This window comes from Streptomyces sp. NPDC051940 (assembly GCF_040680895.1).
Lineage (GTDB): Bacteria > Actinomycetota > Actinomycetes > Streptomycetales > Streptomycetaceae > Streptomyces.
The window spans coordinates 1-52,634 of the sequence record NZ_JBFAXR010000056.1; the positions used below are offsets into that span (position 1 = coordinate 1).

Consider the following 52,634-nt stretch of genomic DNA (forward strand, 5'->3'; position numbering starts at 1 on the left):
CGGCACGGCGGCCGCCGCTTCTTGGAATAGTGCTCCTGGAGTCCCTTTTGCGATCACCTCGCCTCGGGGCCCCGCCGCAGCGGGCAGCCTGGCGGTCGTCGACGGGTTCAGCCTGCGAGGGTGATGCTGAGGGGGCCCGACACGCTGGTGACGCCCTGCGGGGTGGCGCACTGCAGGAGGTCGGGGGCGGTGTAGGCCACCACTTCCTGCAGGGCCTTCCCGGCGAAGCGGCCCAAGGTGATGGTGCCGGTGCTGGTGACGACGAGCTGTCCGCCGGTGGTGAGCACCGTGTAGGTGCCTTCGTAGTGGCTGGTTGTGTTGTCGTTCCAGGTGAGGTCGAAGGCATCGGGGCCGGCCGGCGGGGTGTACAGGCAGCTCGCGGTGGTGTGGAAAGGGCCGAAGACATGCCGGCCGGAGGTGACCGGGCCGCCCACGCAGCCGGTGAGGTCGGAGGTGTTGGTGACCACGGTCTCCTGGGTGGTGAGCGTGATACCCGGGCTGTAGGTCTGCAGGCCGCTACCGGCGCACGTCATCACCATCGGATCGGCATGGGCAACGGGCGCCACCAGCACGGCCGAAGCAAACACCAGCCCGACCGCCGCGCAGACACCGAGACTGGAACGCAGGCAGCGGCGCATACGACGGTTCACAAGGGGAACCCCTTTCACGAACAGCGGGTGGCGCCTACGAGCCGAACAGGCGCCTGCCGGCTCCCGGCACGCGAACAGCCGACGGCATCGACCACGACTTTGAAGGGCGCGCGGCAAATCCGACCGCCCACAGTCCCCATACCCGATGACCCGCCCGGATAGCCCTGCCGGGGTGACACGTCAGCCGCCTGGCGGCACGCGGTCGCCGGTCCGGGCAGCCGCGCCGAGGACGCAGCGGGGGTGGCGGACCCTTCTGCCAACGTTCTTCGAGGCCCCCCCGGCCCGCAGGCGAGCACGCCGCAACCGGTGCAGTACCGCCCGAGGGCGTCGATGCGGTTAGCGGCCGAGCGGTCGGGCGCGCGGTAGCCGAGCAACCGCCAAGCGGTGCGCTTCGTCCAGGCGCTTGGTGCTTGTGAAGTCCACAAGCGGTCCGTCGACCACGAGGTCCGCGCCCGCAAAGAGGCCGACGCCGGCCAACGTCCGCCGGGGCACTGCTTCGGCTCGGTACGGGCACGCAGCGCCGCCAAAGGCCCGTCGGCGGCCTGGTGCAGCCGGCCGACGACGCTGGCCAGCAGGTCGCGGTGCGCGAGCCTCACCCGTAAAGCAGCCGCCGCACTCGCCCCCGACACCACACACCGCCTCGCCGCCACACTGCGCCAGCACGGCCTCCCGCCCCACGGTGTGTACGCAGCCGCAGTCCTCACCCGCAGCATCGACCACACCCACACACCACCGGCACGCCCCGGCAAGGCACGCCCCGCCCCCAGATCACGCCTCGCAGCGGCCCAGCCCTCCGGCACCGTACTCGGCCAACGCACGGCCAACGCGCCGCTGACAGCGGCGGGGGTGGCGCCACGACAGTTGGCACCTGAGCACGCCGGCCGGCGCCGCCCCCGCCGAGCTGTGCCAGCATGTCGAGGGTGGAAACAACCGACGTCACGCGTGCGATCGCGGCTGCCACGTCACTCGCCGCATCGCTCGGCCTGCCGGCCGACGACGCGGTCGTCGTCCACAACTCGAACAAGCTGGCGCTGCGGTTGACGCCATGCGACGTCCTTGCCCGGGTCGCCTTCCTGGGACAAGAGGTCGCACCGTTTGAAATCGAGCTCGCTGCGCGGCTCACCGAGGCCGGAGCTCCGATGGGCCGGCTGGCCCCCCGGGTGGAGCCACGGGTGTACCCGCGCGACGCCTTCGCAGTGACGCTGTGGACCTTCTACCAGCCCGCGGCACCTCGCATCCCACCAGTGGACTACGCCGAGGCTCTAGCCCGGCTGCACGCCGGCATGCGCCACCTCGACGTGCCAAGCCCGAGTTTCACGGACCGGATCACCGAGGCGCAAGACATCATCGCCGACCCGGACCGCTCACCGGACCTGACCGATGCGGACCGGGTGTTCCTCAGCGGCAGGCTGGCCAGCGCGCGACGGGCGATCGAAGTCCGCGGCACCGTGGAACAGCTGCTGCACGGCGAGCCGCATCCAGGCAATCTACTCAGCACAACGAACGGCCCGCTGTTCATCGACCTGGAGACATGCTGCCGCGGACCCGTCGAGTTCGACCTCGCCCATGTTCCCCAGACGGTCTGCGAACACTACCCGAACGTCGACCAAGGCCTGCTGGACGACTGCCGGCAACTCGTCCTCGCCATGCTCGCAGCATGGCGCTGGGAGCGTGGCGACCAGTTTCCGCATGGGAGGCGATTCGGGGAGGAATTCCTCCGCCTGCTGCGCGAGGGCCCACCCTGGCCGGCCCTCGACGCGGCGACCAGGCGACTGGACGCTCTGTAGCAGGCGCCGCAGGCCACGTGACAGCGGCCGGCGACCCAACGGCCCAATACACGGCGCTGCACGAGCTCCTGCTCCAAAGGATCCCGAGGTCGGTCAGGGCGAGCGATGCGTCCGGGGTGTACACGATTTAGTTCCCGTGCTCTGCAGCATCGTCGAAAATAAACTGCCGGCCTTCTCCCGGATCGCTCCCTGCCAAGGGAAAACCGGCCAGCCAGACCTGCGGACCGATGACGGCGTCCAGCGCCACGCATGCAAGCCGGCCGGCGTCGTAGAACGCCTTCACCCAGCCCGAGAAGTCCTCCCGACCGTACGAACCACCAACCCGTAACTCCGACTCGCAAACCAACAGCGCCTCAGCCACTCCCGCTGGGGTCATCCCGAAGTGCAACGCCCCCACACGGATGTCGGTCCGTAGCACCCATCACTCCGGCTCCTGGCTTTGTTCACGTTCAGCAGCAGCGTTTGTCGATGAGTTCCAGCAGCGGTTGGTCAGCATCCGGGTCGCGGATGTTCCCGAGCAGTAGCGGCAGTGCCGTGTCGATGAGGCGATCATCGCAAGGGAGCTCTGCTGCAGTTCAGGTGGAGTCTCAGCCGCTCGCACCCTGGACGAAGATGCGGTGATCCGGTTCGTGGTGACAGATGCCGAGTGGGCTCGGACTCGGAAGGGCCTGCGCTTCGGGCAGGTCTTCGAGGGCACTGTGGTGAAGGTTCCCTGGCCCGGTGCGATCGGGATCTTCGTAGACATCGGCCTGAGTGTCGGAGGCTTTGTCGACGTTCTGCTGCTGCCGAACGAGGGCGAAAACTGGCCAGCGGAGGGCACGGTTGCCGATTTCGAGATCTGGTGGGCAGACAGCCGCCAGCAAATCCGGCTGAAGCCGTCCAACTCTCTATATCTGCGGACCGACTTCGCAGACTTCGTCGAACGCTTCCGTCCCAGCTGGCCTGCCGACGTCGGCCAGCCCGTTCGTGACTCGGGGCCTGTCACTGCCGAAGAGTTGCGGGCCCTGCTTCGCTCCGACGGGTCGTCGGCCAGCTCCCCTGAGCCCGGAGAAGTGGCCGACGCTCCCAGCGGAACCTAGCCGGCCGCGGCTTCGGCGCGGGCCCGGATGCTGGCGAGGCGGTAGGAGTCGCTGCCGGTCTCGATGACGGTCCCGTTGAAGATGAGGCGGCCGACGATGGCCGCCTCCGTCCTTGAAGTAGTGCTCCTGAACTCCCTCCCGCAATCACCTCGTCCGGGGCCTCGCCGGAGCGGTCGGCCCGGGCGTCGAACAGGCGGCGGGAGTAGACGGCGGGCAGGGGCGAGTGATGTGGCGGCGGCGACGCGCTTGGCCGCGGCTTTGATCGCGGCAAGTTCGTCAAGGGTCATGGCTGCCGCTCGTTGGGTGGTTCCATGAAAATCCGAGGCGGCCTCGATCTCGCGGACCACGCGGGACTTAACGCACCGCTGCCGGTGGCGCCGAGTCAGTACGGGTCCGGGCGCCTTCGTACGCCTGCGGCCGTCCGGCGGCCAGGCAGCGGACGGCCGCACCAGCCTCCGTCAAGGCCCGGCCGCGCAGCGCCGTCGTAAGGGTCGGGAACCCGGCCAGGTGTGCTTCGCAGCCGCGACGCATGCGGCGGACGATCGCGTCGCCCACCAGGCCGCCGCCGACGGTGCCCCGCAGTCCTCGCGGTGCTCGCAGCAGTGGACCCCCACGAAGCCTGTCCACGGCTCGGCGCCTGGAGCGCCCCGGCCCCGCCACGTTTCGCCCGGGCCGCGGTGTTCGGGATCAGATGTCGGACAGGAGCCAGCCGATGTGCAGTTCTTCCACACCCGGGCGGAAGGTCTGCATGAGCTCGGCGCGCTCGGGGTCGTCTTCCGGGAGATGATCGGCCAGGAGGGCCTGCGCGGCGAGTGTCTGGGGCCGGGCACCGAGCGCGGCGCGCAGGTGGAGTGAGCGGCGCAGCATGGCGATCCGTTCAGCGGGCTCCTTGTGCGGCGCGAGGTGTCGGATGACGTAGTACTCGAAGTAGCCGTCGCCGGACTTCGTCGCGAACTCGAGTGCCTTGTCGTATCGCGGCAAGGCGCCCGCCGGGTCGTCGTCGATGTTGTCCAGCAGGACGGCCCAGTGGTACTCGGCCCAACCGCGTATCTTCCCGTCGCCGGTCTCCATCGCCGCGCGGTAGCCGGCCTCGCCAACAGCGCAGTCGTCGGCGACCGCGTTGAAGCTGCTGAGCAGGCCGACAGCAAAGCTACCAATGCCGGGCAAGTCGGCCTCCGCCGCCCCGGTGATCCACTCGGCAGGCGGGTACCACCGAGGGTGGTGACCATCCCCGCGAACATGCTGGCCAGCCCGGTCGCGCAGACCAGTTCCAGGCAGCAGCCGAGTACCACTTCCCGGTCCCGTTCCTCCTCCCCGGTGAATCCGGCCGGATGCCAGGTGAGCCGGCCGGTCACCCGCCGCACCGACGGTGGCGGCAGGCGGCAGGCGGCAGGCGTGAAGCCCTACGGCCGAGGAACGTCGCACCCGGCCCAGTCACGGACGCTGGAGCAGCGGCCACGCAAACCGCAGGCCGTGACCTCGCGGTGGATGTCGAGGACAGACGTGCCGGCACCAGCCCAGATGGCGGGCGACACGGCGCACACACCCACCCCCTGGAGCCTGTCCAAGAGCCCGGCACCTCCCGAGCCACAAGCCCGAGCGTTGCCCGGTCCACCGGCCTCAGTACCATCCACGGGTGTCTTGGATACGACGTCGTACGCGCAAAGAGGAACCGCCGGCGAACAGGCTGCCCGACCTGGAGTTCCTCGCCCTGGTCAGGGCCGGGCTCGAAGAGTTCGCGCCCGGCGTGACGCAGGGCGCCCAGCTCAAGGGGAACTCGTTGATCAGCCCACATGGATGGGCCGTGGCCGTAGCCCCGCCGCACCACGGGGGCGGCCACCACTACGACCTCGTCGCGCTACCAGACGTCGGTCTCCAGCCGGACGTGCCGTGCTTCCTGGACTGCGTCGTGTCGATGTCCGCCGATCCACAGGACGCAGCGAACACGTGGGTGCAGACGGCAGGCGCCTGCCTGCTGGAACTCCTCGACCATCGTGAGCACTTCGCGAACCATGCGGGCCCCGACGACGAGCGCGGCGTGCCCGGCTGGCACATGATCACGTCAGGCGCGGTCGGTCTCGGACGTGACGGCGGCGAGAACCGGCGGCTGCAGGGCGCGCTGCTGGAAGCGAACGTGCTGCACCGCATCGCGAACTCGTTCACTGCGGACCTGGAATCGCCCTTCTTCAACGGCGTCAAGGTCTTCTACGGCGGCAGCCCCGGCGCAATGCAGGCCGAGATCCGCGTCAACGGTGAGCGCCACGAGGCCGCATCGGCAGCGATGACGGCACTCGCACTGCCGGAAGCAACGACTTTCACCGCAGTACGGTTCTACGCGCTGCTGCTTCCGCTACCGGCGGGCAGCGGCCAGCCGAGCTACCCGACGGCCCGGCTCGATCTCGCTCCCGCCTCCGCGCAAACCGACGCTCACAGCCACGGCACCGCCTGCGACTGCGACTGCGACTGCGGGGGTCACCTCGATGCGGAGCACCCCGGTTTCGACCTGGCCCTGCCCCACCTGGTCGCCGAGCTCTCGGACGAGGAGCGCAAGCGCCGGGTGAAGTCCGATACGGGCGCGATCATCATCGCGGAGGGCGTCGGCAACTTCCTCAAGGTCCGCCTCCGGATCCGGCTGGACGACGGACGCACGGTGGTCTACCTCGCCTGGGTCTACCTCCAGGCAGCCGTGATCGACGACTTCGTGCAGCGGGTCCACAACGACAACCTGGCCGGCCACCGCTTCGAGGGCCTGCTGTGCAACGCCATCGACCCCTGGGGCGAAGACGTCCTGCGCGCCCCCGTCGTCCTCGGCAGCCAACAGATCAACGAGGACGGCTCGGTCCGCCGCAGCGAGGTTCTGGAGTCCAGCGACCCCCTGCTCAGCAAGGTACTGAGCGAGACCTGGCCCGCCACCTTCGTCCTTGGCGACCGCTTTCCCCGCTCGCCGTCAAACTGAAGGGCCGGCACAGGAAGCGGACCCAAGGGCGCGGAGCCCGACCCAGTGGAGCAGGCACCGGGCGCTCCGCTTACACGGCAAAAACCCTCCATACACCCAGCCGACTGAAATGCAGAGAAGGAACACGACCCCCTGCGGGCAGGAGACGTTCTCAGACGCCCACGTCCACACGCTTCGCGTGCTGGCGGCATCCCGGCCGGCAGATTCCTACGACAACCTGTCCCCGGCTGCTTCCCGGGTGATCCACAAGAGCCGGACCGGGAGGAACACCCCAAGTGGACAGCCTTCACCCGGCACTTCGCGGCCACCCCTTTCCACCGCGAACCTGGTCTGCACGGGGCGCATGACAAGAGCGGAGTGGAGTGCCAGGTGAGCTTCCCGCCGCAAACTACCTCACCCCCGTGCCCCAAGGTGGAGTCACTGAACGACCGCAACGACTCGATCACCAACTTCAAGCAAATCGAGCACAACCGGCGGATCAACAGGCGATCCGCACCATCGGACAGAACTCCGCCAGCGAAGCCTCCGCTGCTGTTGCCGCTACCGGATGACACCGTCGAGACCGAGATCGTCTTCACCCCGCGAGTCGACCACCACAGAATGATCGCCGCGCGGGTCTGCCGCTACTCGGTGCCGGCCAGCTTCAACGGCCGCACCGTGCAGGTCATACTCCGCCCCAGCGATCTGACCGCCTCCCACGGCCCAAACGAAATCGCCCACCACCCCCGACTGACCACCCAGGGTACCCAGCACATCATCCTTCACCACTTCCTGAAGATGCTGCCGGCCAAGCCAGGAACGATGGCCGGCTCCGAGACTCTGGAACAGACTCGCAACGAGGACACGTTCACATCAGCGCACGAGGCGTTCTGGGCGGCGACCAAGGCCGCCACCGGAGACATCGACGGCACCACCACCCTGGTCCATATCCTGCTGCTGCACCACAGCCGTCGCGGTGTGCTTCACGGACGTGTCCGCCGCGATCCTGCCCGACCCACAGCCCCCAGACCGAGCCCCCGGCGTCCACTTCCAGCTCCACGTCGTCCCCAAGGCCCGCGCAGAGACGATCGTGGTCGGCGACCCGCAGCACGAGGCGCGGCTCGGGGTACAGCGCAGCAACATACGTACTCGGCAGGGGCGCCATCCAACTGCCCTGATGTCATCCAACCGAGTCGACCTTGCCAAGACCGCCCTCCGGTGGATCGAACAGGAGGAGCTCCACGGCTACGACCCCGAACTGTTCACCGACATCCTCAGCAAGCTCGCCTCACTGGCCAGCACCGCCAACCGAGAAGGACACAACCTCCACTGCTGGATGTGCTGACCCGATTGACAAACCCACAGCGGCACCCCTCGCACGCCGCCGATTCCGCCGCCAGCTCTCCCCCCGCGTCCCTCCCTGCCCGGAATCCCGTCGCCGCCCCCCGCCACCTCGTAGGGTCTTACGCATGCCACCTGCACACATATCCGGCAAGCCCCCACCCCCAGCACGGCGGTCCAGGAGATTGCGCACCGTCCAGTCCGGGCAACCGACATCCACGTGACCAGGCCGACCCCGGCCGCACCCATGCCCTCACCGACGCCCGCCGCGGCCACATCCCCAACCACCCGCACACCGGGCGGCCTCGGCGCACCCGCTCTCGACCCCCGCCACCACCGAATGACCCGCACCTCGGACGGCTGCCCTCGATCAGCACGGGCGGGTCCTGGTGCCGGAGGTGGTGGCAGTGTGCTCGCTGAGGTGATCCGCAGCTGTGGAACACGGGGCGCGGTGCGCCACCAACCCGATCCGGCGTGCGCTGCTGCACCGGCAGGTCCGGTGAGGTGCCTGTGGTCTGATCGAGGTTCTGGGGGCTGGGTGCGGTTGGCCGTGCTGACGGGGTTGGTCTCCGCCTGGGGTGGCATGGCCGCAGGCCCCACCCGGTATCCGGTGGGGCCTGCGGCAGGTGATGTAGTGGGTCAGATGAGGTGGCTGACGCCGTCCCAGCCGCTGGCGCCGATGACGATGCCGTTGTGGACTGCGGATCCGGTGCTGGCGTAGTAGTAGAGCTCGCCGGTGGTGCCGGCGGCGACGACGACGTCGGCCTTGCCGTCGCTGTTCATGTCGGCGACGGTGATGTCGGTCATGTTGCCGAAGCCGCTGCCGAGCTTGATGCCGTTGGCTACGCCGGTGCTGGTGCCGGCGTAGAGGTAGAGGTCGCCGGTGGTGGTGATGGCGATCAGGTCGGCTCGCCGGTCGCCGGTGAAGTCGCCCGCGGCTACCTCGGCGATGTTGCCCCAGCCGTTGCCGATCTGGGTGCCGTTGGAGACACCGCTGCCGGTGCCGGTGTAGAGGTACAGGTTGTCGTCGGTCTTGTTGACCGCGATCACGTCGGCCTTGCCGTCTGCGGTGAAGTCGCCTGCGGCCAGCTTGGTGACGTTGCCCCAGCCGTTGCCGATCTGGGACGGCGACTGGAAGCTGCCGGCGCCGGTGCCCTTGTACAGCAGCAGCTCGCCGGTTGTCTTAGTGGCGACCAGATCGCCGTCGCCGTCGTTGTCGAAGTCGGCGCCGGCCACCTTGTCCATGACGCCCCAGCCGGGTCCGACCTGGGTGGTGGACTTGAATCCGGCGGTGCCGTCGCCGGCGTAGAAGGACAGGTAGCCGCTGGAGGCGTTGACAGCGAGCAGGTCGTCGTCGGAGTCGCGGTTGTAGTCGTGGTCGCCCTTGCCGGTCACTACCGGCGGGGCGTCTGTGCCGATCTTGTCGTAGCGCAGGGCGGTGTAGTTTGCGGCAGGCAGGCCTGCGATGTTGCCGCCGTCGACGTCCGCCTGGCCGTACGACATGTCCATCGTCGAGTTGGCCTCCTGGTAGAAGTTGAAGGTGCCCTCCGACTTGTTGATCCACTTGGCGAACAGGACGACATGGCCGTCGGTGATGTTGTTGAGCGCGTCGCCGGGCAGCAGATCCCGCTTGTTCGACAGGGTCGACGTCACGCTGGGCAGGGAATTGGTGGTCAGGGCGCCCATGCCGTCGGCGGACAGGTGCCAGGCCATGGAGACGAAGCCGGAGCAGTCCCTGCAGTAGGTGTGGTCACCCTCGGGGTCCGTGGCGGTGCTGGTCTGGCTGTACTGGATGTCGCGGTCGTACCAGTTCTTGGCCCGGCTCATGACCTCGGTGCGGTCGATGGTGCCGCCCTGGGTGGAGGCGAAGGCGTTCTGCACGGCGAGGCTGGTCAGAGCGAGAGAGGCCAGCACCGGGGCGATGATGAGGCGGGTGGCGGTCTTTCGGTTCATGTGAATCTCCTGAATACGGGCAGGGCGAGGCCCTGTCGGGTGAGCGAGTGAGGGGCGGTATGGGTGGTTGAGTGGGTGTGCGGGGGTCTGGCGGCTGTCCTGCAGGTCCAGCCGCCTGGCGCTCGAGAGTGGGAGCGGGCCCGCTGGAAAGTGGTGCTAGGGGGTTGAGCTGACTGATCTCACGGCGAATCTCCTGCGCTCGGGCATGGGGTGCTGGAATGTGGGTGGTTGAGGTGGTGGGGTTGTCGGGGCGGCTGCCCTGCAGGAGCAGCGGCACGAGGGCGCAGCGGGGGCCGGATTGGCTGTGGGGTTAGTCCCAGAGCGGGTTGCTGGGCGATACGGCTGTGGTGTGTGGGGCGGATGAGTCGGCTGTGGTGGGGGAGGCGGTGAGGAAGGTAGCTGCGAGGGCGAGGCTGGCGATGGCGGCGGCCTGGGCGAGCGGGACAGCACCGTGTGGTCCTTTCGCGGGCAGGGTTGTGCCCGGCGTGGAGGTGGTGGGTGCGGGGAGGGCGGCGGCTGCCCTGCAGGCGCAGCGGCCGGGGTGTTCGCCCCATGCGCAGTGCTGGGGTGGCGGCGGGGCTAGTCCCAGATGGGGTTGTCCGCGGGAGCGCTGTCCCAGATCGGGTTGCCGGCCTGCACCGCGGAGACGGCGGTGTCGGAGGGCGCCACCGGGGCGGCGGAGGTGGCCATGGCGAACAGGGAGACTGCGGAGAAGGTGGTGATCGCGGCAGCCTTGGCGAGGAGAACGAGCATGGCAGGTGGCCCTTTCGGAGAGTGCCTTGGCAGGGGTGTTCCGGTTCTCAGATCCCGCGGTGATCTGATGTCCGGTTTCGCCGGCCGGGCTTGTCGCCCTTCCGGCAACGACTACTTTCCTCGCTGGTCAGGCGGGGTGGAAGTGGTTCCGGCTGGCCCCAAACGGCCTTGGACCAATGGGGCCAGTAAGGGGACTTCGGCGCGCTGAAGCGTCCAGTTGCGCAGCGGGTGGTGGTGGGCCAGCAGGCGCCTGCAGAACGCGGCTGCCCGGGCTTCGGCAAGGGCGAGGGACTCGGCACGCGCCCAGATGCCGAGCACGGGATTCGGCAGGGCGCAGGCGTGGATGGTGAGGTGCTCGATCTGTTCCTCGGGCAGGGCGAACATGCGTAGGGCGTCTGTCGGCGTATCGGGGAACAACGCGCCTGCAGGGCCCTTGAATTGTGCGTGGATGAGATACATGACCTTGAGGGTGACAATCCGGGCGTTGCCTCTGCCAGAGGGGCAAGCTGGTCGCTTGGGGCCTTGGACTGAACCGGCCACCTACCGGCACACTCTCGCGGCCGTGCCCTCCGCTATGCGATCATGCGGCGAGTTTCATGCGAGGGGGGTCTCCATGTTGACATCGCTTGGCCTGGATACGGACACGGAATCTGTGTATCGGGCGCTGCTGGCGCATCCCGACGACGGTGTCGCCGGACTAGGTAACCGGCTGGGCCTGCCGCCGGACGCGGTGCGCCGCGGTCTCGATCAGCTCAGCGAACTGGCCCTGGTCCGGCCTTCCTACGATGATCCGGGCAGGTTGCGTACGGTCAGTCCCGATGTCGGCATGGAGCTGTTGCTGACCCGCCAGCAGGCCGAGCTGGCCGCCCAGCAGCAGCGCATCGAGGCCTCCCGCGCCGCCGCCGCGCAGCTCATCGCCGACTACGCCGATCTGAGGCCGGCCACTGCCCAGCCCGGGGTCGAACAACTCGTCGGCCTTGACGAGATCCGCGACCGCCTCGCCCGGCTCACTCGTACTGCCCGCGAAGAGATCATGACCTTCGCCGGCGGTCACCACTCGGAGCACGCCATCGCCGCAGCCATGCCGCTCGACGAGGACCTGAGTCGGCGCGGTCTGCGTACGCGCACCGTCTATCTGGACAGCGCCCGCAACAGCCCGCACACCCTCGCATACCTGCAATGGCTGGCCGAACTCGGCACCGAGGTCCGTACTGTGGCCACCTTGCCCACCCGGATGGTCATGTACGACCGCACCGCTGCCGTGATCCCGGTCAAGAGCGACGACACCGCCGCCGGCGCGGTCATCCTGACTGGTGATGGCACCCTGGCTATGCTCTGCGCCCTGTTCGAATCCACCTGGGACAGCGCCCAGCCGCTCAGCACCACAGCCCACCGCGACACCCGCGGGCTGACCAGCAGCGAAGCCACGGCCTTGAAACTGCTCGCCGACGGCCACACCGAGGAAGCTGTCGCCAAGCGCCTGGGCGTCTCACATCGCACCGCCCGCCGTATCGCCACCACGTTGATGGAGGTCCTCGGCGCGCGTAGCCGCTTCGAAGCCGGCGCCCGCGCCGCGCAGCGCGGCTGGCTGTAACACCCCGAGGGGGCGGGCCCGCAGGCGCATTCGGCCGCCGCGGTTCACGCGCTCCGGCCGACGTGCTCGACGTGGCGGGTGCGGGACGCCCGCCTTCAGGATTCCAGGCAACGCACGCACCGATTGTCGGGGCCTTGCCGATGCGATGCGGGCATCGCAACCGCTGGGCATGATTCATGCTGGTCAGGAGAGTTCAATCATGTGGTGCGTGTTGGCTCGCCCCGGTTCGTCATGACGGGTCGTCAGCCTTCCCGTGAGGTGTCTGCAAGGTGACCGCAGGCAAGTTCTGACACGCCGCAGCGCGGGCTATGCGGTAGCCACCGGTGTGAGCGAGGATCGGCGCCTGAGAGTTCGGTGCGTGATGGCGTCACTCGTCTATGTGCCGATGCCCGAGCTGGCCCGGCAGCAAGCGACCAGGCTGCGGGGTCGGCAATAGCGCGGTAGGGCGTCGAGTGTGGTCCGAAGGATCAGGGGTCACAGGATGATGCGCTCAAGCCACGTCAGGCCGATATCCCATTGCCCGTTGTCGGGCCCGGTTGAGGAGGTCGTCGGGGATGGCGTCGGCAGGCCGTACCGGCGCGCCATGACAAGCCACCGCAGCCCTGACCTACGACCAGCTGATCCCCTCCGCACGCAACCTGCTGAACATTCCGGCCGTGCACGAGCACTACGCGTACCGGTTCGCGACCGTCATCTGCGACGAGTGCCAGGACACCAGCGCCGAGGAGTGGGAGCTCCTCCAGGCGATCGCGCCGTCCGCGCGACGCATCCTGCTCGGCGATGTGAACAAGAGCATCTACGGCGGGTTCAAGCCCGACGTAGCTCCCGCGGCTCGACTCGCAGCCGCCCTGACCCTCCCGGGAGCCGTTCAGGTCGACCTTTCACCGGCCAGCTACCGCGAGCCCACCGGAGTGCTGCCCGCGGCCGCCGAGGCAGCCCGCACACTCCGCTTCCGGGATCCCGCCATCGCCGAAGCCGCCCGAACCAGCCGCCTGTGCCTCACCTGCGTACCCGACGGGGCCTGTCACCGCCAAGTCGTCGACCTCACCCGCCAGGCCCGTTGCAGGTGTCACACGGTCAGCATCTTCACGCACACCAACGCCGCGACAACCGCCGTGTCCGACGCTGCCCTCGACGAAGCCGGCCTCACCCACGAACAGATCGGCTTCGGCGAAGCACACGGCGAAGCCCTGGCCGCCCAACTCGCTCTCATCCAGTACGCCCTCGGAGACGACGACGCACCCGTGTGCCGGCAACTGGCCGTCTTCATTACGGCTACCATCCGCAGAGGTCCTGGAGTCCCAGAACTGGCACAGCAGATGCTACGTGCCAGCAACCCAATCTGGGAGCGCAGCCAGGGCGACCTCGCGAGCGATCTGCGCTCCGCGGGCTAGGGGCCAGCAGCGGACTTGGATCGGCTGTCCGACCTCGTCACCAGTGCCTATCCTCGCATCGGCACGATTCGAGGAGAGGGCGCCTGGCTCCAGGCTGCCTCGCGCACCCGCAGCACACTGCGCCTCCTCGCCGGTGACCACAGCATCGCTTCCGTGGGCACGGCACTCCTCCGGCTCCGCGATGAAGCACTCGTAGGCGACCTCAGCCCCCGCCAACGCCCCGTCCAGATCAAAGAGCCCGATAGATCCACCTATGAAACTGCAACACTGCAGCTCACGAGCTTCCTCATGTGCAACTAGACAGGTGACTGACGGCTCTGATCGCGGTCGGCGTCAACGCCGACGGGCACCCCGAGATCCTCCGCATCGACGTCGCCAACGCCGAGGACGGCGCCGGCTGGCTCGCCTTCCTGCGCTCGCTCAATGCCCGTGGCCCCAGCTCGTCATCTCCGACGCCCACGCCGGCCCCGTCGATGCGATCGGCGCGGTTGTGCCTGGCGCTTCATGGCAGCGATGCCGGACCCACTACGTCAGAAACCTGCTGAGTCAGGTCCCCAAGTCGACTCAGCCGTGGGTGGCGACGCTGCTGCGGACCGTCTTCGAACAGCCCGACAGAGACGCCGTGAAGGCACAGATGCGGCACGTCCTGGAGGCATTGGAGGCCACGTTCCCCAAGGCTGCTGCCACTTGGACACCGCGCAGGACGACCTGCTGGCCTTCGCCAACTCCCCGCGGGAGATCTGACGGCAGATCTGGTCGAACATCCGCAGAAGCGGCTCAACAGGGAGATCCGCCGCCGCACCGACGGGGTCGGCATCCTCCCGGACCGCACCGCCGTCCTCCGCCTTATCGGCGCAGTGCTGGTCGAGCAGAACGACGAGTGGACCGAGGCGCCCGCCGCTACATGGGCCGCGAGCTGCTGGCCAAGGCCGGCCTCCACCCGATCGAGTCAGAAACCAACGAGACCGTCCTGCCCACCGAACTCACCGCATAGCCTCAAAACGAGATCACCGAGTGGCCATCGTTACACCACTCCAGCAGACGTGACTCACCGTTTCCGGATTCACGCGGTGGCGAGAACTGCCTGGACGAAGGCAGCCGGCGGCAGATAGGCGTGTGCCTCGACATAGTGGGCAATGAGTTCAGGGGCAGCGAAGGCAACGTCTGAGCCCCTCACCCAAATCTCTGCACTCCCGTACGGGTGACTGGCGTAGCTGCCGGATGTCGGCGAAGGACACAACGGGCAGAAGTGGAAGCCGCGCGTCTGCCGGGTTCGGTGCGTGTGCCTCATCCGGTTCAGCACGGCAGCCAGCTCACTGGGCACGACGCCCTGCTCGTACGGCCGGCCGCGGTCAAGCCGGCCCACGTTGACCACAGGGGCGCCCTGCCACAGACGCGTTGCATCAGCCGCCCAGTCCCTGTCATACGCGTACGGCGTCAAGTCCGCGTAGTACGTCATTCGACGTGTTTACCAGGCGGACGCGACCGCAGAAAACGGGGTGCGCTGCCGGTTACTGAGCTACTTCGGGCCGCCCTGTTCGGGTCACGGTCGCGAAACGTAACAGGCAAGGCGCTCGGGCTGTTGACGCGCGCTCATCGAGTGGGTCACAAGACTCACCGTCACCCGCGAGGGCGACCACTGCTGCAAGCTGCGCCCCTTCCAGCGGGCGATGGTGTACCTGCGCGAGCACATCACCGACCCGAGCGGCCGGCCGCGGTGGCTCTCACCGGCTCTACCGGGCCGCAGCCACGGGCCGCCCGCACCCAGTGCATCGTCCGGATGCGCGAACGTCAGGGCATCCTCATCGCGGCTGACCTGGCCCACCAAGGCGGTGGCCGTTGGGTGACCACCTGAATCAAACACCAGCCCCGCCAGAACCTCACCCCGACCGAAGCAACCCTCAATCGGGCACTGGCCCGCACCCGCGCCCTCGAGCAGCACCACTGAAGAAGCTCAGTGTTAACCCGGCTGCGTCGCCGAGGCCCCCGACGTGTGGGATACGAGAGCCGCGGCAGGCGGAGACCGTGGGTCGTGCCGTCCCCGAGGCGGGACGGCGGATGCGTGTCGCGTCCCGGGCGAGGGCTGGGCATTGCAGGGCCCGGCGGCTTCGCGCGGCAGGCTCAGGCCTTTGAGGCCGGCGGTCACGGTGGAGCGCCCTCGTGTCCGGCGACACCGAGTCCCGGCGGAGCGGGCGCCCCCGCCCAGGCGTCCAACGACGTCGTCCCTCATCGGCTGCTGCCGACCAGGCTCACCCGCTCGTGTGGCCGCCATCGCCGCGCAGCGCCTCGGCGAGGGCCCGCGCCTGTTCCAAGGTGATACCCAGGGCGATCGGGACCCGGCGCGGACTGTGGCCCAGGGAGCAGACGGGCACCGGATTACCCTCGGCGAGGGTCCAGGACGGCTCGACAAGCCGGTCGACAGCGTCGGTCCCTAGGAGTTCCCGCGCGAACCGGGGAGCCACGTCGTCCCGTATACCGCAGCGGACGAGGGCACGCGCCACGACAGCCCACGCCTCCTTCGGCGTGGCCGCGTCCCCGAGCATAGGCAGCAGGAGCAGTAGGCGCTGCGCCTGGTCGACAAGGCCCGCGGTGTCCGACGCGCCCTGCGGCACGCTCGCGGCGACCGCGGTCAGCTCCGCCCAGGACAGTCCGGGGCCGGCCGGCTCGGGGCCGCACTGCCCCAGATACCCCAGGCGGCCCCACGATGGATGGCGAACGATGAACTCGACCGTATTCGCGTCCTCGAAGTTGGCGTAGACCGCGAGCACGGTATGCCCACCGCCGAACGGCACACGCAACACCGGCCAGGGCTGCCCGGCATCGCCGAGGCGCTCCAGCATCGCCTCGTACGCAAACGGCGCAACCCCGTAGTCCTGCGCATCGGCGGACAGGTCACCCATCGTCACCAGCAGGTGAGCGAGCCAAAAGGCCGGCTCGCGGGCAAGCCGCTCACCCCCGACCAACTCGCAGTCCACGTACTCCGGAATGACCACGATCTGCGCAGCGTCGCTCACGCCACGAGCGTACCGGGCCGTACCTACAGCCCCCGACAGCCGCCCCCAACACTCCACCACGACGTCATCGGATGCGGTCGCCACCGCCCCGCAGTAAAACGATAGCCACACCGGACACCCCCAGCCGCTGCCAAGGGGGCAGCTGCAATGGCCGCTTCGCTCAAGTCAATTGACGTACCGACACCAGGAGATGACGGACATCCTCACTCATCGCGTGGTCCGCGTCCGACACGCCGCTCAACAGCGCGCGCCGGCCGGGACCGAGGAGTTCGAAGCGCACCTGGGGAGCCTGGAGGGAGTGGAGGGCGTCCAGCAGGTATGCCGGATTGAACGCGACTGCCATGTCCTCAGCACCGTCGAAGGTAGCCGTCAGCCGCTGAGCAGCGACATCGTCCTCATAACCTGCCTGAAGCAAAACGGTCCCCTGGGGAGAAAAGTCGAGTCGTATGGGGCTGTTGGGTTCGGCGACGACCGCGACCCGGCGGACCGCGTCAGCGAGCGGCTCCCGCTGCGCGACCGCAACTGCCGGGCCGTCCAGCGCGAAGAGCTTGTCATGGCGCGGCAGTCGACCTTCCAGCAGCCGCAGCGTCGTGCGCATCCCGGCTCCCTCGAAGGCGATCAAGCCGCCGGGTGACCCGTTCAGCCGGACGCGGACCGGTCCGGACCTCGCCAGCGACCGGGAGATCTCGGTCAGTCTGCGGCCCGGCACCACACCCTCCACGACCTCCGAGTCCGCCCCCTCCGGCTTCCAAGAGAGCCCACGCACCGCATACCGGTACCGGTCCGAGGCAGCCAGCGTCATCGACTCGCCTTCCAGCCGGATCTGGACCCCGGTGAGCACCGGCAACGTATCGTCCCGACCCGCCGCAATCGCCACCTGCCCGACGGCAGCGGCGAACTCGCCCGAATCCACCACTCCACGAAAGGCCGGAGATTCGGGCAGCGCCGGGTACTCCTGTGTGGGCATCGTCGACAGTCCGAAGCGCGTATCGCCCCCTTGCACTGTGAAGCGTGAGCCTTCCAGCGCGCACTGGATCACCGCATCCGGCAACACCCGGCAGATGTCCAGTAGTCTGCGCCCGAGCACGAGCACCTGACCGGCTACCGGCGTCCGGGCCGGCACTTCGATCTCGGCAGAAGCCTCGTAGTCGAAGCCCGATATGCGCAATCGCCCCGCACAGGCGTCGAGCAGCAGTCCACCTAGCACGGGCACGGGAGAATGGGCGGGCAGCGACTTCGCCGCCCAGCCCACGGCCTCCACGAGGGCGCTCCGCTCGATTTGGAACTCCATCAGCACATCCCCACCACATCGTTCCGGTTGATCAACGCACGCTATACGGCACCTCTGACATCCCCGCGTGCATCGGCGACGGGGCCTGCGACATCCTCGGCTGGGGCGGAATGGTCGGCGAAGCGGGCCGGGCGTGAGTCCTCTGGGGTCATGAAGGGCGTTGCCCTAGATTGATCCGCGTGGAGTGGCTCAGCAGGTCACCAGTCATCAGCAACCTCGTCGCACGTGTGACGCGCAGCCGGGCCTGGCGGGCTTGAGTGTATGTGGATCGACGGCACTGGAGCCGGCTGGCGGCCGCCATCACCTTCTCCAGCTTTGTTGCGCTGTTTCCTCTGATCACAGCCGTCGCCGCCTTCTCCGCCCTCGTGATGGGCGCCGACGACCAGCGGCGGCTGGAGACATGGATCGGCGAGCAGGTGCCGGGGGTCGCCGATCGGCTGGACCTCCAGGCGGTCTTCGACAATGCCGGCGCGGTGGGCGCGATCGCTCTGGGGGCGCTCCTACTCGCCGGGCTCAACTGGATTGGTGCGCTGCGTGATTGTCTGCGCGCCGTGTGGACCGCGACGAACGCGAGGGTGATTTCCTCCTCGGCAAGGTCAAGGACGCGGGTGTGCTCCTCAGCCTGGGCGGCACGCTCATTGTCACGGTGGGTATTTCCGTCACGGCCGCCACGGCCGTCACAGACATCGTCGACGCCGCAGGTCTGGGTCGTAGCCGGGCCGGGGTGGTGCTGATCGCCGCGCCCGGGTTCGGTGCGTCCTTCGTGGCCGGCGTCCTTTTGATGTTCTACGCCCTGACACCGCTGCCCGATGTCTGGCCCGAGCGCCGCAGCACCCTGGTTGCGGCGCTCATGGGGGCGCTCGGGTTCGAGGTACTGAAGCTCATGCTCAGCGGATATCTGTCTGCGGTCGCCTCGCGCAGTGTCTACGGCGCGTTCGGTGTTCCTGTGGCGCTCTTGCTGTGGATCCACCTGATGGCTCGGCTCTCCTGTACTGCTCGGCCTGGACGGCCGTCGAGGACGACGGCGGTGCCCAGCAGGCCGGACCATTCGAAATCCCTGATGCCCGAACTTGCTCTCCTGGACCGGCGACTGGGCGGCGAAGAGGGTCTCCGTCCCTTCAGTGAATTACTGTTGCCCGGTGTCGCCGGCAGCGGCGGTCGGGCTTAGTTCGCGCTGTTCCGGTCTTCTGCGGGGCGTCGCTACAAAGCGTCAATGATGAGGGGCGCTACGATTCCGGCAGAACGCCGATATGCCCCGAACTGGACTTGAGTCAATGGACGAGATCTTCGAAATCCTCAAGCGTCTGCAGGACGCAACGGAACTGACCGCGGAGAATCTCGGCGCTGCACTGAGCGCCGGCGGATGGGAAAAGGGACAGGAAGCCATCCCGACGCCGATTCCGCGGGTCTGGCTCAAGGATTCCAAGCGCGCCGGCATTGAGGGCGTACCGCCGGACCTGCGCCTGGCCGTCCTCATGTGGCGGCAGAGCGAGGAGCCTTCCGCCTCCCCCGGCGGCGCAGTCCCGCAAGGGAACGATGCCGCCGGTCAGCTGGCAGCGTTTGCTCGGCAGCTGGCGGAGAGCGACGTGGCGTCCGACCTGGTCGACCTGAGCAACGACGTCTCTGCGCCGGGAGCTTTGCACCGGGCCTGGCGGCTGCACCGCAGGACCCTGTTGCTGGCGGTGTTGCGGCCGGCCGACGGCCGCGCGGTTGTGGAGGCGGTCATCACCTGAGGCACCCCGTACCGGGGCGGTCTCCGACCCAGCCATCCGCCCCGCATGTGGCCTACCAGTACGTCCACGACGATCCGATGTTGGACAGCAACGCCCGGCTGAACCTGGCCACGGGTCATCCGGGGCGCTTGGTGAGCCTGATGCTGAGGTCCCAGAGTTGCTGCTGGATGCTCGGATCGTAGGCGTCGGCGTGTGCCTTTGCGGCACGGGTGCGGTCGTAGAACTGTCCGGTCACCCCGTCGAGTTCGGGGGCTTCGATGAGGCGCAGGGTGGAGTGCAGGCCGTCTTCAAGGGAGTCGATGCTGTAGCCGACCGAATCCAGGACCATCTTGGTCGGCATGTACGTGGCCGGGTGCAGGCTGTTGACCGTGACTCGGTGCGGGTCGAGGCGCTGGGCGAGAGTGAGACCTGTGGTGATCATCGCCAGTTTGGACTGGCCGTAGGCCCGCATGCCTGAGTAGTCGTGGGCGAGGGTGGGGTCGTCGAAGTTGATCGGGGCCTGGCCGATCGAGGCGACGTTGACGATACGGGCGGGGGCTCCGCGGTCCAGTACGGGGAGCAGTCGTTGCGTCAGCGCGAACGGGGCGAGGTGGTTGACCGCGAAGCGGAGCTCGTTCCCGTCGGCGGTGAGTCGGCGGTCGGTGCCGTCGGGTTCGCCGCCGCCGATTCCGGCGTTGTTGACCAGCACCGAGATGTGATCGGTGAAGGCGATGATCTCGTCCGCCAGATGGTGCACTTGGGCGAGTTCGGAGAAGTCGGCCCGGACTGTGTGGATGGAGGCCGGCGCGTCGGCCAGTGTGGCGGCCAGTTCGTCGAGTCGGTTCTGGTTGCGTCCGTGGAGGATGAGCGTCGTTGTGGGTCGGCGCGCGAGGGCGTCGCTGAGGGCGCGGCCGAGTCCGTCGGTCGCTCCGGCGATGAGGATGGTTCGGTCGGGCATGCGCTACTCCTCGCCGGGGTGTTCGTTCAGCAGCCGTCGGATGGCGGTGATGTCGCCTTGGTCGAGCAGGCGCTCGGTGGTGAGGACCCGGTACCAGATCAGGCCGAACACCAGGTCGGCGGCGAAGGGTGCGGTCAGGTGGGGCGGCTTGTCGCCGCGGGCTGCGGCCCGCTCGACGATGGTTTCGAGCGCGGCCCTGCGTTTGGTCAGGAAGCCGTCCTGGAAACGGCGCCGGAAGTCGTTGTCGCGCTGCGCCTCGGCCATCAAGGAGCGCAGGGCGGGGACCACCCCGGGGAAGGCCATCAGGGCGGCGGAGTCGCGCAGGAACGCGTTCAGCTCCGCGTCGAATGATCCCTGGTCCGCGGTTGAGACCTTCAGGTCCGCCTTGAGCGCCAGGGCTTCGAGCAGGACGTCCGCCTTCGTGGGCCACCAGCGGTACACGGTCTGCTTGCCCGCCCCGGCGCGGGCGGCGATGCCTTCGATGGTGAGGTCCGGGAAGCCGGACTCGGTCGTGAGCTCATAGGCCGCGGTCAGGATCGCGAGCCTCGTCTGCTCGCTCCTCTTGCGGCCGCGGGCGGGTGTCATAGCGCCGGTCATGCCTGTCAGCCTAACCCATTATCGAGACGGAGCGTCTAGGAATGGTGCTACGCTTATTCGAGACGCTGCGTCTAGAAATAAGGAGCCAGCATGCCCACTGCACTCGTGATCGGCGGCACGTCGGGGGTCGGCCTGGCGGTCGCCCGGCAACTCGCCGGCCAGGGACACACGGTCCACATCGCCGGACGAGACACAGAGCGGCTCAACCGTGCAACGGCCGCCATCGACGGAGACGTCCACGGACACGTGCTCGACGCCGCCGACGCGCAAGCGGGTGCGTCGCTCGCGGCGAGGATCGCCCCGATCCACCACCTCGTCATCACCCTCGCCGGCAAGGGCGGCGCCGGCCTGCTGGGCGACCTACCGATCGACGGCCTGCGGCAGGCGTTCGAGGAGAAGTACTGGCCCACCGTCACCGCGATCCAGACCTCGCTCGCCCACCTCGGCGAGAACGCCTCGATCACCCTCGTCGGAGCCGTCACAGCCAGGGCCGCTATGCCCGGCACGGCTGGGATCGGCTCGCTCAACGCCGCCGTCGAAGGGCTCGTCCGACCACTCGCCGCCGAACTCGCGCCGATCCGGGTCAACGCCGTCTCCCCGGGATACGTGGACACGCCCTGGTGGGACGGACTCGCCGCCGAGGACCGATCCGCGTTCTTCAAGCAGGCCGCCGACACCCTGCCCACCAAGCGCATAGCCACCGCCTCGGACATCGCCGAGGCGATCGTGCTGCTGGCCACCAACCCCAACATCACCGGAACCGTCATCGAAACAGACGGCGGAGCACGCCTCGCCGCCTGACCTCTCCCCGCCATCGCCCAGTCGCCGCACCGTCGGGGCACGGGACGACTACGGCGAGCTGGTAAGTCTCGACGGTCGGGGCCACGCCGTCACGGTCCGATTGGCCTTCGCAGCCGATCATCCGCTCCGGCCTCGCGCCGCCCCTTCTGGACTACGCGCACCTCGCTTCGCTGTCGAAGAAGAGGTGTCCGGCCCTCAGGAAACGCTCGCATACCTGCGCCACCTGCGATGCTGGCCCCCAACACCGGAAGGGGCACTCCACCCTTCATCCACTCTCGGCCCACCGCTCGTCCCCCATTGACCCACCCTTCAGCCCCCGTTCGTTCCCCACCCACGGTTTACTGCCCGGGGATCGCTGCGCCGGTGCGGCCCGAGCGCTGGTGCGGTCGTGTCCATGGGCGTCGTATCCGGCCGGCGTCGACCGCCCCATCGTGCGGCCTGCAGTAAACGACCGCGACGGATTGCTGGGTTCGCCTGCGGGGTACTCGCGCGGGATCGACGTTGGCCTGAAAGTGCCAGTCAGCTGCTCGCACGACTGCTCGCAGCCTGCCCGACCGCTTGCATCAGCCTCTGAGCTGCCCGACTACAGGATCGTGCGAGCAGTTTGACTAGCGGTGCTCCGGATCGTTCGCGGCATCTGTTTCACCGGATCTTCCCCCGGCTGGAGCGGGCCTTCGACCAGACCAACAGCAGGGGCGCGCTCACCTTGCTGACCTACCGACAGACGCCCCCGGGATACGCCGAGTCGTACGCGCCAGGCTGGGGTCGTATCTGCGCGAACGCGGTGTCCGCCGGGCCGACAAGGTCGCCGTCATCGCTCTGGAGGGAGGGCGGCCGGCCTTGAGTTCCTCAACGACCTTTATTCTCAACGGGGTTACACCGATCTACAGCGTCGCAAGAGGCAGGGGGGCCACGACAGCATGAGCGGTACGAACGGGGACGGGCGGGGCGAGCAGAGTACCCGGCGGGACGACCCCTTCGGTGGGGGCTTGGATCCGCTCACCGCCTTCGATCCGGCGCGGATCGGGTCGTACCGGCTGCTTGGGCGGCTCGGCGCCGGCGGCATGGGGAGAGTGTTCCTCGCGCGGTCCGACAGCGGGCGCACCGTGGCCGTGAAGGTGGTGCATGAGGAGCATGCGTCGGACGCGCGCTTCCGGGCGCGGTTCAGGCGGGAGATCGAGGCCGCGAGCCGGGTCGCCGAGCGGTATACGGCACCCGTGCTCGACGCCGGGCCCGACGAGGAGCCGCCATGGGTCGCCACCGGGTATGTGCCGGGTCTCTCGCTGGAGCAGGTCGTACGGGGGTACGGCCCGCTGCCCGCCGAGTCCCTGCATCGTCTCGCGGACGGGCTGCTGCGCGCCCTGGAGGACATCCATGACGCCGGGATCGTGCACCGTGACCTGAAGCCGTCGAACGTCATGCTGACCGTGGACGGGGTCAAGGTCATCGACTTCGGGATCGCGCGGGCCCTGGAGAGCTCCGTCGAGTCGCTTGCGACCAGTACGGGGATGGTCATCGGCTCGCCCGGCTTCATGTCGCCGGAGCAGGTCCGGGGGCAGAGCGCCGGGCCCAGAAGCGATGTGTTCACCCTCGGGTGTGTGCTCACCTACGCGGCGACGGGGCGGCTGCCTTTCGGGCACGGGGCCAGCAACCAGCACGCGGTCATGTACCAGATCGTGCAGGACGAGCCGGACCTCGAGGATGTCGAGGATCCCGCCCTGCGGGCGCTCATCACGCGGTGCCTGACCAAGGACGTGGGGCAACGGCCCGATATCAGCGCGCTGTTGGCCGACCCGGAGCGAGCCCTTCCGTCGGCTGCAGGCAAGGTGTGGCTGCCCGCCGACGTCCTCGCGCGTATCGCGCAGCAGGCCGCTGAGCTGCTCGACGCCGAGGTACGGCCGCTCCGCGAGGAGTCCGTGGACCGGGCGACCGCGGACCTGCGCCCGCGGCCGGAACCGCCCGTGGTCCTCGCACCGGGCAGCCGCGACGCCGAGCCGGCAGAGCGTGAACGGCCCTCGCGCCGTCGTCGCACGTTCATCGCCCTGCCCGTGGTGGTCGTCCTCAGCGTCGGTGGGGCCACGACGGTCGTGCTCCAGCCCTGGAGCGACGATCGGGGCGGATCCCATGCCCAGTCGCCCGGCAGCGGGGTGAGTCACACGCCGGACGGCAGTACCTCCCCTGCGACGCCCAGTGGTTCACCGTCCAAGACGTCCGACGCGAAGGACGACAAGGATCGCGCGTCCGATGGCGGCGGGGGCGCCACGAACGGTGACAAGGCGGAGCAAGGCAGCGGGGGCGCACCGGTGGCCGAGGAGGGCACCTCCGGCAGCGGCGCGTCCGGTGACCCCTCGGACACGACGGCAGGGGGCTCGTCGGGGTCCGGTGACCCGTCCCCGGGCTCCGCCGGCTCCCCGCCGCCCGCCCTGCAGAGCTACCGACTCGAGTACACGCAGTCCTGCTTCGGGGCGTGCGACATGCCGATCAAGGCGAGCTGGACGGCGGTCTCCCGCGCGACGCGCTACGACATCCACTACACCAACAAGGGCAGCAACTACACCGCGAAGAACGTCGACACCGTCTACTCCACCAGCAGCACCAGCTACACGATCAACGGCCCGTTCTCGGGCGACGAGATCTGCATCACCGTGCGTGCGGCGAACCAGTACGGCCCCTCCGCCTGGGCGGAGACCTGGTGTGACACGGTGCCGTACTGACGTCTGGTGCAGAAGCCTGTGTTGGGACGCGTCAAGGACGTGGTGCAGCCAGCTCGGCCGTGTGGGCCTCGCCGGCAGCTCGCTCACCTTGCGACCTCGGCGTCCGCTCGGTGCGGGTGGCCACCCACTGAACCGGGGCCGACGTCTCCGGACAACACATCTCCGCGGCCCCCGAGCTGGACATGGATACGACTTCCTGATGCGCTCCCACATGGCTGCAGCACCCGACCAGCTGGCGTGGCAGAGCTAGTTGATGGAGTGCTGCGCCCAGTGCGTCTACGTGACCGACTCTCGAGAGCGTCTGACGACGGAGGACGTCGCCGCCCAGGTGCGCACCCACCACGACGTCCTCGCGGCACCAGGGTGACCTCGGCCTAGATCGCGGGGCCTACGTGCGACGAGCGGCCGGCCGGCGTCCTCCGGCCGCCAGTACTGATCAGACCTGTCTTACGGTGAGGACCGTCTAACAGCGACCGCGGCTCTGAACGGCACCCTGGCCGAGCGCGGCCGGGACGGTGAAGGCCGTGCGCGGACAACTCGACCAAGCGCCGGAGGCACGGGGGGTGCAAGCAGGTCATCAGGGACCCGAAGGGGCGGGTCCTGTGGCTCTCGCCCGTCCTGCCCGGTCGCGCCCGCGACCTGGCGCCGCCCGCTCCCACCTGAGGGGCAGGGTCATGTCCTGGCTGGGGTCGATGTGCACGCCGAAGCCTGAGCTGGTGCGGTTGAGGACTGTCCGTAGCCAGTCGCGGTCCTCGGCGGTGGCATGCTCCAGGCGTAGGCGTCGCGCGCGCAGGGGGGCCAGTTGGAGGTCGGCCAGGCGTCCGGTGTCCGGGTCTATCGAGATCAGGTACGCCAGCCTGAGCTCGTCGCGGAAGTGTTCGTAGCCGGGGATGCCCTCGTAGTCGTCGACGAAGTCGCCGCAGCCGTAGAGGATCAGCTTGTCGCGGTATACCTGCAGCGGGCGCGGATGGTGCGAGGAGTGTCCGTGCACGATGTCCACACCGCCGTCGACTAGGGCCTGAGCGAAGCGGATGTGTGAACGCGGCACGTGGTACCCCCAGTTCGAGCCCCAGTGCAACGAGACGACCACGATGTCGCCCGCCCTCTTCAGCCGTTGCACCCGGGAGACGATGTCGCCGGCCGCTTCGGCGGTGGGGGCCGGCACGAAGGCGAGACCCGACCGATGGTCGGTGGCTGCCCAGTCGGTCGGAATGCCACTGGACGGCATACCGACCGCGAAGACCAGTACCCGCCGCCCGCCGCCGGCGTCGACCACCGCGGGCCGGTACGCCTCCGCGGCGTACCGGCCGGCGCCCGCTGCCTTGAGGCCCGCGATGGTGAGTGCGTCCAGGGTCTCCGTCAGGCCGGCGCGGCCGAAGTCCAGGGAGTGGTTGTTGGACAGTACGCACACGTCCGGCTCGACCGCTGCCAGGCAGGGGGTGTTGGCCGGGTGCATCCGGTAGTGCACCCCCTTGCCGGGGGCGAAATCGTCGCTGGTCGTGATCGCCGTCTCCAGGTTGATCACCCGGACGTCGGGCTCCGCCGCATCGAGCACGGAGAGCGCATCACCCCACGGCCAGACGTAGTCGACCGGCGCGGGGATCGCCCCGTTCACGGACTCCGCCATGCGCACGTACGCTCCGGCCTCCGCTACGTAGTCCTCCCGCAGGGCGGGGTCACCGGGGTGCGGAAGAATCTGGTCGATGCCTCGGCCCAGCATCACATCGCCGCAGACGAAGAGCTTTACTGCCCGGTCACTCATACGTCCACGGTAGTTCCGGCACGTCGCTCGGCCTGGGCTGCTGCAAGCACCCTGCGGAGCTCCTGCGTGCCCTGGGCGAGCAGGCCGTCAGCGCGACCGGAGCGGTTCGCCCGCACGGTACTCCGCGCTGCGACCTCGACCACCAAGTGTGAGGCTCGGATACCAAGCGTGAGGCCGTGGGACGCAGCGCGAGCGGCATTGCGCGGGCAGGTGAGAAAATTCCAGTCCGAGAGGTTTAATCCTATTAATCCGCTCTATTATGAATTTAGACCTACGGGATGAGCGAGGGAGCTCAACCGGAGTAGCCGACTCTGGCGGGAAGCATGCGGCTTCCGCTGGGGCCGACGTCGACGGTCGGGCTGAGAGGTCTGAAGGTCGAGCGGCCGGAAGACGACCCCTACCACCTGACTCGGACAATGCCGACGCAGGGAGCCCGTCTCGTAGGTCGCTTGCGGTCTTGATCGAAGCTTCGGAGCTATTGCAGCGCGTGCACCGCCGCTGCGAACACCGTGGGCATACGGGACGCGAGGGGGACGATGAGGCGGGCCGTGCCGGGGCGGCGGCTCGCGGTGAGCAGGGCGGCGGTCAGCAGTCGGTGGCGGCGGGTCAGTGTGGTCCAGGCGCCTTCATACGCCTGTGGCCGGCCGGCGGTCAGGCAGCGGACGGCAGCGCCAGCCGTCGCCAGCGCGAGGGCGATGCCCTCACCGGTCAGGGCGTCGACGTAGCCCGCGGCGTCGCCTACGAGCAGTACCCGGCCGGCGACTCTGCGCCGTACCCGCTGCCGCAGCGGTCCCGCGCCGCGTACCTGCGTTGCGGCCGGGCCGCGCAGCGCTGTGGTGAGGGTCGGGAAGTCGGCCAGGTGTTCGTCGTACCCGCGGCGGACGCGGCTGAGGATCGCGACGCCCACCAGGTCCTCGCCGACCGGTGTCACGTACGCCTCCCCGTGTTCGGACCAGTGGACCTCCACGAAGTCCGTCCATGGCTCGGTGCGGTAGTGCCGGCGCAGTCCGTAGCGGGCGGTGGCGCGGCGGGGCAGCTCCAGGCCCAGGCCGCGGCGCAGTGGGGAGTGCAGGCCGTCGGCGGCGATCAGCCAGCGGGCGGTGAGTCCGCCCGCGGTGACGCTGTCCGCGTTCTGGCGTACGTCGCCGATCCTGCCCGGCAGCATCCGTACGCCGAGGTCGACGGCACGACGGTGCAGTTCGTTGTGGAGTGTGGTGCGCCGGATGCCCAGTCCGCCGTCGCCGCGGAACACCGCCTCGGCGCGGGCGGTGCCGTGCACGTAGCGGATACCGCGCAGTTCGCGGCCTGGGACTTCGACGCCCAGTGTCCGCAGGGCGGCCACGCCGCTGGGCATGATGCCTTCCCCGCACGCCTTGTCCACCGGTGTGGTTCGGGGTTCGACGACCACTGTCTCCAGGCCGGCGTGTGCGGCGTGGATGGCGGCGGCCAGGCCGGCCGGTCCGCCGCCCGCCACCAGGACGTCGATCATGCCTGTACGGGCGCGGTGCTCGCGGTCAGCGCCCGGTTCTCACAGCGGACGCGCACCGTGAGCAGGGCGGCGTTGAGGACGGTGAACACGGTCGCGGTGAGCCAGGCGGTGTGCACCAGTGGAAGGGCCACGCCTTCGGCGACGACGGCCACGTAGTTCGGGTGCCGCAGCCATCGCCACCGGTAGGGACCGCTCGTCACCAGGGGCAGGCCGGGCACGACGATCACCCGGGTGTTCCATCGGGGTCCCAGGGTGCGGATGCACCACCACCGCAACGCCTGGGCGGCTGCCAGTACGGCCAGCATCGGCCAGGCGAGCGCCGGTAGGAAGGGGCGGTCGGCCAGCCAGACCTCGGCGGGGCACGCGAGCAGCAGGCCGGTGTGCAGGGCGACCATCACCGGATAGTGGCGCTGCCCGGACACGGTCGCACCGCGGGCGGTACTCCACCGTTCGTTACGGCGGGCGACTACGAGTTCAGCGATGCGCTCGGCGGCGATGAGGGCCACGAGCAGTCCGTACCAGATCATGTTCCTCCGTCCTTCGCCTCTCGCTCTTCGTGTTCGGCGGACCCGAACTACCAGCGCAGCAGTACGAGTTCGCTGGCGAAGCCGGGCCCCATCGCCAGCAGCACACCCGGCGTACCCGGCGGCGGGCGGCGTTCGGCCAGGGTGTCGCGCAGGACGTGCAGCACGGACGACGACGACAGGTTGCCCACGTCCGCCAGATGACGCCAGGTCACATCCAGGGCGTCGGCGGGCAGGTCGAGGGTGTCGGTGACGGCGTGCAGCACCTTGGGGCCGCCCGGGTGGCACACCCAGGCGGTGACGTCTTTGGGTTTCAGGCCGTGGTCGTCGAGGAACCCGCCGACGTCGTCGGCGAGGTAGCGGCGTACCACCTCGGGGACTTGCGGGTCGAGGACGACCTGGAAACCGGAGTCCTTGATGTCCCAGCCCATCACGTGCCCGGTGTCCGGGTACAGATGGCTGCGGGTGTCCACGATCGTCGGGCCGGCGCTGTCGGCCGCGCGCTCCGCGCCGCACGCGACGACGGCGGCGGCACCGTCGCCGAACAGGCCGGTGGCGATCAGGTTGGCCATCGAGGCGTCGTCCCGCTGGAAGGTGAGCGAGCACAGCTCGACGGACAGCAGCACCGCCACGTGGCCGGGGCGTCCCAGCAGGTAGTCGTGTACGCGGGCCAGGCCGGCGGCACCGCCGGCACAGCCCAGCCCGAACATCGGAAGCCGCCGGACGTCCGGGCGCAGTCCGAGGCGGCCGGCCAGCCGGGCGTCGATCGACGGGGTGGCGACGCCGGTGACGGAGGTGAACACGAGCAGGTCGACGTCTTCCGCGGCGAGGCCTGCCGCGTGCAGGGCGCCCCGGACGGCCTTGGCGCCCAGGTCGACGGCGGCGTCGATGAAGACGTCGTTGCAGGCGCCGAAACCCTCCAGCTCCTCGTACCGCTCCAGCGGCAGCACCATATGGCGTGTGCCGACCATCGTGCTGCGGTGCAGCCGGTCCAGCACGCGCCGGTCGGCGCCCGCGGGCAGACAGGTGCGGGCCACCATGTCGGTGATCTCGGGCTGGGTGCGGCGGTGCGGTGCGAGGGCACCGTGAACGGCGGCGATCCGCGTCATCTGGTTCCTGTCCGGCTCCCGACGGGGATGGGGGTCTGTGCACGTATTCCCCGGACCGGGGCACGGACACCTCAGATCACCCGTCCGGCTGCCCGTCCCGGCGTCGTGTGCTCCGCACCGGTCGGGACGCGGACGCCTACCATCGGCCGCGTGGCTACTCCCCAGGGATCGACGGCCGGCGCGGGCGCGCAGGTGGCGGGGCGCGTGGCCGGCCTGGCCGGGTCGTGTCATCCGGGGCCCGTCGTGGCAGTCACCGCTTTGATGACCGCGCTGGCCGTGACCGCCGGTCAGAGCACCGCGCGGTGCGCCCTGACCGCGGCCGCCGTGCTGACCGGTCAGCTGTCCGTCGGCTGGTGCAACGACGCGCTCGACGCGCGTCAGGACATCGCCGCCGGCCGCCGGGGCAAACCCATCGTCGACGGCACGGTCGGTGTCAGGCAGGTGTGGGTGGCGGCGTACGCGGCATTGGTGCTGTGTGTGCCGCTCTCGTTCGCCTGCGGCTGGTGGGCGGGGACCGTTCACCTGGGCGGCGTGGCGGCGGCGTGGGCGTACGACCTGCGGCTCAAGGCGACCGCCTGGTCCTGGGTGCCGTACGCGGTGGGGTTCGCGGCCCTCCCGGCGTTCGTGGTGCTGGGGCTGCCCGGGCAGCCGTGGCCGACCTGGTGGATCGTCGCGGCCGGAGCGCTGCTGGGGGTCGGCGCCCACCTGGGCGATGTGCTGCCGGACATCCGGAGTGATCTGGCGACGGGCGTGCGCGGATGGCCGCACCGGCTGGGGCCGCGCCGCGCGCGGTTGCTGCTGCCGGTGCCACTGGTGGCCGCGTCCGTGGTCTTGGTGCTGGGGCCGGCCGGGTCACCCGATGGGTGGGGGCTGGCGGTCTTGGGGGTGGCGGGCCTGGTCGCGGTCGCGGGGACGGTGCTGGGCCGCCGCTGGGAGCGGCTGGCGTTCTCGGCGGCGGTCGCGGTAGCGGCGGTGGACGTGGCGTTGCTGCTGGTACGAGGGACGCGAATCGGCTGATCGGGGCGGCTCCTGCCGAGGGCTGCCGCAGGAGGCGTCCGCCCCTGGACCGGTGCCTCGGCGCACGTATCGACGGACCCCGGGGCAGTGCTCCGGCCACCGGGGCCTTGTCGGGAGCGGTCCTGCGGAGGTTTCGCCCGGGCTAGCGGGCGAGCGCCCCGTTCTGGGAGTCGGACGCGGCGTGCCACGCCTGCATACCCGCTCGGGACGCCTCCTTGGCCTGCTGCCACTTCGCGGCCGCCTGCTGGGACGGGGGCACGTCCATGTCGCGGATCATGCGTCGACCCACGGTGAGCAGGGCGTAGGTCCCGATGACTGCGCCGGCGCAGACCATCATGGCACCGGTCGCGGTGAGCACGGCGCCCGCCGTGACGAGCCGGGTGTTGACGTCGATCGTCCGTTCGTGGTGGTTCATGACTCCACCTTCCAACGGGGGCACCTGCTTCGCATCCCGACCGTCGGGCGCGGGGCCGGGCGGGGGGTGTCCGCGGGCCCTACCGCCCCTCACAGCCCTGCCTCCGGCGGGCAGGACCACGCTTGCACCCCCGACGGCGCCGCCGGACTATGGAAGTGTTCCCAGACATGGCACGGCCTGGCTGATTCCTCGCCCGTCGAGAGGAGGCAGGCCGCAATGACCGGCATCACCCACCGCGTGGCCGCCCTGTTCCGGATCAAGGCGGACAAGGCCCTGGACCGGGCGGAGGACCCGCGCGAGGTCCTGGACTACTCCTATGCCCAGCAGCAGGAGCTGCTGCAGAAGGTACGGCGTGGGCTGGCGGACGTGGCCACCAGCCGTAAGCGCATCGACCAGCAGATCGACCAGCTCCGCCAGTCCGGCGGCAAGCTGGAGGAACAGGCCCGGCAGGCGCTCGCAGCCGGACGCGAGGACCTGGCCCGCGAGGCCCTCGGCCGGCGCACCGCCGTGGCCTCCCAGCTCACCGACCTCCAGAACCAGCAGGCGGCACTGCGGGCGGAGGAGGAGAAGCTCACCCTCGCCTCGCAGCGGCTGCAGGCCAAGGTGGAGTCCTTCCGCACCAGCAAGGAGACGATCAAGGCCCGCTATACCGCGGCCGAGGCCCAGACCCGCGTCACCGAGGCCGTCACCGGCATCGGTGAGGAGATGGGCGACGTCGGTCTGGCCGTGCAGCGCGCCGAGGACAAGACCGAGCAGCTGCAGGCCCGTGCCGGAGCACTGGACGAACTGCTCGCCTCCGGCGCGCTGGAGGACGCCACCCTCTCCGCGGGCGGCGACGACCTCCAGGCCGAACTCGAGCGCGTCACCGCGGGCCAGGAGGTGGACGAGGAGCTGGCGCGGCTGAAAGCTCAGATTCCGCCGTCCCCCGCCCCGCCGGCTGTCGAGGGCAAGCGCTCCGAACCGGGTCCGAGGGACCATCCGACGGACCAGGAGGCGGCATCATGATCATGCGGATCCTCGGAGAGGGCCAGTACGAGATCGCCGACGCACACCTCGGCCGGCTCAACGAGCTCGACGCCGCCCTGCAGTCGGCCGTGGACGCCGATGACGAGACGGCGTTCGCCACCGCCCTGTCGGCCCTGCTGGACGCGGTGCGCAGCCTCGGCACGCCGCTGCCGGACGCGACGATCACACCGTCCGAGCTGGTGCTGCCCGACGCGGACACGAGCCTCACGCAGCTGCGTGTCCTGCTCTCCGACGAGGGCCTGATCCCGGGGTGATGACGATGCGCAGCCGTTTCGAGCGCGACCGGCAGCTCACTGCCCGGATGCTGGTCACGATGTTCCTGCTCGGGCTGCTGTACGTGGCGTTCGTCGCCGCGCTGATCGTGCTGCTCAAGTCCGTCGTCCTGGTCGTCGTCATCGCCGCCGGGGCGCTGGGCGCCCAGTACTGGTACTCCGACCGGATCGCCCTGTTCGCCATGCACGCCCGGATCGTCAGCCGGGAGGAGGCGCCGCAGCTGCACGGCGTCGTCGACCGGCTGTGCGCGGCCGCCGACATGCCCAAACCGCGGGTGGCCGTCTCCGAGATGGACCTGCCGAACGCATTCGCCACCGGCCGCAACCCCGACCACGCCGTCGTCTGCGTGACCACGGGGCTCCAGCGGCGCCTGGAACCCGCCGAGCTCGAGGGCGTCCTGGCCCACGAGCTGTCCCATGTCGCGCACCGCGACGTCGCGGTGATCACCATCGCCTCGTTCCTGGGGGTGATCGCGGGTCTGGTCGTCCGCTTCGCCTTCTACTCGCAGCTCTTCGGCGGACGCAACCGGGACCAGAACACCGCCGTCGTACTCGGCCTGGTCATCGGGGTCTCCGCCCTGGTCTACGCGGTCAGCTACCTGCTGATCCGGGCGCTGTCCCGCTATCGCGAACTGGCCGCCGACCGGGCCGGGGCCATGCTGACCGCACGACCCTCGGCCCTGGCCTCCGCCCTGACCAAGGTCACCGGCGACATCGCCCGTATCCCCACCCGGGACCTGCGCACCGCCCAGGCGTTCAACGCGTTCTTCTTCACGCCCGCCCTCGGGCCCGGCACCACGGTGGCCAACCTGCTCTCCACGCACCCCAGTCTGGAACGGCGTCTGGAGGCGCTCGCCGAGATCTCCGAGAAGCTGGGCGAGACGGCCTGACCGCGGCACTGTGCCGCTCGGGCCGCCAGGACCGGCGTACGAACGGGGGCGACGGAAGGAGCTGAGCACCCGTGGGTTTCCTCGACGCCTTGCTGGGGCGGAGCAAACCGGTCAAGCCCGACCTGGACCAGCTGTTCGGCCTGCCCTCCGCGGCGATCACCCTCCAGGCGGCCGTCGGCTTCACCCCGACCGGAGCCGGTTCGGTCTGCTTCGCCAGCAGCGAAGGCGGCGCCTTCACCCAGGTCCGGCAGGATGTACGGGCCCTGCTGGACGCAGACCCCGAGCGCGGCGGCATGCCCGTGGAGTTCAGCCGCGACGAGTACGGCTACTCGTGGCTGCTCTCCCGTCGCGACCCCGACAGCCTGCCCGCGCTCGTCAACGACCTGCACGCGGTCAACAGCGCCCTCGAGGACAGCGGATTCGGACCCCAGCTGCTCTGCTCCCTCGTCGCCTTCCGCGACGCCGAGGAGCTTCACCCCCTCGCGCTGGTCTACCTCTACAAACGCGGCACCTTCTACCCCTTCGCGCCGCGGCCCGGCGAGAAGCGCGACAACCCGCTCGAACTCCAGGTCAAGAGCATCGTCAAGGACGATCTGCGCATCGAGGGGGACCTCACTCGCTGGTTCCCGCTCTGGGGCGCCCCCGGCCTGTGACGCCGCCGGGCACTCACCTCACACCCGTGGGTGAACAGGCGAGGCAGACGGCGGTACGCCCCGGCGTGCGCCGTCGGTGGGAACGAATCTGAACCCAACCGTCGGCTTCCGGCACCGGCCGGGTCCGACCACGCAGTCCCCGCCCGAAAGGCCCGCCCCCATGGCACTCTTCCCGCTCCACCGGGGCCGCATCACTGCTGTCCTGACGGGAGCCTGCACCCTCCTCGCCCTGGTCGGCTGCTCGAACAACGACTACGGCAACGGCTCGGCCAGCACCAGCTCCCCCGCGCAGACCAGCCCGGGCACCGCCGCGGCGCGCATCGTGATCGAGAACTTCACCTTCACCCCGGAGAACCTTCGCGTACGCCCCGGTACGAAGATCACTGTCGTGAACCGCGATTCCGCGACGCACACCGTCACCGCCACCGGGGACAAGGCGTTCGACACCGGTGACATCGAGGGTGGCGCGACCACCACCTTCACCGCGCCGTCCGCACCGGGGAGCTACGCCTACATCTGCACCATCCACCCGAACATGAAGGGAACCCTCACCGTGAGCTGACAGCCCGCGAGCTTGGGTCACCACACCTGCCGTGGCCGTCTCAGGCGAAGTCCGCCGCGGTGATGCCGTCAGGGTGTCCTGGCGGCCACTCCACCAGCTCGATCCGGTAGCCGTCCGGGTCGGTGAGCCACGACGTCTTCGGGCCGTGAGGCCCGCCCGGATGCTGGACGGGTTCCGGCTCCAGGCCGACTTCGGCGAGCGTCTTCAGCGTGGTGGCGAGCGCTTCCACCTGGATCGCCAGGTGATCGAAACCGCTGCCCACGTCGACGCGTCCGCCGGCGGGACGGTGTACCAGTTCGAGCGAGGCCGCCGGTTCGCCGGGGAACGCGAGGAGTACGAGGCGACTCCCGTCGCCGCCCTCGACCCTGCCCAGCTCGGCGTAGCCCAGGGCGGTGTAGAAACCCAGCGAGCGGTCCAGGTCGGTGACACGGTAGGAGACGAAGAGCGTCTTCACGCAGCCTCCTCCTGAGCCCAGCCGAATCGGGTTGTTCATCGTGGGTGCCATCCTCTCCTCCGTGCAGCCGGGGTCCGCGGCCTGACTCGCCGACGGGGCGTCACAAGGATGACTTCGGGCGGTGGGCTACGACACCAGCAGCGGCATGTCCCAGTCCCCGTGTACCGTGCCGCCCGCGGCGTAGGCGTGCAGGGCCAGGGCCGTGCCGCCGGCGCCCTGCAGGAAGCCCGGCATGTCGGAGCCCTGGGGGGTGTTGGTCAGCGTGGAGCGGTAGCCGAAGCGGGAGGCGGGCTTGAACTGGGCGAGGGTCCGGGCCGCCAGCTCGTCCATCAGGGCCGGGACGCGGGGGTCGTCGAGGTGTTCGGTCAGGCGGCCGAACAGGTGCAGCACGCCCGCCCAGCCGTGGCACAGGCCCGGGTCGTCGCACTGCCAGTCGTCCAACGGGGTGGCCAGGAGCGGCTCCAGGGAGCGGTGGGCCAGCGTGTGCCAGTCGGGGCGGTCCAGGGTGTGCGCGGCGAGCTGGACGGCGCGGGTGGTGCCGGGGGCGCCGTAGCACCAGGAGGGGATGACGTGGGCGTGGGCGCTGCCCGGGCCGGCGGCCCACTGCTCCAGGGTGAGGGCGTGCGGCCAGCGGATGCCGCCGGCCTCGTCGGGCATCGCCCAGCGGGTCAGCAGCGCCATCAGGCTCTCCATCGCCTCGCGGTCGCCGTCGACCGACACCCCGGCGCGGCGTGCGAGGGCGAACAGGGCGAGCGGGCCCGCGATGCCGTGGGAGAGGCCGAGGTTGAGGTGGCCGTCGGGCATCTCCGCCTCCTGGCCCATCTTCGGTGCGGCCATCGACCACCAGCGGGGGACCTTGTGGCCGCGGTGGTCGATCTCCCCCAGGCTCAGCCCCACGAGGTACGACAGCACCTGCCGCAGCTCCGCCTCGCACGTCTCGGCGCGGGCCAGCAGATAGCGGCCGATGCCCGTCATGCCGCGGACGACCTCGAAGACGCCGTTGGTGGGCAGCGGGGCGTCGGTGAGCGGCGGCAGCGCGGTGCGGACGATCTGGCGCTGGTGGGCGTCGAAGCGGTCCAGTGCGGTGCGGTAGCCGCCGGTCGCCCGGTGGGCGACGAGCACGGCGTACGCGGCCGCGCCGTGGCCGGCGAAGCTGCCGGCCAGGCTGTCGGGCTGGGCGGCGACGGCGGCGAGGGCTTCGGCGAGGTAGCGGTGGGCCTCGCGGGGCCGGTCGCAGCCGCTGAAGACGACCGCCATACCGGGGTGGCCGCTGGCGAGGGAGAGCGGCTCCCACAGCGGTTCGAGCTCGCCGATGGACGAACTCTCCTCGGGGATGAGACTGTCGGCGGCCGTGGCGGCGGGGTCGGCGAGCCGGGCGAGCACCTCGTCGGCCATCGCGCGGGCGGCCTCGGCGTGGCGGGGCTGGGGCATGTCAGGCCTCCTTCGCGGCGCGCGGGGCGGCGGCCCCGCGGTGCACGTGTTCGCGGGCGAGTCCGCCGAGGACGGCCAGGCCGCGGTTCTCCTGCTCCCGGTCGATGCCCAGGAGCCGGTTGTGCTGCATATGCAGCAGGGCGAGGATCGTGTGGGCGCCGGCGGCGTCCGGGGTCCCGTCGGGCAGGAGGAGCTTGCCCAGGGCGGCACCGGGGGCCGAGCCCCACAGTCCGGCCAGCGGCGCGCTGGTGAAGCGGTCGGCGAAGACGGCGGCCGTCCGGCCCGGGACGATGAGTTCGCGGGTCAGGGCGCGGTGCTCGCGGTAGGTCTCGCGGCCGGGCGGGAAGCCGCGGGCGACCCAGGCGGTCCAGTCCCAGTCGCCGAGGGATTCCAGCAGCGCGGCGTGGTTGAGCGCCGCCCACACCTCCGGCGGCAGGTCGAGGGCGCCGCGGCCGCGCAGGCTCAGCTGGGCGAGGGCGGACTGGCTGTCCGCGCAGAACAGCTCCTCGGCGAGGGTGAGGCCGTCGGGGCCGCCGTAGCGTTCGGTCTCGGGGACGTAGGTGTCCAGGGCGAAGTGCCGCAGGACGCCGCGGCCGATCAGCCTCCGGGTGTGGGTGGCCAAGGCGTCCAGCACCTCGGTGCGCAGCGCCTCGGGTGTTCCGTGCAGCCGCAGCCGGATGTGCGGGTCGGGGTCGCGGTAGCGGATGAAGAACCAGCGGTCGAGGTGCGGGGCGACGGCCCGTACGAGCGGCGGGACGTGGTCGCGCAGCAGCTCGTCGAGGGTGGGCTCGGCGGCGTACAGCTTGGCGAACAGCCAGTCCTCGCCGGGCTGGTGGTAGGCGGCCGTGCGGCGCACCGCGGGACGCTTCGGCACCGGGGAGGGGCGGGGGCGGCGCCTCAGCGGGACCACGATCTCGGCGCTGTGGCCCTGCGCCCAGCCGAGCGTGCGCACGTCCGCCGCGAGGTCCTCGAACAGCAGGGGTTTGCTGCGGCGCACCTCCTGCCGGAACATCTCCCGGTTCCAGGTGTCGGCGAGGTCCAGGCCGTAGGTGCGGTCCCAGTGCACGATCAGCAGATGGTCCGGCACGCCGTAGCGGGTGCGCCACGCGTCAAGGGCGCGGTCCCAGCCGGCCGGGTCGTGGGCGGCCGCGCGCAACTGCCGGTCGGGCAGCCAGCGCATCGGCTGGACGACGACCTTGCCGAACGTCAGGCGCGGCAGCAGCGGCAGGCTCTCCAGGCCCTGCCACTCCCAGCCGGTCCAGGCCCGCGGCCGGCCGAAGACGCAGTCGACGAGGAAGCGGGCGATCTCGGGGGCCTCGCGGTTGAGGGCGACCATGTGCGGGACGACGGGTACGACGCGGCGGCCGCTGTCCGGGTCGGTCAGGTGCAGGCCGGTTGCGTCGATGCCGACCAGCAGCTGCCGCCAGTCGAGGTGTCCTGGGGCGGCCGGGTCCGCGTACACGCCCAGCGGCAGCTGGTGGGGCACCAGTCGCGGCACCTGCGTCATGTTCTGGGCGCGCACCGTGTACGGGCGGAAGGTGACCTGCGCGGCGATGGTGTCCTCGTCGGCGAGGGCGCCGACCAGGCCGGACAGCTCGCCGCCGATGCCGAGGTGTTCGGCGAAGCGGCCCGCGGTGGCGCCGGCCACCCAGGAGCCGAGATGCCGCGAGGTCATCAGCCGGAAGTCGCCGCGGTCGACGGCGGCGGGGCTCTCGGCGAGCAGTTGCAGGCAGACCTCGAGTGAGCGGGGCGGCTCGGCGGGGACGTCCCGGCGCGGGGGTGCGAGCCGGTCGATCAGCTCGGGTGTCAGCCGCAGTTCGCGGTCGGCGTCCAGCAGCGCCGACTGGACGAGTTCCGCGGTCAGCATGCGGCGCTCGCGAGCGTCCTCGTCGCTGCTGAGGACGGTCGGCCGGGACGGCCCGTCGGGTGAGCGGTCGGCGTAGATCGCGGGGAAGCCGAGGCCCCGGTGCGGGTCGGTCAGCTCGCCCAGGGGGACGGCCGCGTCCGTGCCGTACCGCTCGATGAACTGCTCGTGGTAGTCGCGCATATGGCTGCCGACGGACCATTCCTGGGACAGTTCCCACATCGCGCAGGCGTAGCGCCGCGCCTCCTCGGCGACCGCCGGGGCGAGGCGGATGTCGGCGTCGACGCGCAGGTCGACCTGGACCGGGGGGCCGGTGGGCGCGCCGCCGGGTTCGGCGGCGTCCACCAGGGCGCGCCAGGCGGCGCGGCCCTCGCCGGCCGGGGCGGCGGCGTACGCGCGGGCCGCGGCGCGTACGGCGCGCAGCTGGTCGGCGGCGCCGGGAACGGGTGCGACGGCGGACTCGATGTGGTCGAGGAGGGCGTCGTCGATCCGCGGCGCGATCAGGGAGGTCAACAGGAAGCCGTGGGTGATCAGCTGGGCGAGGGCGGCGTCGAGGCGCTCCTCTGCCACCTTCGGGAACGCGGCGGCGGCCTCGCGGATCAGGGTGTCGTACGGCACGGGGCGTGCGGCGCGGTCGGCGGCGAAGGCGGTCAGCGGATTGCCGCGGACGGAGATCTCGCCGTCCGGGCCGGGCAGCAGGAGGCGGTCGCCGCGCTCGCCGCACAGGTTGTTCCAGACGACGTCGACCCGGCGGCGGACGTCTGCGTCCTTCAGCCAGGTGTGGATCCGCTCGTCCAGCCAGGCCGCGTCGATCCGGACGGACTTCTGCCCGGGTCCGCGCACGTCGGCCTCGGTGCCGGGGCCGAAGCGGGCGGTCGTGACCCCGGCGAACAGGCCGAAGGGCGTGGGCCGTGCGCCCATCCGCAGCGCGTAGCGGCTGACGGAGCGGGCCATCCCGGCAATGCGCTTGGCGCTCAGCTCCTCCCCCGCCTCGAGCCGGTCGAGGTGGTGCGGGAGGCTGCTCCCGGCGAGCTCGATCGCCTCGCGGAGCAGCGGGTCGGCGGTGGTGCGGAGGATGTCCTCGGGTCCGGGGCCGCCGCGGCCGTCGACGGACGGCGGGCGCGGGGTCGCCGCGATCCGGACGAGTGGCGGATCTGCTACGTCGTAGTGGTCGTCCCGCATGGCTTGAGCTGCCCCTCCCCTGGTTCCGCACGGCCGGTGAACGCGAGGGCGGAGCGGGCCGAAGGGCCCGCTCCGCCGTTCAGCGGATCAGCAGCAGCAGTACGGACAGCGCGACTGGACGCCGTAGGTGCTCGGCGAGGTCGAACCGCAGCTGACGCCGGACAGGCGCTGCTTCTCCATCGAGCCGCCGAACGCCGCGTCGGGGCTGATGCCCGCCACCTGGACGTCGAGGTCCAGGTCCGCGGTGTCGGTGGTGGTGTCGTCGAGCAGGACAGTGTTCGTCATCGATACGTCTCCCTTGAGAGCTGGACGGCCGTCTTCGGGTGCGCTGACCGGGAGTTCCGTGGTGCCTACTGGTCACGCCAAGACCTGGACCGGGACAGAGCTGTCCCCTGCGGCTGCCATCCTGGACGGTGAACGGAATCATGGTCGACAGCAAGCGCGTACGCGTCAAGAAGGCCCTGGTGGGGTTCCGGCCAGCGTGCGGGCACGGGCCGTGCCGCCGGTGCGTACTCCAGGGGCGAGCCCGCCTGTTTCACGAGCAAGGAATGGCCGAGAAGCAGTGTCGCGCCCGTCGGCGGTGACGGAGGTCAGCGGAACAGCGGTTCGGGTCCGTCCGCAGACGCGGGCTGTGCCAGCAGCGCGGCCTCCTCGGCCGCGCCGCTGTCCAGGTCATGGCGGCCGTACTCGTCCAGCGCCACCCGTGCCTCCGTCCGGCAGGCGCGCGCCTCCTGCGCCCGGCCCAGCTGCGCGTACACCTGGGCCAGCGCCCGGAGGGTCTGCGCGCGCCGGAAATGGTCACCGGTGTCGTGGAACACCCGTGCGGCCTCCCGCAGTTCCTCTGCCGCCTGCTCGGGGCGCCCCTGGCCGCGGTGCAGGCGTCCCAGGACCAGGCGTGCGGCTCCGGGGCCCCAGGTGTCACGGGAGGACTCGAAGTACGCGAGCGCCTCGCGTGCCTGCTCCCCCGCCTCCTCCCACCGGGCCAGGTCGGCGAGCGTCATGCCCAGGCGCCACCGGGTCATAGCGACGGCGCGCGGATCCCCGGCGGCCGCGCATTCCTTCAGCGCCCGGCGCAGCGTGGCGAGGGCGGCTGCGGGGTCGCCGGACATGCGCTGGGCGTGTCCGAGGTGGCTGAGGGCGGTCGCGGCGCCGACCGCGTCCGCGTGCAGCTCCCGTACGGCCAGGTCCTGCCGGTGGAAGGCGACGGCGTCCGCGAAGCGGCCCATCTCCCAGTGCGCCAGGCCCAGTTTGGTCAGCGCGTGCGCCTCCTCCTGCCAGTCGCCGTCGGCATGGGCGAGCTCCAGGGCCTGTTCGTGGCGGGTGACGGCGAGGGCCGGGCGTCCGCTGAGGGCGTCCGCGTAGCCGAGGGAGTTCAGGGCCACGGCCACCAGGCGGCGGTCGTCCAGGCGCAGGGCGGCGCGGTGGACCGCTTCGCCGGCGCGGGTGAGCGGGGCCCACTGGCACCGCAGGTCGTAGTACCAGACGAGGCCGTCCAGCAGCGCGGCCGGCTCCAGCGGGGCGAGCGCCTCGGCCGGCGTGTTCTCCAGCACGGTGAGTACGGCTTCGCCCTCGGCGTCCAGCCAGTCCAGCGCCGCCGTGCGTCCGCCGGGGAAAGGGCCGCCTGCCGGGGCGACCGCTTCGGCCGCCTGGCGGGCGGTGGTGAGCAGCCAGCGGCGCAGGCGATCCGCGGTCTGCTCACGCTGCCCCGGGTCCTCCTCGGCCACGAGGCGCTCGTGGGCGAACTCCCGGACCAGTTGGTGGGGCCGGTACCGGCCGGGCAGGGCCGCGGCGGTGACCAGGCCGGCTCCCGCGAGCCGCTCCAGGGCCCGCCGCGCCGGGGGCGCTGCGGCGGGCAGGTCCTGCAGGACGCCGGCGGTGGACGCGGTGACGTCGGTGCCGGGCAGGTGGGCCAGCCGGCGCAGCAGCAGGCGGTCCCCGGCGTCCAGCGCCCGGTAGGACAGGGTCAGGGCGGCTGTAAGGGGGCTCAGGCGTTCGTGCCGGTCGTGCAGCCCGTCGGCGAAATGGCTTAGGGGCCAGTGGGGTTGGGCCGCCATCCGCTCGCCGAGGACCCGCAGCGACAGCGGGAAGCCCTCGCAGCCGGCGATGACCTGCTCCATGGCGTGCGGCTCGGCCCGCAGCCGCTGCGCGCCGGCGATTCCCGCCAGCAGTGCGGTGGACTCCTGCGGTAACAGCGGGCCGAGCGGCAGGTGCACGGCGCCCGCCAGTTCGTGGAGCGGCCGCAGGCTCGTCACCACGACCAGCGCGGGGCCCGACCCCGGGATGAAGGGCCGCACCTGCGCGGCGTCGCGGGCGTCGTCGAGCACCAGCAGCAGCGGATGCCCCTCGGCCTCGGCGCGGAACAGCCGGGCGCAGTCGGCCGGGTCGGCGGGGATGCGCTGGGGTGGGATGTGCAGCAGCTCCAGCAGGCGGCGCAGCTCCGGCTCGACGGCGACGGGAGTGCGCGTCCCGGCCCGGACGCGGTGCAGCTCCACCCACCACTGGTGGGCGAACCGCGTCGCCTCGTGCGCGGCCCTGAGCGCCAGGGTGGTCTTGCCGACGCCGGACATGCCGTGCAGGACGACGACGAGCGGATGCGGTGCGCTGCCGGCGCGGGCGGTCAGCGCACGCAGCCGGGCGAGTTCCGCCTCCCGGCCGGCGAAGTCGGCGGGGACGGGCGGGAGTTCCCGCGCGGGCGCTGCGTAGTGGGCGGTGCGTTCGCCCAGGGCGCGGTTGAGCAGCCGCACCAGTCTGCCCGGGGGAAGGCCCAGCACCCGCTCGTAACCGCGGACCACCTCCGCGGGCGGCTGCCGTGTTCCGCTCTCGTACGGGGACAGGCGGCTGTGCCCAGAGTTCAGCCGCCGGGCCATGGTGCGCTGCGACAGTCCGCGGCTCTCCCGCGCTGTTCGCATGGCCTGCCCCAGCGCGCGCAGGGCGGCGTCGTTCACGGACAGCTCGGCCATGGCCTCTCCCCCCGGGACCTGTGGGCGCCTGTTGCCTAGATCATCTCGTAACCGCTCCTTTCCGTGGGGCTGGTGGGCGATTTCCGGGGTCCGCTGTCCGCAAAGTGTCCGCGCATCGTCCGGCGCCCGGCACTGCGTCGGTCCGGGTCCCTACGCTCGCGGACACGGGTGCCGTGTCTGTGCCCGTGCTCCCGTCGAACCGTCCTCATGAGGAGGCCTGTCAGCCGTGTTCGAACCCCTTGCCGCGGGCGATCCGCGGGCGATCGCCGGCTACCAGCTCACGGCGCGGCTCGGCGCGGGCGGGATGGGGCAGGTGTTCCTGTCCCACACGCCCGGCGGGAGGCCCGTCGCGATCAAGGTGATCCGCCCGGAGCTGGCCTCCGACCCGGAGTTCCGGCGCCGCTTCGAGCAGGAGGTACGCGCCGCCGAGCGCGTCCAGGGCCTGTACACCGCGCCCGTCATCGACAGCGACACCCAGGGCCCGACACCGTGGCTGGCGACCGCGTACGTCGCGGGGCCGCCCCTGGCCGCGGCGGTCGCCGAGCACGGCCCGCTGCCCGAGCAGACGGTGCTGCTGATGACGGCCGGGGTGGCGGAGGCGCTGCAGGTGATCCACGGCGCGGGGATCGTCCACCGCGACCTCAAGCCGTCCAATGTGCTGCTCGCCGCGGACGGCCCCCGCGTCATCGACTTCGGGATCGCCCGTGCCGCGGACGCCACCGTCCTCACCTCCAGCGGGGTGATCGTGGGCACGCCGTCCTTCATGTCGCCCGAGCAGGCGGCCGGCACGGCGGTCACCGAGGCCACGGACGTCTTCGCCCTCGGCCAGGTCGCGGCGTACGCGGCGATCGGCGGGCCCGCGTTCGGGGAGGGCACCTCGCACAGCGTGCTGTACCGGATCGTGCACGAGGAGCCCGACCTGACGGCGGTGCCCGCCGGGCTGATGGAACTGGTCACCGGCTGTCTGGCGAAGGAGCCGCAGGACCGGCCGACGGTCGCGCAGATCCTGGCGCTGTGCCAGGCCGCGACCGAGTCGACCGTGCTGCGCCGGCCCGAGGACTGGCTGCCGCCCCCGGTCGCCGACTCCCTCCCCGAGCGCACCGCCCCCGCCACCGTCGCCCTGCTGCCCGCGGCGCCCGCGCAGCCGCCACTCCCGCCGACCCGGCCCCCGCTCCCACCGGCTCCGGCCGCCGGGGCGCTCCCGACCGCGCGCCGGTCACGGCGCCTCGCGGTGGCGGTGGCCACGGCGGCCGCGCTGGTGGCCGGAGCGCTCGGCGCACGCGCGGTCCTGGACCACGAGCGCCCGACGGGGACCGGGGCCGCGGGAGACAACCCGCCGGCGTCCACTGCCTCGACCGGCACCGAGGACGCCGCATCCGCGACGCCCGAACAGCTCGAAACCGCCTCGGAGACCCCGTCCCCGTCGGCGACCCCGTCCCCGTCCACCGCGCCGGCCGTGGACCCCGAACCGCAGACGTACCGCTTCGACCTGCCGCACGGATACGCGCTGAACTTCACCGACGACCCGGTCAAACCCACTCAGGACGGCGGGGACATCAGCTATCCCGAATCGACCTTCGACGGGGCGGGCAGGTTCGAGGCGCCGAACGGGAAACTGGTGCTTCTCCCCCCGTCGGAGAACGGCTCGCTGGACCTCTGCCGCAACAACTCCCAGTTCGCCTACTCGGTCCTCCTCACCAAGTTCACCAAGGGCCGCAAGGTCTGCGTCACCACCGGGGAAGGCCACATCCTCCTCGTCGAGAACCGTGGCACCGCACCGGACGACTCACCCAGCGACTTCATCACCCTCAAGGTGACCGTCTGGCGCTACGCCCTCGCCGCCGAGACGAACTGACCGCCGATGTCCACCTCCACGCGCGGAATCCGCGCCTTCATCCTGGCCGTGGTCACCGCGCTCTGCGTCGGTGCGGGCGGCTACGCGGCCTACCACTGGACCGGCGCCGACCCCGGTGACCCGCAAGGGAAGACACCCGCGGGCTCCGGCCGCCCGGCGGTGCCGGCCACCGCGGGCACCACGGACGTCGGCGGACCCGATGCCACCGCCTTCGTGGCCCAGCGACCGCAGGAGCGCCCCGCCGGATGGCAGTCCTGGCAGGGCAGGTTCGCCCGGCCCCCGCTGGCCTGCGCCGCCGACCCGCGGGCGGTGGCCTGCCTGCTCGTCGACGGCACCTACGAGGCGCTCAGCGCCGTCGACGGCCGCCGGCTCTGGACAGCCGGCACCCCCGAGGGCAAGGGGGAGATGCCGGGCGACGGCGAGGCGTACGTCGCGCCGAACGGCGACTTCTACGTGGGCGGCGACGGCGTGCCGCCGGTGCTGCAGGGCGGCCGGGCGCTGATTTCCCTCAACGGCCGTGTGGAGCTGCGCGATTCGGCGGACGGGCGCCGGCTGTGGACCTCCCCCGGCGGCCTGCGCATCGCGCGCTATCCGCACCGTCCCGGTATCAGCGGCGACGCGGTGCTGGTATCCGGCTACACCGACGACTACGTCCCGGTCGTCGAGGCCTACGCCCTGGACTCCGGCGTGCGCCTGTGGCGCGTGCCTCTGGGGCCGGCCGTCCAGGACGCGATGGGAGAACCGGTGTACCGGCTGCGGGCGGTGCGCGGCGGGCAGGCGTACGCGACCGCGGTCGGCAGCGGTTCGGACACCTCCGATCTGGTGCGCATCGACGTCGCCGGCGGCAGGATCGCGGCGCGGCTGAAGGGGCTGCCGGTGCTGGGCTGCGCGCAGGTGATGGCGCTGCGCCGGAACGTGGCGTGCGAGCTGCCGCAGACGTCGACCGGGGAGTCCGGGACGCTGCTGCTCGATCCGCGGACCCTGGCCCGCGGGGCCACCGCGCACCTCCCCGAGGGATCCCTGGTGGCGGCGGACGACACGAACGCGCTGGTCTACGACGCCACCCGGAGCACCCTGACGGCGGCGCGGTGGGAACAGGGCACCCGCACGGGCGAGGCCACCTTGGTGCACCTGCCCGACCAGTCCGCCCCCGCGTCCTCCACCCCCCTGCTCATCGGCGCCCGGGCGCTGACCGTCGACTACACCACCCTGCGGCTGCTGTCCCTGCCCGGCCTCACCGGTCACGTCATCCCCGTCCCCGAGGCCCCGCGCGAGCGCGTGCTTCCCACCGGCGATCCGATGGACGGCCGCAAGTTCACCGACACCCTGCGGCCGCCGCAGGTTCTGGCCCTCGGGGGTGTCGCGCACATCGTCTACGACGACGCGAGCGTCGTCTCGCTGGCCCTCCCGGAATGACGTTCCGCTCGTTCAGGCCGCATGGGAAACCGGCGCCATGTGGTCGGTGAACCAGTCGCGGGCCAGCTCGGTGACGTGTTCCAGGGTGCCGGGCTCCTCGAAGAGGTGGGTGGCGCCGGGGACGACCTCGAGGCGGTTCTCGCAGTGCAGGCGGGCCTGCGCTTCACGGTTCAGGCGGAGCACCAGCTCGTCGTGGCCGCCCACGATCAGCAGCGTGGGCGCCACCACCGCCGGCAGCCGGTCGCCGGCGAGGTCGGGCCTGCCGCCCCGGGAGACGACCGCGGCGATCCCCGCGCCGGGCTCGGCAGCCGCCGACAGCGCCGCCGCCGCGCCGGTGCTGGCACCGAAGTACCCGACCGGGAGCCCTTCCGCCGCGGGCTGCTGCCGCAGCCAGTCGGTGGCGTCCGCCAGCCGCCCGGCCAGCAGCGCGGTGTCGAAGACGTTCGCCCGGTCACCCTCCTCGTCCTCGGTGAGCAGGTCGAACAACAGGGTGCCGAGACCCGCCCGGTTCAGCCCCGCCGCGACGAACCGGTTGCGCGGACTGCGCCGGCTGCTGCCGCTGCCGTGCGCGAACACCACCACCCCGCTCGCGCCCTCCGGCACCGTCAACTGCCCCCGCAGCACCACCCCGCCCGCCCGCACGCCCTCCGCGGCGCCGGCGCGGCTCGCCCCGGTGCGGCGGGCGGCCGTCAGGCGATCGGCCGCCTCCTGCAGGCAGGCGACGACCTCGGCGTCGGCGGTCTGGGAGAAGTCGGCGTAGAACTGGCCGATCGCGTAGAAGTTCGCGGGAGCGTGTACGCAGATCAGTTCGTCCGCGTCGTCGCCGAGCCGCGCGGTCCAGTCGTGCGGGGCGACGGGGACGGCGAGCACGACCCGTTGCGCCCCGCGGGCCCGGGCGATCCGGCATGCGGCGCGGGCCGTCGACCCCGTGGCCACCCCGTCGTCGACGACCACCACGGTACGGTCCGCGAGCCCGGCCGATTCCCGCCCGCCGCGGTAGCGCCGGGCGCGGCTCTCCAGCACCTCGCGCTCCCGCTCCTCGACCAGGGCCAGCTCGTCGCCGGTGACGCGCGCGGTGCGCATCACGTCGGCGTTGATCACGCGTACGCCGCCCTCGCCGATGGCTCCCATCCCCAGCTCCGGCTGGAACGGCACCCCCAGCTTGCGTACCAGACAGACGTCGAGTGGCGCATCGAGTGCCTCGGCTACCTCCGCGGCGACCGGGACGCCGCCGCGGGGCAGCCCCACGACCACGACGTCCTGGCCTTTGAAGCGGTCCAGTCGGTCCCCCAGCTGCCGGCCGGCGTCACGACGATCCGTGAAGAACACGATCCGACCTCCTCTGCCGCGGGAGCGCGCCCGGACACCATCAGCCCCACCTTTCATCCTCGCACCAGCCGAGCGGGGGCGCACACCGCCGCCGGAGGCGGCTGTACGGGGTCGGAGGGAGCGATGCCCTCGGGGGCCCGGGCTACTTCTTGTCCAGCAGGGCGCAGACCGCCTCTTCCTCGGCCGCGCGCAGCTGCTCCAGCAGCGCCGGATTGGTGGTGCGGTTGATCTGGGCGGTCAGGGAGACGGTGAGCGAGTGGGTACCGTCCGGAGTCGCCGCGATCAGCTGGGTGTAGCCGGGGGTGTTCCCGGTGTGGCCCAAGACCGTGCCGCAGCGGGTGCGGTAGCGGAAGATGGCCAGGCCGGCCTTGTTCTCGCCCGGGCCCGCCGGTTCCGAGGCGCCCTCGATCCAGCGGCGCTGCTGCACGAGGGCATCCTCCGAGGTCAGGGCGCCGGCGGCGTACGCGCGGATGAAGCGGGTCAGGTCCTGGGGTGTGGAGACGATGCCGCCCGAGGCCCACACCCCGGAGGCGCTGATCAGCTCGCTGACGTCCTCGGGGGGTGCGGAGCGGACGTCGTAGCCGTGCATGTAGGGCCGCGGCATCGTGTAGCCGAGGGGGAGGCTGGTGTGGCGCAGGCCCGTGGGGCCGTAGACCTTCTCGCGCAGCAGGGCGTCGTAGGGCAGGCCGGATGCCTCCTCGGCCATCAGGGCCACCGCGATGTTGTCGGAGTTGGAGTAGTGGTACTCGCTGCCGGCCGGGAAGTCCAGCGGCTTGTCGGCCACGAAGTCCAGCAGGTGCTGCGGGTCGAAGGTGCGGCGCGGGTCCGCCTGGATGAGCTTGAGGAAGTCGGGGTCCTTGCTGTAGTCGGGCAGGCCGCTGGTGTGGTTGAGCAGGTTGCGCAGGGTCACCGCGTGCCATGCCTTCGGCAGCTGGGGCAGGTGTTCGCCGATCGTGTCGTCGAGGGCGAGCTTTCCCTGCCGGACCAGTGCCAGGGCGACGGCGCCGCTGAACGCCTTCGCCGTGCTCGCGATCCGGGTGTGGTCCGTCGTCCTGAGGGGGCGGCCGGTGTCCAGGTCGGCGACGCCCGACCGTACGACGCGGGTCCGCCCGCCGTTACGCAGCACGACGATCACTCCGGGCGGGCCGCCCGTGGCGCGGACCAGATCGTCCAGCCGGCGCTGCAGCTCCGTGTCGGTGCGGGCTGCTGCTGTGGCCGGCGCGGGCGCGACGGCGCACAGGCAGGAGGCCAGGAGCGCGGTTGCCAGCGGCAGCCGCAGGCGGCTCGGCCGCGGGCCCCCGGGTCGTGGCGGGAGCGGGTGGCGGATGGAGCGCGGCAGCGGCATGGCGTTGTCCCTGGGGTGGGTGATCGGGCCGCCTTCCAGCATTGCGGTGGCGTGTACGGGGCGCCCGCGCTCCTGGTCCATCCGGATGAGGCGGTCGCGGGGGCGCTCCCCCGGGCGGTGCCCTTCTCAGGCGCCGGCGCCGCCGTCGACCGGCACCATCGCCCCGGTCACCATCGACGCGCGGTCGCTGAGCAGCCAGGCCGCCGCCTCGGCGACCTCGTGCGGCTCGGCCATCCGGCCCAGCGGGATCGAGGAGTTGATGCGGTCGATGACGCCGGGCGTCGCCGCCTCCCACGCGTCGATCATCTCCGTGGCGGTGCCGCCGGGAGTGATGCCGTTGACCCGGATGCCCTCAGGTGCCCAGGTCACGGCGGCGGTCTCGGTGATGCTGTTCAGCGCGCGCTTCATGGCCGCGTACGCGGGAAGGGCGGGGTTGGCGCGGCGGCTGCCGATGCTCGAGGTGTTGACGATCGCCCCGCCGCCGCCGCGGCGCATCAGCGCCGCCTCGGCGGTCATCGCGGTCCAGTGCGCGCGGAAGTTCACGGCGAACTGCTCGTCGACGTCCTCGTCGGTCGTGGTGTCGAGCGGGCCGGGACGGTGCTGGATGGCCGCGCCGTTGTTGAACGCCCCGTCGAGTCGGCCGTGCAGCTCCGCCACGCGGTCGACGGCCGCGCGGACGGCGGCGCGGTCGGCCAGGTCCAGTGTCACGGCGTCGGCCGTGCCTCCGTCCGCGCGGATCCCGGCGACGACGCGGGCGAGGGCGTCGGTGCCGCGGGCGGCCAGGACGACGGCCGCGCCCTCGCGGGCGAAGAGCCGGGCCGCGGCCTCGCCGATGCCCCGGCTCGCGCCGGTGATGAAGACGACCTTGCCGGTGAGCAGGCCGATCGGGGTGGTGTGGGTGTGGTCGGTCATGCCGCCAGCGTCGCGGTCCTCCGGGTGCGGATGCAGGCACAGGTGGTACCAGGATCCGCCGCCGTACGGCGGGCAGACTTGGCGTATGGACAAGCAGGAGCTCGGAGCGTTCCTCCGCACCCGGCGTGCCCGGCTGCGGCCGCAGGACGTCGGCCTGCCCTCGGGGCCGCGGCGCAGGACCCCGGGGCTGCGGCGCGAGGAGGTCGCGGTCCTCGCGCACATCTCCACCGAGTACTACGTCCGCCTCGAGCAGGGCAGGGCGCCGCGTCCCTCGGGCGAGGTCCTCGCCGGGATCGCGGGCGCGCTGCGCCTGACCGACGCGGAGTCCGACCACCTGCACGTGCTGGCGGGCACCGCGCCGGTCCGGACCCGGCTGCACCGCCGCGACGTCCGCCCCAGCATCCTCGCGCTGCTCGAGCGGCTGCCGCAGACGGCGGCGATCGTGACGTCCGCGGTGTTCGAGGTCCTCGCCTGGAACGAACTCGCCGCCGCGCTCATGGAGGACTTCGCCGAGCTCGCCCCGCGCGACCGCAACCTCGCACGGCGGGCGTTCCTCGGGCCGCTGCCACCGGACGCGGAACTGTACGGGCTCTCCGACGGAACCGAGTTCCGCCACCATGCGGTGAGCGAGCTCCGGGCCGTCCTCGCCCGGTACCCGTCGGACCCCGCGGTCACCGCACTGGTCGCCGAACTCCGCGACGGCAGCCCGGAGTTCGCCCGGCTCTGGGAGCGGCATGACGTGCAGGCGGCGCCCATGCTCACCAAGACGTTCCGGCACCCGGCCGTCGGGCGGATCACCGTCGACTGCGACGCCCTCACGCTGCCGGACCGCGACCAGCACCTCGTGCTCTACAGCGCGCCGCCGGGATCCCCGGACGCCGAGGCGCTCGCCTTGCTGAGCGTGCTGGGGACCGAGCGGGTCGATGCGAGCGGAGCGCTCTGACCGTCCCGCTCGGCCCGGGGGAGCTGATTGCGTACCCCGCTCCACTCTGCTGGGATGAGCGGACTCAGCCCGAACTCCCGTAGCAGGAAGGGTCGTTGTGACCAGTACCGAAGATCCGGCGCTCGATCCGACGACACCGCACGCCGCGCGGATGTGGAACTACTGGATGGGCGGCAAGGACAACTACCAGGCTGACCGCGACGCCGGGGACGCCGTCGCCGCGGTGTATCCGGACATCGTCACGATGGCCGTGCAGTCGCGCCGGTTCCTCATCCGGGTCGTGCGGTATCTGGCCGAGGAGGCGGGCATCCGCCAGTTCCTGGACATCGGGACCGGCCTGCCCACGATGGAGAACACCCACGAGGTCGCGCAGGGCGTCTCCGCCGACTGCAAGGTGGTGTACGTCGACAACGACCCGATGGTGCTGGCGCACGCCGACGCGCTGCTGCGGGCGGTGACCCCGGAGGGAGTCACCGCCTATGTGCACGCCGACTACCACGACCCGCAGTTCATCCTCGCCGAGGCCGCGAAGACGCTCGACCTCAGCCGCCCGGTGGCGGTGATGTTCATGGGCGTGCTGGGCTACGAGCAGGACCACGCCGTACTGCGCTCCATCGTGTCCACGGTCATGGCCGCCGTACCGGCCGGGAGCCATCTGGTGCTGTGGGACGGCACGGACACCGGCGACGCGGTGGTCGAGGGCGGGGAGCAGCTGGTGGAGTCCGGCGGCGTGCCGTACATCCTGCGCAGCCCGGCTCAGCTGGCGGAGGGCTTCGAGGGGCTGGAGCTGGTGGATCCGGGCATGGTGCCGATCACCCGGTGGCGTCCGGCGACCGGCGAACTCGGCGCCAAGCACATCGACGCCTACGGCGCCGTGGGCCGGAAGGTGTAGGCGGCGGCGCGGGTTCACGGCCGGTCGGCCGGGGGCCGCAGCGCGAGTACGTGGCCGGCACCGGGCGGCGTGCGTCCGGCGAGGGTGTCCAGATAGGCGCGGCGGGCGGCCTCCAGGCCGGTGTGGTGCACCACCGGGAACCACGTCGCGGCGGCCGGCCGGAAGTCCTGCCAGGCCCCCTCGATGCGGGCCAGCAGCTCGTGCAGGCCCCAGGTCCGCGCCCGTTCACGGATGCGTTCGGGCGAGAGGAAGGGTCGCGGAGGCGGGCCGGGCAGTGCCCCGGCGGGTGCGGCGCCGTGGGTGTGGCCGACCCTGATGCTGGCGCGCAGCCGGTCGCCGTGGTGGTGGTGCACGGCCGCCGTGATCGCCGAGTCGCCGGCGAAGTCGACGTAGGCCGTGTCCGCTTCGGGCAGTCGGGTTGCGCCGGCGTAGTCCAGGACCTGGTCGTACACGCCGAGGCTCGTGGTGTACGGCAGGTTGGCGGGCGAGGTCAGGCCGATCACCTCGATGCCGGGGCGGTGGGCCGCCAGCAGGAAGGCCAGGCCCGCGGCCGTGCGGCTGGAGGCGCTGGACAGCAGGATGCGGGTGGCTCCGAAGCGGCCGTGTTCCGCGAGGAGGTCGGCGAGCAGGTACGACGTGAGGAACAGCGGCCACACCGTCAGCCTCAGTGCCTCGGCCGTGGCGTCCCGTACGGGGTCGGTGCCGGCGTAGGTGTAGTGGTTGTACGCCGCGGGGAGGCCCGCCCGGTGGGCGCTGCGGTCGGTGAACCCTGCCCCGTCGCCGCGGTTCACCGTCGCCAGCAGGTGCGTGCCCATCGGCACGAAGCCGAAGACCCGCGCCCCCGGCGGCACATCCGCCTCGCGGGCGGCGAGCACCTCGGCGTAACCCCAGGCGGGGACGCGGCCCCAGGCCCCGGCTGCCGGGAAGAAGTCCCAGTAGCGCAGGCGCTCTCCGAGGCGGGCGTAGGTGATGTTGTTGGCCGTGAGGCCGAAGGCGTCCACGCGGAGCAGGACCTGTCCGGGGCCCGGTTCGAGGGGCGGGCCCTGCGCCAGCCGTGTCACGGCGAGGTCGTCCCGTCTGACCTGCAGGTCCGTCGTCATGTCGCCTCCCGCGCGCCGGCCTTCTGCGGCTGATGCTCCCCGGGCGGGGCGCCTCGGGGCCGGAGGCGCTGTGGCAACGGCGCGTGAAGGGAGGGTGGCGGCCGACAACTATCCGGGCGGTATGTCGGAGAATGCGGCGTTCAGCCGGGCGAGTAGTGCGGCCAGGTGCTGCACGTCCGCCGCGGGCCAGTCGTCAAGGGAGCGCTCCAGATGCGCGACCCGCTGTTCCCGCATCCGGGCCATGGCCGTGTGGCCACGGGCGGTGAGTTCGACCTCGCGGCGGCGGCGGTCCAGGCGGCCCGCTCTGCGGCGTACCAGACCGGCCTCCACCACCTCGTCCACCAGCCGGCTGGCCCGCGCCGGGTCCGTCAGCAGCGACGCGGCGAGCTCCCCGACCGTCGGGCGCAGCTCCCCCGAGGCCTCCACGACGCGCAGCAGCCGGTAGTGCACGGGTGACCAGGGCCAGCCGGTCGCCTCCTGCAACGCCGCCCGCCGACCCGGGCCGTACAGACCGAACGTGGCGTGCCGCAGCACCTCCAGCTCGGCGTCGAGCCGGTGTACGGGCCTCACCCGCAAGCTGCTGGCCGCCGGCTCCGGCGACACCGTCCGCTCCCGCGCCCTGACCGGCAAGCCCGCCCGCCAGCTGCGCACCGAGTGGA

46 protein-coding genes and 5 pseudogenes are annotated in these 52,634 nt (G+C 71.2%); 24 read left to right on the forward strand and 27 right to left on the reverse strand.

The features are described 5' to 3' along the window. Nucleotides 1-107 precede the first annotated feature (107 nt). The gene (locus AB0M28_RS21840; RefSeq protein ID WP_365407287.1) at nucleotides 108-650 is read right to left on the reverse strand and encodes a hypothetical protein; all 543 of its coding nucleotides are present in this window, start codon (nucleotides 648-650) and stop codon (nucleotides 108-110) included. Between the two features lie 911 nt (nucleotides 651-1,561). Here AB0M28_RS21840 and AB0M28_RS21845 point away from each other — a divergent pair. Beyond that, complete coding sequence (locus AB0M28_RS21845; RefSeq protein ID WP_365407290.1) at nucleotides 1,562-2,437, forward strand: phosphotransferase; 876 nt, start codon at nucleotides 1,562-1,564, stop codon at nucleotides 2,435-2,437. 127 nt (nucleotides 2,438-2,564) lie between these two features. On the opposite strand, the gene AB0M28_RS21850 is transcribed toward AB0M28_RS21845, so the two are convergent. Next, nucleotides 2,565-2,798: a hypothetical protein gene (locus AB0M28_RS21850; RefSeq protein ID WP_365407293.1), complete on the reverse strand. Its 234-nt coding sequence runs from the start codon at nucleotides 2,796-2,798 to the stop codon at nucleotides 2,565-2,567. Nucleotides 2,799-3,054: 256 nt separating this feature from the next. Here AB0M28_RS21850 and AB0M28_RS21855 point away from each other — a divergent pair, with 256 nt between their 5' ends. Beyond that, on the forward strand, nucleotides 3,055-3,516 hold the full coding sequence (locus AB0M28_RS21855) for a hypothetical protein (protein WP_365407296.1): 462 nt from the start codon (nucleotides 3,055-3,057) through the stop codon (nucleotides 3,514-3,516). On the opposite strand, the pseudogene AB0M28_RS21860 reads toward AB0M28_RS21855, so the two are convergent. Both AB0M28_RS21860 and AB0M28_RS21865 read right to left on the reverse strand, forming a co-directional pair. Beyond that, a pseudogene (locus AB0M28_RS21860) lies at nucleotides 3,513-3,620 on the reverse strand (AAA family ATPase); the annotation flags it as partial. The gene AB0M28_RS21855 and the pseudogene AB0M28_RS21860 sit on opposite strands and share 4 nt — an antisense overlap. A gap of 583 nt (nucleotides 3,621-4,203) precedes the next feature. Beyond that, nucleotides 4,204-4,683 carry a hypothetical protein gene (locus AB0M28_RS21865; protein WP_365407299.1) on the reverse strand — a complete coding sequence of 160 codons (480 nt, stop codon included), beginning with the start codon at nucleotides 4,681-4,683 and terminating at the stop codon, nucleotides 4,204-4,206. A 469-nt stretch (nucleotides 4,684-5,152) separates the two neighbouring features. Here AB0M28_RS21865 and AB0M28_RS21870 point away from each other — a divergent pair, with 469 nt between their 5' ends. Both AB0M28_RS21870 and AB0M28_RS21875 read left to right on the forward strand, forming a co-directional pair. Next, nucleotides 5,153-6,472 (forward strand): DUF6348 family protein, encoded by a 1,320-nt coding sequence (locus tag AB0M28_RS21870; protein ID WP_365407302.1) that lies wholly within the window; start codon nucleotides 5,153-5,155, stop codon nucleotides 6,470-6,472. A gap of 1,156 nt (nucleotides 6,473-7,628) precedes the next feature. Next, a complete protein-coding gene (locus AB0M28_RS21875; protein WP_365407305.1) occupies nucleotides 7,629-7,796 on the forward strand; it encodes a hypothetical protein in 168 nt (55 codons plus the stop codon). 635 nt (nucleotides 7,797-8,431) lie between these two features. Here the strand turns inward: AB0M28_RS21875 and AB0M28_RS21880 are convergent. The 3 genes from AB0M28_RS21880 to AB0M28_RS21890 form a co-directional block, all read right to left on the reverse strand. Beyond that, nucleotides 8,432-9,745, reverse strand: a complete 1,314-nt coding sequence (locus tag AB0M28_RS21880) for a VCBS repeat-containing protein (RefSeq protein WP_365407308.1) — start codon at nucleotides 9,743-9,745, stop codon at nucleotides 8,432-8,434. A gap of 579 nt (nucleotides 9,746-10,324) precedes the next feature. Continuing rightward, entirely contained in the window at nucleotides 10,325-10,498 is a 174-nt protein-coding gene (locus AB0M28_RS21885) for a hypothetical protein (protein ID WP_365407311.1), read from the reverse strand. A gap of 111 nt (nucleotides 10,499-10,609) precedes the next feature. Then, a complete protein-coding gene (locus tag AB0M28_RS21890) occupies nucleotides 10,610-10,957 on the reverse strand; it encodes a hypothetical protein (protein WP_365407314.1) in 348 nt (115 codons plus the stop codon). 154 nt (nucleotides 10,958-11,111) lie between these two features. Here AB0M28_RS21890 and AB0M28_RS21895 point away from each other — a divergent pair, with 154 nt between their 5' ends. The 3 genes and pseudogenes from AB0M28_RS21895 to AB0M28_RS21905 form a co-directional block, all read left to right on the forward strand. Further along, complete coding sequence (locus AB0M28_RS21895) at nucleotides 11,112-12,092, forward strand: helix-turn-helix transcriptional regulator (protein WP_365407317.1); 981 nt, start codon at nucleotides 11,112-11,114, stop codon at nucleotides 12,090-12,092. 602 nt (nucleotides 12,093-12,694) lie between these two features. After that, entirely contained in the window at nucleotides 12,695-13,486 is a 792-nt protein-coding gene (locus tag AB0M28_RS21900; protein ID WP_365407416.1) for a UvrD-helicase domain-containing protein, read from the forward strand. 314 nt (nucleotides 13,487-13,800) lie between these two features. Next, nucleotides 13,801-14,480 (forward strand): annotated as a pseudogene (locus AB0M28_RS21905) (transposase); the annotation flags it as partial. A gap of 69 nt (nucleotides 14,481-14,549) precedes the next feature. Here AB0M28_RS21905 and AB0M28_RS21910 read toward each other — a convergent pair. Then, nucleotides 14,550-14,945, reverse strand: coding sequence for a hypothetical protein (locus AB0M28_RS21910; protein WP_365407320.1), 396 nt, complete (start codon nucleotides 14,943-14,945; stop codon nucleotides 14,550-14,552). Nucleotides 14,946-15,081: 136 nt separating this feature from the next. Here AB0M28_RS21910 and AB0M28_RS21915 point away from each other — a divergent pair. Further along, nucleotides 15,082-15,416: pseudogene (locus AB0M28_RS21915) on the forward strand (hypothetical protein); the annotation flags it as partial. A 319-nt stretch (nucleotides 15,417-15,735) separates the two neighbouring features. Here the strand turns inward: AB0M28_RS21915 and AB0M28_RS21920 are convergent. Both AB0M28_RS21920 and dnaN read right to left on the reverse strand, forming a co-directional pair. Then, nucleotides 15,736-16,500: a hypothetical protein gene (locus AB0M28_RS21920; RefSeq protein ID WP_365407322.1), complete on the reverse strand. Its 765-nt coding sequence runs from the start codon at nucleotides 16,498-16,500 to the stop codon at nucleotides 15,736-15,738. 160 nt (nucleotides 16,501-16,660) lie between these two features. Continuing rightward, on the reverse strand, nucleotides 16,661-17,791 hold the full coding sequence (gene dnaN / locus AB0M28_RS21925) for a DNA polymerase III subunit beta (RefSeq protein ID WP_365407325.1): 1,131 nt from the start codon (nucleotides 17,789-17,791) through the stop codon (nucleotides 16,661-16,663). A 263-nt stretch (nucleotides 17,792-18,054) separates the two neighbouring features. Here dnaN and AB0M28_RS21930 point away from each other — a divergent pair. From AB0M28_RS21930 to AB0M28_RS21940, 3 genes and pseudogenes are all read left to right on the forward strand, one after another. Beyond that, nucleotides 18,055-18,297: pseudogene (locus tag AB0M28_RS21930) on the forward strand (YhjD/YihY/BrkB family envelope integrity protein); the annotation flags it as partial. Between the two features lie 47 nt (nucleotides 18,298-18,344). Beyond that, nucleotides 18,345-18,959 carry a YhjD/YihY/BrkB family envelope integrity protein gene (locus AB0M28_RS21935; protein WP_365407328.1) on the forward strand — a complete coding sequence of 205 codons (615 nt, stop codon included), beginning with the start codon at nucleotides 18,345-18,347 and terminating at the stop codon, nucleotides 18,957-18,959. Between the two features lie 106 nt (nucleotides 18,960-19,065). Beyond that, nucleotides 19,066-19,524, forward strand: coding sequence for a hypothetical protein (locus AB0M28_RS21940; RefSeq protein ID WP_365407331.1), 459 nt, complete (start codon nucleotides 19,066-19,068; stop codon nucleotides 19,522-19,524). 115 nt (nucleotides 19,525-19,639) lie between these two features. Here the strand turns inward: AB0M28_RS21940 and AB0M28_RS21945 are convergent, their stop codons facing one another. Together AB0M28_RS21945 and AB0M28_RS21950 are read right to left on the reverse strand one after the other, a co-directional pair. Continuing rightward, nucleotides 19,640-20,461: an SDR family NAD(P)-dependent oxidoreductase gene (locus tag AB0M28_RS21945; protein WP_365407334.1), complete on the reverse strand. Its 822-nt coding sequence runs from the start codon at nucleotides 20,459-20,461 to the stop codon at nucleotides 19,640-19,642. A 3-nt stretch (nucleotides 20,462-20,464) separates the two neighbouring features. After that, nucleotides 20,465-21,058, reverse strand: a complete 594-nt coding sequence (locus AB0M28_RS21950; RefSeq protein WP_365407337.1) for a TetR/AcrR family transcriptional regulator — start codon at nucleotides 21,056-21,058, stop codon at nucleotides 20,465-20,467. A 90-nt stretch (nucleotides 21,059-21,148) separates the two neighbouring features. On the opposite strand from AB0M28_RS21950, the gene AB0M28_RS21955 reads away from it, so the two are divergent. The 3 genes and pseudogenes from AB0M28_RS21955 to AB0M28_RS21965 form a co-directional block, all read left to right on the forward strand. Continuing rightward, nucleotides 21,149-21,859 carry an SDR family oxidoreductase gene (locus tag AB0M28_RS21955; protein ID WP_365407340.1) on the forward strand — a complete coding sequence of 237 codons (711 nt, stop codon included), beginning with the start codon at nucleotides 21,149-21,151 and terminating at the stop codon, nucleotides 21,857-21,859. A 920-nt stretch (nucleotides 21,860-22,779) separates the two neighbouring features. Further along, on the forward strand, nucleotides 22,780-24,573 hold the full coding sequence (locus AB0M28_RS21960; RefSeq protein WP_365407343.1) for a protein kinase: 1,794 nt from the start codon (nucleotides 22,780-22,782) through the stop codon (nucleotides 24,571-24,573). Nucleotides 24,574-25,054: 481 nt separating this feature from the next. After that, nucleotides 25,055-25,215: pseudogene (locus AB0M28_RS21965) on the forward strand (IS5/IS1182 family transposase); the annotation flags it as partial. Here the strand turns inward: AB0M28_RS21965 and AB0M28_RS21970 are convergent. The 4 genes from AB0M28_RS21970 to AB0M28_RS21985 all read right to left on the reverse strand — a co-directional run bounded on the left by AB0M28_RS21970 (nucleotide 25,151) and on the right by AB0M28_RS21985 (nucleotide 29,457). Beyond that, on the reverse strand, nucleotides 25,151-26,335 hold the full coding sequence (locus AB0M28_RS21970) for a CapA family protein (protein WP_365407346.1): 1,185 nt from the start codon (nucleotides 26,333-26,335) through the stop codon (nucleotides 25,151-25,153). The pseudogene AB0M28_RS21965 and the gene AB0M28_RS21970 sit on opposite strands and share 65 nt — an antisense overlap. A gap of 475 nt (nucleotides 26,336-26,810) precedes the next feature. Further along, nucleotides 26,811-27,824 carry an FAD-dependent monooxygenase gene (locus tag AB0M28_RS21975; RefSeq protein WP_365407349.1) on the reverse strand — a complete coding sequence of 338 codons (1,014 nt, stop codon included), beginning with the start codon at nucleotides 27,822-27,824 and terminating at the stop codon, nucleotides 26,811-26,813. Then, nucleotides 27,821-28,351, reverse strand: a complete 531-nt coding sequence (locus AB0M28_RS21980; protein WP_365407352.1) for an isoprenylcysteine carboxylmethyltransferase family protein — start codon at nucleotides 28,349-28,351, stop codon at nucleotides 27,821-27,823. The genes AB0M28_RS21975 and AB0M28_RS21980 overlap by 4 nt, the downstream gene beginning before the upstream one ends. Nucleotides 28,352-28,398: 47 nt before the next feature. Further along, the gene (locus AB0M28_RS21985) at nucleotides 28,399-29,457 is read right to left on the reverse strand and encodes a 3-oxoacyl-[acyl-carrier-protein] synthase III C-terminal domain-containing protein (RefSeq protein ID WP_365407355.1); all 1,059 of its coding nucleotides are present in this window, start codon (nucleotides 29,455-29,457) and stop codon (nucleotides 28,399-28,401) included. 150 nt (nucleotides 29,458-29,607) lie between these two features. On the opposite strand from AB0M28_RS21985, the gene AB0M28_RS21990 reads away from it, so the two are divergent. Continuing rightward, on the forward strand, nucleotides 29,608-30,474 hold the full coding sequence (locus AB0M28_RS21990; RefSeq protein ID WP_365407358.1) for a UbiA family prenyltransferase: 867 nt from the start codon (nucleotides 29,608-29,610) through the stop codon (nucleotides 30,472-30,474). 142 nt (nucleotides 30,475-30,616) lie between these two features. Here AB0M28_RS21990 and AB0M28_RS21995 read toward each other — a convergent pair whose 3' ends face one another. Further along, on the reverse strand, nucleotides 30,617-30,889 hold the full coding sequence (locus AB0M28_RS21995) for a hypothetical protein (protein ID WP_365407361.1): 273 nt from the start codon (nucleotides 30,887-30,889) through the stop codon (nucleotides 30,617-30,619). Nucleotides 30,890-31,105: 216 nt separating this feature from the next. Here AB0M28_RS21995 and AB0M28_RS22000 point away from each other — a divergent pair, with 216 nt between their 5' ends. The 5 genes from AB0M28_RS22000 (at nucleotide 31,106) to AB0M28_RS22020 (ending at nucleotide 34,292) form a co-directional block, all read left to right on the forward strand. Then, nucleotides 31,106-31,894, forward strand: a complete 789-nt coding sequence (locus AB0M28_RS22000; RefSeq protein ID WP_365407364.1) for a PspA/IM30 family protein — start codon at nucleotides 31,106-31,108, stop codon at nucleotides 31,892-31,894. Further along, nucleotides 31,891-32,169 (forward strand): hypothetical protein, encoded by a 279-nt coding sequence (locus AB0M28_RS22005; RefSeq protein ID WP_365407367.1) that lies wholly within the window; start codon nucleotides 31,891-31,893, stop codon nucleotides 32,167-32,169. Before AB0M28_RS22000 ends, AB0M28_RS22005 begins: the two co-directional genes overlap by 4 nt. Nucleotides 32,170-32,174: 5 nt before the next feature. Further along, complete coding sequence (htpX, locus tag AB0M28_RS22010) at nucleotides 32,175-33,077, forward strand: zinc metalloprotease HtpX (RefSeq protein WP_365407370.1); 903 nt, start codon at nucleotides 32,175-32,177, stop codon at nucleotides 33,075-33,077. 71 nt (nucleotides 33,078-33,148) lie between these two features. Then, entirely contained in the window at nucleotides 33,149-33,730 is a 582-nt protein-coding gene (locus AB0M28_RS22015) for a hypothetical protein (RefSeq protein ID WP_365407373.1), read from the forward strand. A 160-nt stretch (nucleotides 33,731-33,890) separates the two neighbouring features. Further along, nucleotides 33,891-34,292, forward strand: a complete 402-nt coding sequence (locus AB0M28_RS22020; protein ID WP_365407376.1) for a cupredoxin family copper-binding protein — start codon at nucleotides 33,891-33,893, stop codon at nucleotides 34,290-34,292. Nucleotides 34,293-34,332: 40 nt separating this feature from the next. Here AB0M28_RS22020 and AB0M28_RS22025 read toward each other — a convergent pair whose 3' ends face one another. The 5 genes from AB0M28_RS22025 to AB0M28_RS22045 all read right to left on the reverse strand — a co-directional run bounded on the left by AB0M28_RS22025 (nucleotide 34,333) and on the right by AB0M28_RS22045 (nucleotide 42,183). Then, a complete protein-coding gene (locus tag AB0M28_RS22025; protein ID WP_365407379.1) occupies nucleotides 34,333-34,746 on the reverse strand; it encodes a VOC family protein in 414 nt (137 codons plus the stop codon). Between the two features lie 126 nt (nucleotides 34,747-34,872). Further along, nucleotides 34,873-36,177: a lanthionine synthetase C family protein gene (locus AB0M28_RS22030; protein ID WP_365407381.1), complete on the reverse strand. Its 1,305-nt coding sequence runs from the start codon at nucleotides 36,175-36,177 to the stop codon at nucleotides 34,873-34,875. 1 nt (nucleotide 36,178) lies between these two features. After that, nucleotides 36,179-39,223 (reverse strand): lantibiotic dehydratase, encoded by a 3,045-nt coding sequence (locus AB0M28_RS22035; RefSeq protein WP_365407384.1) that lies wholly within the window; start codon nucleotides 39,221-39,223, stop codon nucleotides 36,179-36,181. 87 nt (nucleotides 39,224-39,310) lie between these two features. Continuing rightward, on the reverse strand, nucleotides 39,311-39,508 hold the full coding sequence (locus AB0M28_RS22040; RefSeq protein WP_365407387.1) for a hypothetical protein: 198 nt from the start codon (nucleotides 39,506-39,508) through the stop codon (nucleotides 39,311-39,313). 305 nt (nucleotides 39,509-39,813) lie between these two features. Beyond that, a complete protein-coding gene (locus AB0M28_RS22045) occupies nucleotides 39,814-42,183 on the reverse strand; it encodes a tetratricopeptide repeat protein (RefSeq protein WP_365407390.1) in 2,370 nt (789 codons plus the stop codon). A 226-nt stretch (nucleotides 42,184-42,409) separates the two neighbouring features. Here AB0M28_RS22045 and AB0M28_RS22050 point away from each other — a divergent pair, with 226 nt between their 5' ends. After that, the gene (locus tag AB0M28_RS22050; RefSeq protein ID WP_365407392.1) at nucleotides 42,410-44,038 is read left to right on the forward strand and encodes a serine/threonine-protein kinase; all 1,629 of its coding nucleotides are present in this window, start codon (nucleotides 42,410-42,412) and stop codon (nucleotides 44,036-44,038) included. Between the two features lie 6 nt (nucleotides 44,039-44,044). After that, nucleotides 44,045-45,454: a hypothetical protein gene (locus AB0M28_RS22055; protein ID WP_365407395.1), complete on the forward strand. Its 1,410-nt coding sequence runs from the start codon at nucleotides 44,045-44,047 to the stop codon at nucleotides 45,452-45,454. A 12-nt stretch (nucleotides 45,455-45,466) separates the two neighbouring features. On the opposite strand, the gene AB0M28_RS22060 is transcribed toward AB0M28_RS22055, so the two are convergent. The 3 genes from AB0M28_RS22060 to AB0M28_RS22070 form a co-directional block, all read right to left on the reverse strand. Continuing rightward, nucleotides 45,467-46,783 (reverse strand): phosphoribosyltransferase family protein, encoded by a 1,317-nt coding sequence (locus AB0M28_RS22060; RefSeq protein ID WP_365407398.1) that lies wholly within the window; start codon nucleotides 46,781-46,783, stop codon nucleotides 45,467-45,469. Between the two features lie 142 nt (nucleotides 46,784-46,925). Further along, nucleotides 46,926-48,128 (reverse strand): serine hydrolase domain-containing protein, encoded by a 1,203-nt coding sequence (locus AB0M28_RS22065; protein ID WP_365407419.1) that lies wholly within the window; start codon nucleotides 48,126-48,128, stop codon nucleotides 46,926-46,928. A gap of 126 nt (nucleotides 48,129-48,254) precedes the next feature. Next, on the reverse strand, nucleotides 48,255-49,040 hold the full coding sequence (locus AB0M28_RS22070) for an SDR family oxidoreductase (RefSeq protein ID WP_365407401.1): 786 nt from the start codon (nucleotides 49,038-49,040) through the stop codon (nucleotides 48,255-48,257). 85 nt (nucleotides 49,041-49,125) lie between these two features. Here AB0M28_RS22070 and AB0M28_RS22075 point away from each other — a divergent pair, with 85 nt between their 5' ends. Both AB0M28_RS22075 and AB0M28_RS22080 read left to right on the forward strand, forming a co-directional pair. Further along, complete coding sequence (locus tag AB0M28_RS22075; RefSeq protein WP_365407404.1) at nucleotides 49,126-49,983, forward strand: helix-turn-helix transcriptional regulator; 858 nt, start codon at nucleotides 49,126-49,128, stop codon at nucleotides 49,981-49,983. A gap of 97 nt (nucleotides 49,984-50,080) precedes the next feature. Beyond that, nucleotides 50,081-50,875 carry an SAM-dependent methyltransferase gene (locus tag AB0M28_RS22080; RefSeq protein ID WP_365407407.1) on the forward strand — a complete coding sequence of 265 codons (795 nt, stop codon included), beginning with the start codon at nucleotides 50,081-50,083 and terminating at the stop codon, nucleotides 50,873-50,875. Between the two features lie 14 nt (nucleotides 50,876-50,889). Here AB0M28_RS22080 and AB0M28_RS22085 read toward each other — a convergent pair whose 3' ends face one another. Together AB0M28_RS22085 and AB0M28_RS22090 are read right to left on the reverse strand one after the other, a co-directional pair. Beyond that, nucleotides 50,890-51,975 (reverse strand): DUF2855 family protein, encoded by a 1,086-nt coding sequence (locus AB0M28_RS22085; RefSeq protein ID WP_365407410.1) that lies wholly within the window; start codon nucleotides 51,973-51,975, stop codon nucleotides 50,890-50,892. Nucleotides 51,976-52,083: 108 nt separating this feature from the next. Continuing rightward, on the reverse strand, nucleotides 52,084-52,578 hold the full coding sequence (locus AB0M28_RS22090; protein ID WP_365407413.1) for a MarR family winged helix-turn-helix transcriptional regulator: 495 nt from the start codon (nucleotides 52,576-52,578) through the stop codon (nucleotides 52,084-52,086). Between the last annotated feature and the right edge of the window lie 56 nt (nucleotides 52,579-52,634).

Coding starts and splice junctions, on each gene's coding strand:
- AB0M28_RS21845 (WP_365407290.1), top strand. CDS start 1,562: ATGTCGAGGGTGGAAACAACCGACGTCACGCGTGCGATCGCGGCTGCC.
- AB0M28_RS21875 (WP_365407305.1), top strand. CDS start 7,629: ATGTCATCCAACCGAGTCGACCTTGCCAAGACCGCCCTCCGGTGGATC.
- AB0M28_RS21880 (WP_365407308.1), bottom strand. CDS start 9,745: ATGAACCGAAAGACCGCCACCCGCCTCATCATCGCCCCGGTGCTGGCC.
- AB0M28_RS21885 (WP_365407311.1), bottom strand. CDS start 10,498: ATGCTCGTTCTCCTCGCCAAGGCTGCCGCGATCACCACCTTCTCCGCA.
- AB0M28_RS21890 (WP_365407314.1), bottom strand. CDS start 10,957: ATGTATCTCATCCACGCACAATTCAAGGGCCCTGCAGGCGCGTTGTTC.
- AB0M28_RS21895 (WP_365407317.1), top strand. CDS start 11,112: ATGTTGACATCGCTTGGCCTGGATACGGACACGGAATCTGTGTATCGG.
- AB0M28_RS21910 (WP_365407320.1), bottom strand. CDS start 14,945: ATGACGTACTACGCGGACTTGACGCCGTACGCGTATGACAGGGACTGG.
- dnaN (WP_365407325.1), bottom strand. CDS start 17,791: ATGGAGTTCCAAATCGAGCGGAGCGCCCTCGTGGAGGCCGTGGGCTGG.
- AB0M28_RS21940 (WP_365407331.1), top strand. CDS start 19,066: ATGGACGAGATCTTCGAAATCCTCAAGCGTCTGCAGGACGCAACGGAA.
- AB0M28_RS21945 (WP_365407334.1), bottom strand. CDS start 20,461: ATGCCCGACCGAACCATCCTCATCGCCGGAGCGACCGACGGACTCGGC.
- AB0M28_RS21950 (WP_365407337.1), bottom strand. CDS start 21,058: ATGACCGGCGCTATGACACCCGCCCGCGGCCGCAAGAGGAGCGAGCAG.
- AB0M28_RS21955 (WP_365407340.1), top strand. CDS start 21,149: ATGCCCACTGCACTCGTGATCGGCGGCACGTCGGGGGTCGGCCTGGCG.
- AB0M28_RS21960 (WP_365407343.1), top strand. CDS start 22,780: ATGAGCGGTACGAACGGGGACGGGCGGGGCGAGCAGAGTACCCGGCGG.
- AB0M28_RS21970 (WP_365407346.1), bottom strand. CDS start 26,335: ATGAGTGACCGGGCAGTAAAGCTCTTCGTCTGCGGCGATGTGATGCTG.
- AB0M28_RS21975 (WP_365407349.1), bottom strand. CDS start 27,824: ATGATCGACGTCCTGGTGGCGGGCGGCGGACCGGCCGGCCTGGCCGCC.
- AB0M28_RS21980 (WP_365407352.1), bottom strand. CDS start 28,351: ATGATCTGGTACGGACTGCTCGTGGCCCTCATCGCCGCCGAGCGCATC.
- AB0M28_RS21985 (WP_365407355.1), bottom strand. CDS start 29,457: ATGACGCGGATCGCCGCCGTTCACGGTGCCCTCGCACCGCACCGCCGC.
- AB0M28_RS21995 (WP_365407361.1), bottom strand. CDS start 30,889: ATGAACCACCACGAACGGACGATCGACGTCAACACCCGGCTCGTCACG.
- AB0M28_RS22000 (WP_365407364.1), top strand. CDS start 31,106: ATGACCGGCATCACCCACCGCGTGGCCGCCCTGTTCCGGATCAAGGCG.
- AB0M28_RS22005 (WP_365407367.1), top strand. CDS start 31,891: ATGATCATGCGGATCCTCGGAGAGGGCCAGTACGAGATCGCCGACGCA.
- htpX (WP_365407370.1), top strand. CDS start 32,175: ATGCGCAGCCGTTTCGAGCGCGACCGGCAGCTCACTGCCCGGATGCTG.
- AB0M28_RS22020 (WP_365407376.1), top strand. CDS start 33,891: ATGGCACTCTTCCCGCTCCACCGGGGCCGCATCACTGCTGTCCTGACG.
- AB0M28_RS22030 (WP_365407381.1), bottom strand. CDS start 36,177: ATGCCCCAGCCCCGCCACGCCGAGGCCGCCCGCGCGATGGCCGACGAG.
- AB0M28_RS22035 (WP_365407384.1), bottom strand. CDS start 39,223: ATGCGGGACGACCACTACGACGTAGCAGATCCGCCACTCGTCCGGATC.
- AB0M28_RS22040 (WP_365407387.1), bottom strand. CDS start 39,508: ATGACGAACACTGTCCTGCTCGACGACACCACCACCGACACCGCGGAC.
- AB0M28_RS22045 (WP_365407390.1), bottom strand. CDS start 42,183: ATGGCCGAGCTGTCCGTGAACGACGCCGCCCTGCGCGCGCTGGGGCAG.
- AB0M28_RS22055 (WP_365407395.1), top strand. CDS start 44,045: ATGTCCACCTCCACGCGCGGAATCCGCGCCTTCATCCTGGCCGTGGTC.
- AB0M28_RS22065 (WP_365407419.1), bottom strand. CDS start 48,128: ATGCCGCTGCCGCGCTCCATCCGCCACCCGCTCCCGCCACGACCCGGG.
- AB0M28_RS22070 (WP_365407401.1), bottom strand. CDS start 49,040: ATGACCGACCACACCCACACCACCCCGATCGGCCTGCTCACCGGCAAG.
- AB0M28_RS22075 (WP_365407404.1), top strand. CDS start 49,126: ATGGACAAGCAGGAGCTCGGAGCGTTCCTCCGCACCCGGCGTGCCCGG.
- AB0M28_RS22085 (WP_365407410.1), bottom strand. CDS start 51,975: ATGACGACGGACCTGCAGGTCAGACGGGACGACCTCGCCGTGACACGG.